We start from the raw sequence: 55,622 nt of genomic DNA, 5'->3' as shown, positions 1-55,622 counted from the left end.
TCCTCGGGTGTCGACATCGGCGGTGCCAGTGGCTGGTACCTGGACCTGCCGGCGGGTGGCCCGCGGGTGGTGGAGCAGGCGCAGGTTCGTGATGGAAAGCTGGTGCTGTTCAACCTGATCGCCGTGGGAGAGGATCCCTGCAGCGATCCGCTGGTTTACGCCTCGGTCGTGCTGGATGCCGGCAGCGGCGAGGCGCTGGCCGGTGGTCTGCCAAGCGGCGAGGTGGAGGACAATGACGCAGCACAGCAGTGCAGCGCTGCGCTGCTCCAGCCCGACCCGGAAGGCCCCTGGCGCATCGTGGGGGTGGATCGCGCAGGCCGTCCGCAGTCTGAAGCGCTCGAGTTGCTCCGCGACAGTGGCCGCAAGGCCTGGTGGGAGGCTCGCTGAGATGAGGCCGATGACGCGAGTGACTGGCGGTTTCACGCTGGTCGAAATGCTGGTCTGCCTGAGCCTGATCGGCGTCCTTCTGGGCATTGCCCTGCCGACATACCGCGAGCATATCCAGCGCGTGCGTCGCCTGGATGCGCAGAAGTCTCTGGTGGAGCTGGCGCAGTCGCTGGAGCGCTTCTACACCAGCCGAGGCAGTTACGTGGGCGCCACGTTGCCGTTCGAGCAGTCGCCGCGGGAGGCACGGGAAGCCTATTACCGCCTGGGCTTTGCCTCTGGCCCGGAGGCGTCGCGCTACGTCCTGCAGGCCGAGCCGGTTGGCGCAATGGCTGGGGACGCCTGCGGAGTGCTGACGCTGGCCAGCAGCGGGCTCCGTGGCGCGGCCGCGGAGCGCTGCTGGTAGCGAGGTGTCAGGTCGGCGTGCGATCCACCCACTTCGGCGCAGCCAGGGGCTTCCAGGCAGCGAGGGCGCTGACCAGCGCGGCGGGCGAGGCGGCACGCTGCAACATGTCACGGTGCGGCTGGCGCACGAAACGCTCCTGCACCAGGTGGTCGAGGAAGGTCAGCAGCGGGTCGAAGAAACCGTTCACTTCCAGCAGGCCAAGCGGCTTGGCGTGGTAGCCCAGTTGCCCCCAGGTCCATACCTCGAAGAGTTCTTCCAGGGTGCCCAGGCCCCCCGGCAGGGCGATGAAGGCGTCGCTCAGCTCGGCCATGCGGGCCTTGCGCGCGTGCATGCCATCGACCACTTCCAGGCGGGTCAGTCCGCTGTGGCCGACTTCGGCGTCTTTCAGGCTCTGCGGGATGATCCCGATGACCTCTCCGCCCGCGGCCAGCGCGGCATTGGCGACCATGCCCATCAGCCCCACGGCCCCGCCGCCGTAGACCAGCTGGATGCCGTTCTCGGCGAGATGGCGGCCGAGGGCTTCGGCGGCCTCCTGATAGATCGGGGTGGCGCCGGGGCTGGCGCCGCAGAATACGCAGATGGAACGCAAGGTCATGGAGCTGTCCTCGATTTGCTGGCCTCGTTTTGCAGGCCGTCAGGGTAGCGGCAGCGGGGAGTCCGACCAAGCGCGAAATGCACTACTCCACTTGCAACCGGCGGTCGCCACCGCCGCAGGCCCCGAGGGCGTAGCAAGCGAGCAGGTGCTGTAGCAGCAGGCTTTGTAACAGCGGAAGACGGTGCATGGCGCGAACTCCTGTTGGGCCGGGGGATGGCGTCTATGCTAGGCGGGGTGCGCTGATCTGCCTCGTTGATCCTGCTGATCGACCTGATAGACAGTTCGAGGCTTGGCTCATGGCCGAAGGCCATTGATGCAGATCAGGGGAACCCCGATCGCGTTCGGGCAGTCTTCCCCTTCAGGATTCTCCGCCCAACCTGCCTAGGAGGCATGTCATGTTCCGTAAACTCGCCGCTGTATCCCTGCTTGGCCTGTTCAGTGCCCCGCTGCTGGCCGCCGAATGCTCCGTGGACATCCAGGGCAACGACCAGATGCAGTTCAGCACCAACGCCATCAGCGTCGACAAGAGCTGCAAGACCTTCACCGTGAACCTGTCCCACCCGGGCAGCCTGCCGAAGAACGTCATGGGCCATAACTGGGTCCTGACCACCGCCGCCGACATGCAGGGCGTGGTGACCGACGGCATGGCCGCCGGTCTGGACAAGAACTACGTGAAGGACGGTGACACCCGCGTGATCGCCCACACCAAGATCATCGGTTCCGGTGAGAAGGATTCGGTGACCTTCGACGTCTCCAAGCTGAAGGCCGGCGATGAATACGCGTTCTTCTGCTCCTTCCCGGGCCACTCGGCCATGATGAAGGGCACCCTGTCCGTGAAGTGATTCGGCTTTGCTGAAAAGCTTGTGATTCGAAAGCCCGACTATTGGTCGGGCTTTTTATTTCACGCTTTTTATTTAAAAAAACGGAGTTAGGGTGTCCGTTGCTGGAATCCAAACGGGGGACCCATGTACCACGGTGAACGCTTCAACGCCTGGACCCACCTGATCGGCGCCGTGCTGGCCCTGGTCGGCGGCATCTGGCTATTGGTCGCCACCAGCCTGCTGGGCGAGCCGTTGCGCATCGTCAGCGTGGCGATCTATGGCACTACACTGCTTTTGCTCTACAGCATCTCCACGCTCTACCACAGCGTGCGGGGGCGGGCGAAAGTCATCCTGCGCAAGCTCGACCACCTGTCGATCTACCTGCTGATCGCCGGCAGCTACACGCCATTCTGCCTGGTGACACTCAAGGGGCCCTGGGGCTGGACGCTGTTCGGTATCGTCTGGTCGATGGCGGTGATCGGCATGCTGCAGGAGATCAAGCCGCGCTCCGAGGCGCGGGTGCTGTCGATCATCATCTACGCGGTGATGGGCTGGATCGTGCTGATCGCGGTCGGGCCGCTGTATCGCGCGCTGGGCGGCGCGGGCTTTGCCTGGCTGGTGGGCGGCGGCGCCTTCTACACCATCGGCATCATCTTCTTTGCCTACGACAGCCGCTTCCGTCACTGGCACGGCATCTGGCACCTGTTCGTGATCGCCGGCAGCCTGCTGCACTTCATCGCCATCTGGCGCTACGTCATTCCCCAGCATTGAGCCGGACGGCGCGGGCCTACCCCGCGCCGCTAGCTGCAGAGTGCTTACGGCGCGGTCGGCAGGGCGCGCTTGTGGTGGGTCTTCTCGAAGGTGCGGACGATGATGTCGAAGGCCTCCTGGCTGACCTCCTGGCCGTGCAGGAAGGCGTCGATTTCCTTGTAGGTCACGCCGTGGGAATGCTCGTCCGGTTTGCCGGGGGCGAGGTCCTCGAGGTCGGCGGTCGGCACTTTCTCCACCAGGTGCTCCGGCGCGCCGAGGCTGCGGGCGATGCTGCGCACCTGGTTCTTCACCAGGCCGGTGAGCGGGGCGAGGTCGCAGGCGCCATCGCCGAACTTGGTGAAGAAGCCCATCACCGCCTCGGCAGCGTGGTCGGTGCCGACCACCAGACCGGCGCGGGCGTTGGCGATGGTGTACTGGGCGACCATGCGGATGCGTGCCTTGGTGTTGCCCAGGGCGAAGTCGCGGGTGGCCGGGGCCAGGCCTTCCAGGGCCTGGGTTTCCGCCGCCAGCGCCTGCACCGACGGGCCGATGTTCACGGTGTGGCGCTCGTCGGGGGCGATGCAGTCCACCGAGTCCTGGGCGTCCTGTTCGTCGCCCTGCACGTTGTACGGCAGGCGCACGGCGAGGAAGCGGTAGTCCTGCTTGCCGGTCTCGGCGCGCAGGCCTTCCACGGCGCGCTGGCAGAGCATGCCGGCGGTCAGCGAGTCGACGCCGCCGCTGATGCCCAGCACCAGGGTCTTCATCCCCGAGCCCTTCAGGCAGTCCTGGATGAAGCGCACGCGGCGCTGGATTTCGGCCTGCAACTCGGCGTCGGACTGGAAGGGCGGCTGCACGTTGAGTTCTTTGGCGATGGCGGCCTGTCTGTCTTTCATCGAAGGGCTCCTGGTCGGATGCGAAAAAGGTTACTGCGCGACCTTGAACACGTGGCGCAGGTAGGCGACGAAGTTCTCGTCGCGGCATTGGGTCTTGCCCGGGGTATCGGAAATCTTCGCCACGGGGTGGCCGTTGCAGGCCGTCATCTTGATCACGATGTTCATCGGTTCCACCCCGGGGATGTCGCAGGTCAGGTTGGTGCCGATGCCGAAACTGACGTTGATCTTGCCACGCAATGCACGGAAGAGCTGCAACGCCTTGGGCATGTCGAGGCCGTCGGAGAACACCAGGGTCTTGCTCATCGGGTCGATTCCCAGGCGGCGGTAGTGAGCGATGGCCTTCTCGGCCCAGACCAGCGGATCGCCCGAATCGTGGCGCAGGCCATCGAAGAGCTTGGCGAAGTACAGGTCGAAGTCGCTGAGGAAGGCGTCCATGGTAATGCAGTCGGTCAGGGCGATGCCCAACTGGCCGCGGTATTCGCGTACCCAGCAGTCCAGCGCGGCGATCTGGCTGTCGATCAGTCGCGGGCCGAGCTGCTGGTGAGCCATCAGCCATTCGTGGGCCATGGTGCCGATGGGCTTCACGTCGAATTCGCGGGCCAGGTGCACGTTGCTGGTGCCGACGAAGCGGCCGGGGAAGTCGCGCTTGAGGATGTGCACGACTTCTTCCTGGGTGCGGTAGGAGAAGCGCCGGCGGGTGCCGAAGTCGGCCACCTGGAATTCCTTCAGCTCTGCCTCGCTGGCATTGCCGGCCAGCCAGTCGAGCTTGCGATAGAGCTGCTCGCCGGCCTGCTCCAGCACCACGTCGCGATAGCGATAACGGTTGCGCACCTCGCTGACGATGGCCAGCAGCGGTACCTCGAAGAGGATCACGTGCAGCCACGGCCCGCGCAGGCGGATGGCCAGCTGGCCGTCCTCGATACTGGTGTGCACGTAGCGCAGGTTGAAGCGGAACAGGCTGAGGAAGCGGATGAAGTCCGGCTTGATGAACGGGATGCGCTCGAGGAAAGCCAACTGGTCGGGAGTGGCTTCCAGCTCGCCCAGGCGCTCGATGCGGTAGCGGATTTCTGCCAGGTACGGGCGCAGGTCCTCGGCGTTGCGGCAGCGGAATTCCCACTCCACTTCGGCGTTGGGGTAGTTGTGCAGCACTGCCTGCATCATCGTCAGCTTGTAGAAGTCGGTGTCCAGCAGGTTCTGCACGATGTTCTCGGCAAATACGCTCTCGGCCATGATCAGTTCTCCCTGATGCCCGCGAGGGCGCTATCCAATTCGTTCTCGTCCGCGCAGAGGATGACCCCGGCGCTGCGCATTTCGTTGCAGGCGGCCTTCGCGGTTTCCTCCGCGATGGCCCGGCAGGCCGGCAGGTACAGCAGCACCTGGAAGCCGGCGCGGCGCAGTTGCAGCGCGGTGGTCTTCACGCAGTAGTCCAGCGCCAGGCCGCCCACCAGCACGTGGCTGACCGCGTTCTGCCGCAGGTATTCGATGGCCCCGGTGCTGCTGCGTTCGCCCAGGTCGTGGTAGCACGCACCGTAGGGGTGCAGATCCGGCTCGACGCCCTTCCAGATGAAGAAGTCGTAGTCCATCGGCTTGGGCAGCTCGTCCAGCAGCTCGAAGCCCGGCGTACCCGGCACACAGTGACTGACCCAGGTGAGGTCGGCATTGGGCAGGGCGAGCGGCTGCAGCATCTGTGCCGGCTCGCTGACTACCCAGGGCGCTTGCGGGCTATGCGCGTCCTTGCTGCCCAGGCGCAGGCTGGCGCGCTCGGCCATCCGGTTCAGCGCGCCGCCGATGGCATCACCGCCGGGGACTGGCAGTTCGTTGGGGCAGAGCGGGGTGAAGCCTTTCTGGGCGTCTATATCGAAGCTGGCGATCAGGTTCATGGAAGCCTCCGCTTGACCGTTGGTGGCCTGTCGTGGCTACATAATTCACGACGTGAAATAAGTCGTCAAGCAGAAAGATGGAAAATCATCGGAGGTGGAAGATGCTTTGTGTACGTGGTGAAATAAGTCACAGAGCTTCCTGCGGCGAGGAAGCGTGCGAGGAGCATCGATGAGTACCGCTGAAGTGCTGGCCACCGTAGACATCGTGGCGCTGCGTCTGAACCCCGAGCGCGGGCTGGAACTGCTGTTGATCCGCCGTGCCCAGGCGCCGTTCGAAGGTCAGTGGGCGTTGCCCGGCGTGCTGATCAACGGCCGCTGCGCCGACCATGGCCTGGATGACGCCGCCCTGCGCGCGCTGCGCGAGAAGGCGCGGGTACAGCCGGCCTACATGGAGCAGGTAGCCACGGTCGGCAACGCTGTGCGTGACCCGCGTGGCTGGTCGCTGAGCGTGTTCTACCTCGTGCTGGTGACGCCGGATACCGATCTGGTCGCCGATGATCTCGACTTCGTGCCGCTGGAGTCAGTGCGCAGTGAGCGCTATGCGTTGCCCTTCGATCACGGCCAACTGGTGCAGCAGGCCTGCGAGCGGCTGGCCGGCAAGTCGGTGTACAGCGCGCTGCCGCTGCACCTGTTGCCGGAGCGCTTCACCGTGGCCGAGGCGCTGAAGGCCTTCGAGCTATCCATCGGCGAGGAAATCCAGCATTCCAGCTTGCGCGGACGGCTGGAGCGGATGAAGGTGGCGGGTTGGGTGGAAGATACCGGCGAGCGCCACCAGCCGCCGATGGGGCGGCCGCAGCATGTGTTGCGCTTTACGCCGCAGGGAGATGGGGCGTTTGTGTTTGATCGGAGTTTGTTGGTCTGAGGTTTCTGCGCTCGGGCATTCCCCTCACCCCAGCCCTCACCCGGAGGGAGAGGGAGCCGTTCGTGCCGGCTGATGATCTGGCGCGAACCTGTGCCTGATCAGTCACCTCTGCCTTTGGAGCGGGGCGCGCAGCCAGGGTTAGGGTGAGGGTCTCTTGGCGCCGCGCTGAACTCACCCCTCCATCCGCTCCTCGATCCACTCGACGAACGCCCTAACCTTGGGCACCGCCGCCGCATGTTCGGGATACGCCAGGTAGTAGCCGCTGCGGCTCGCCAGCCCGTGCTCCCAGGCGATCACCAGCTTGCCTTCGCTCAGCTCCTCTTCCACCAGGAAGCGCGGCAGCAGCGCCACACCGCAACCTGCCTGGGCGGCGCGGATGCACATGTAGAAAGTGTCGAAGCGCGGCCCGTGGTAGCTGTGCTCGCTGTGCTGGCCGAGGCTGAGGAACCACTCGTGCCAGGCCTCCTGGCGGGTGGCGTTCTGCAGCAGGACCAGGTCGGCCAGTTGCGTCGCCTCGCTCAGCGGCTGCGCCGGCAGGATCGCCGGTGAGCACACCGGCACCATTTCCTCGCCGAACAGCGCCACGCATTCCGCGCCGGGCAGGGTGCCGGCACCGAAGAAGAAGGCGATATCGCAGCGCGACTGCAGGAGGTCGCCCGGCTCCAGTTCCTGGCGCAGGTCCAGGTGGATGTTCGGATGGCGGTGGCGCCAGCCATTCAGTCGCGGGATCAGCCAGCGCGCGCCGAAGGTCGGTGGCGTCGCCACGCGCAGCACTTCGGTCTCGCCGCCGTAGGACAGGAGGTAGTGGGTGGACATCTCCACCTGCATGAGGATCTTGCGCACTTCCACCAGGTACAGGTCGCCTGCCGGGGTCAGTTGCAGGCGGCGGCGCACACGGCGGAACAGCAGGTGCTGGAGCATTTCTTCCAGCTGCGCCACCTGCTTGCTGACCGCGCTCTGGGTCAGGTTCAGCTCCTCGGAAGCGCGGGTGAAACTCAGGTGCCGCGCCACCGCCTCGAAGCATTGCAGGGCGGTCATGGACGGCAGGTGGCGTTTGCTCAGCATGGTGGGCAGTTCATGAATTTACGGAATGATGTGCATAGGAAACGTCGTTTGTTGTGCCCAGGCAAGCCGTTTATTACTGCTGGCATTCCAACTGGTTCTGAACCCATTCAGGAGTCCGCATGATTTCCGCACTGCTCGAATCCCTCGGCGTCGACGCCCGCCTGGTCACCGGTGGCGATCAGGTCATCCACACTCCCATCGACGGCAGCCGCCTGGGCGCGGTGCGCCTGGAAAGCGCCGCCGAGGTGGAGCAGAAGATCGGTCGCGCCGCCCGTGCCTTCGACGCCTGGCGCAAGGTGCCGGCGCCGCGTCGTGGCGAACTGGTGCGGCTGTTCGGTGAGGAGCTGCGGGCGAGCAAGGCGGCACTCGGTGAGCTGGTGTCCTGGGAGGCCGGCAAGATCACCCAGGAAGGCCTGGGCGAAGTGCAGGAAATGATCGATATCTGCGACTTCGCGGTCGGCCTGTCGCGCCAGCTCTACGGCCTGACCATCGCCTCCGAGCGCCCCGGCCACCACATGCGCGAGACCTGGCATCCGCTGGGCGTGGTCGGGGTGATCAGCGCCTTCAACTTCCCGGTTGCGGTGTGGTCGTGGAACACCGCGCTGGCGCTGGTCTGCGGTAACTCGGTGGTGTGGAAGCCGTCGGAGAAAACCCCGCTCACCGCGCTGGCGTGCCAGGCGCTGTTCGAGCGCGCGCTGAAGAAGTTCGGTGATGCGCCGGAGCACCTCAGCCAGGTGGTGATTGGTGATCGCAGCGCTGGCGAAGCGCTGGTGGATGACGTGCGCGTCGCCCTGGTCAGCGCCACCGGCAGCACCCGCATGGGTAGCGAAGTCGGCCCGCGCGTAGCGGCTCGCTTCGGCCGCAGCATTCTCGAGCTGGGCGGTAACAACGCGATGATCCTGGCGCCCAGCGCCGACCTCGACATGGCCGTGCGCGCCGTGCTGTTCAGCGCCGTCGGCACCGCCGGGCAGCGCTGCACTACGCTGCGCCGGCTGATCGCCCACGAGTCGGTGAAGGACGAGTTCGTCAGTCGCCTGAAGACGGCATATGCCAAGGTGCGCATCGGCCATCCGCTGGAAGGCAATCTGATCGGGCCGCTGATCGACGAGCGCAGCTTCCTGGCCATGCAGGGCGCGCTGGAGCAGGCGCGCGGCGAGGGCGGTGTGGTGTTCGGCGGCGAGCGCCAACTGGCCGATAAATTCCCCGACGCCTATTACGTGTCGCCGGCCATCGTCGAGATGCCCGAGCAGAGCGACGTGGTGCGCAGCGAGACCTTCGCGCCGATCCTCTACGTGGTGCCCTACAAGGACTTCAACGATGCGCTGGCGCTGAACAATGGCGTACCGCAGGGGCTGTCGTCGTGCATCTTCACCACCGACCTGCGCGAGGCGGAAGCCTTCATCTCGGCGGTGGGCAGCGACTGCGGCATCGCCAACGTCAACATCGGCCCCAGCGGTGCGGAAATCGGTGGCGCCTTCGGTGGCGAGAAGGAAACCGGCGGCGGCCGCGAGTCCGGCTCCGACGCCTGGAAGGGCTATATGCGCCGGCAGACCAACACCGTGAACTACTCGCGGGAACTGCCGCTGGCGCAGGGCATAGTCTTCGACTGATGGCACCGGGGCCAAGGGCCCCTGTAGGAGCGAGCTTGCTCGCGAACGGAGTCCGGCTGGACTTCGGCGTCATGCGGTTCGCGAGCAAGCTCGCTCCTACACAAAGGCCTCGGCTCGCGATGTGGGCTTGCTGTACAGCACCGTAGGGCGAATAACCTGGAACAGGTTATCCGCCGTTCGGCTGCGGCGGATAACGCTGGCGCGTTATGCGCCCTACAACGGCCCAACCGCCGTACAGAGTCATTCACAAGGTTCGCGTAGAAGGATCGCTGGATGTCGCTTCGCCAAGAATGTCTGTGGGAACACCTGACCCCCGATCGCCCGGAAGCCCCGGAGCTGCGCGGGGATCGCAAGGTCGACGTGTGTGTCATCGGCGCGGGCTTCACCGGCCTGTCCGCCGCGTTGCATCTGCTGGAGCGCGACCAGACGGTCTGCGTGCTGGAAGCCCACACCACCGGCCACGGCGGCTCGGGGCGCAACGTCGGGCTGGTCAACGCCGGCCTGTGGATTCCGCCGGACGAGATCGAAGCGGGCATGGGCGCGGAGGTTGGCCAGCGGGTCAACCGCATGCTCGGCAATGCGCCCTCTCTGGTGTTCTCGCTGATCGACAAGTACGCCATCGATTGCCAGGCGCGCCGCGAAGGCACCCTGCACATGGGGCACAACGCCCGCGGCCTGGCCGACCTGCGCAGCCGCTGCGAGCAATGGGGTCGCCGCGGCGCTCCAGTGGAACTACTGACCGGCGCCGAGTGCGAGCAGGCCTGCGGCACCGACAAGATCGCCGGCGCGCTGCTCGATCGCCGCGCCGGTACGCTCAACCCCATGGCCTACGTCAGCGGCCTCGCCCGCGCCGTCGTTGGGCTGGGCGGTGAGCTGTACCACCATTCCCCGGTGGTTGGGCTGGTGCGTGTGGGCAGTGCGTGGAACGTGATCACCGCCGGTGGCGTCGTCACCGCCGAACAGGTCGTGATTGCCTCCAGCGCCTATACCGAAGGCGAATGGACCGAACTGCGTCGCACCTTCTTCCCCGGTTACTACTACCAGGTTGCCTCGCGCCCGCTGGAGGGCGCCGAAGCCGCGCGCATCCTGCCGGGCGGGCAGGGTTCCTGGGATACCCGCCAGGTGCTCAGCAGCATCCGCCGCGACGCCGACGGCCGCCTGCTGCTCGGCAGCCTCGGCAAGGGCACCGGCAAGCCGGCGTGGTTCCTGAAGAGCTGGGCGGATCGCATCCAGCAGCACTACTTCCCCCGGCTGGGCAAGGTGGACTGGGAGTTCACCTGGACCGGCTGCATCGACTTCACCCCCGACCACCTCATGCGCCTGTTCGAGCCGGCGCCGGGGCTGGTCGCCATGAGCGGCTACAACGGCCGTGGCGTCACCACCGGCACGGTGGTGGGCAAGGCCTTCGCCGACTTCCTGCTGGACGGGGACGCCAGCGCCTTGCCGATGCCGCTCAGGCCCATGGAGGAGATTTCCGCCGTGGGCCTGCGCAGTTGTCTGTACGAAGCCGGCTTCTCCCTCTACCACGCCGGGCAATGCCTGCGGGTGGTGATCTGAGGCGGTTCAATCCGGGGCGCTCGCCGCCCCCGGTTTGACTCGGCCACGCTCGCTGCACTTTGGTCTAGCCTCTTATGGTGCGTTACCCCAGCGGGTCTGCACCGCGGATGTGCAGTTCGGTGACAGCGACGGTTACGGTTGGGGTTGCGCCTGTGGTGGCTGGAAAAAGGCCGCCTACGGGAAGGTGGGTTGCACCCTTTTGCCTGCCTGGTTGCACCTTCTGTTTTCAGTGGGTTGCACGTGTCTAGCGCTAGACGTCTGCCAGCTCTGGCTGTTTTTGCTGTAGGACTTGGTTAATAACAAAAACGAATGGCACGCCGCTTGCTGTCGATTAATCGCTGAATCGCTTAAACGAGAAATCGCCAACAAGAACTACAACGCGCCATTACAAAAACCCTCAGGAGCAAAACTCCATGTCGCAGAAGATTTTCAGAAAAGGCTTTCTGGCCCTGGCGGTAACCACCGCGCTGGGCATGTCTTCCGTTGTACAGGCCGATGTCGTTATCGGGGTCGCGGGTCCGCATACCGGGGCCAACGCCTCGTTCGGTGAGCAGTACTGGCGTGGGGCTAGCCAGGCCGCGGAAGACATCAACGCCGCCGGCGGTATCAATGGCGAGAAGATCAAGCTGGTAAAGGCGGACGACGCCTGCGAACCGAAACAGGCCGTGGCCGTGGCCAACCGCCTGGTGGACCAGGACAAGGCGGTCGCCGTGGTCGGCCACTTCTGCTCCTCCTCCACCATCCCCGCCTCGGAGGTCTACGACGAAGCCGGCATCATCGCCATCACCCCCGGCTCCACCAACCCGCAGGTCACCGAGCGCGGCCTTTCCGGCATGTTCCGCATGTGCGGCCGTGACGACCAGCAGGGCGTGGTTGCCGGCGACTACATCGTCGACGTGCTGAAGGCGAAGAAGGTCGCGGTGATCCACGACAAGGACACCTACGGCCAGGGCCTGGCGGACGCCACCCGTGCACAGCTGAACAAGCGCGGCGTGAAGGAAGTGCTGTACGAAGGCCTGACCCGTGGCGAGAAGGACTTCAACGCCCTGGTCACCAAGATCCGCGCCTCGGGCGCAGAAGTCGTCTACTTCGGCGGCCTGCACCCGGAAGCCGGCCCGCTGGTGCGTCAGATGCGCGAGCAGGGCCTGACCGCCAAGTTCATGTCCGATGACGGCATCGTTACCGATGAACTGGTCACCACCGCCGGCGGCCCGCAGTACGTCAAGGGCGTGCTGATGACCTTCGGCGCCGACCCGCGCCTGATCCCGGACGGCAAGGCCGTGGTGGAGAAATTCCGCGCCAATGGCTTCGAGCCGGAAGGCTACACCCTCTATGCCTACTCCTCGGTACAGGCCCTGGCCGCCGCCTTCAACGGCGCGGGCAAGACCGACCCGGCCAAGGCCAGCGCCTGGCTGAAGGCCAACCCGGTGCAGACCGTGATGGGCAAGAAGGAGTGGGACAAGAAAGGCGACCTGAAAGTCTCCGACTACGTGGTCTACGAGTGGGACGACAAGGGCAAGTACCACCAGCTCGACGCGTTCAAGAAGTAACCGCCTGACCCGGCCGGCGCCGCTACCCGCGGCGCCGGCTTCCCCGCAGGTCGGCGGTACGCGCGCAGCTGGTCACGAGCCGGTGATTGCGCGAGCCGTCAGCCTTTCCTGCACTGCTTGCGCGAGTACCCAATCGTGGACGGTATCTTCCTTCAGCAAATGATCAACGGGCTGACCCTCGGGTCGGTCTACGGTCTGATCGCCATCGGCTACACGATGGTCTACGGCATCATCGGCATGATCAACTTCGCCCACGGCGAGGTGTACATGATCTCCGCCTATCTCTCGGCGGTGGGCCTGGCCCTGCTGGCCTTCTTCGGCCTGCAGTCGTTCCCGCTGCTGATTCTCGGCACCCTGGTCTTCACCATCTTCGTCACCGGCGTGTACGGCTGGGTGATCGAGCGCATCGCCTACAAGCCGCTGCGCAACTCCACGCGCCTGGCGCCGCTGATCTCCGCCATTGGCATGTCGCTGATCCTGCAGAACTACGTGCAGCTGGCCCAGGGCCCGCGCCAGCAAGGCGTGCCGACCCTGCTCGACGGCGCCTTCAAGTTCCACATCGGCGAAGGCTTCGTGCAACTGACCTACACCAAGGTGTTCATCCTCATCGCCGCCTTCGTCGGCATGGGCGTGCTCACCTACGTGATCCAGTACACCAAGCTCGGGCGCATGTGCCGCGCCACCCAGCAGGACCGCAAGATGGCCTCGATCCTGGGGATCAACACCGACCGGGTGATCTCCTACGTGTTCGTCATCGGCGCCGCCATGGCCGCGCTGGCCGGCGTGCTGATCACCATGAACTACGGCACCTTCGACTTCTACGCCGGCTTCATCATCGGCATCAAGGCATTCACTGCCGCGGTGCTCGGCGGCATCGGCTCGCTGCCCGGCGCCATGCTCGGCGGGCTGATCCTGGGCGTGGCCGAGGCGCAGTTCTCCGGCATGGTCAACACCGACTTCAAGGATGTGTTCGCCTTCGGCCTGCTGGTGACCATCCTGATCTTCCGACCGCAAGGGCTCCTGGGGCGTCCCCAGGTATCGAAGGTGTAAGCATGACGTCCGTTACCCAGACTTCAGCCGCGCCGGCCCCGGCGCGCATCGATATCCGGAAGAGCCTCATCGACACCGTGCTGGCCGGCCTGATCGCCCTGATCGTGTTCGGCCCCATCGTCGGCATCGTGCTCGATGGCTACAGCTTCAAGGTCGAGCCGGTTCGCCTGGCCTGGATGATCGGCGCGGTGATGCTCGGTCGCCTGCTGCTCAGCCTGTTCCTGCAGACCCCTGCCGGCCTGCGCATCATGGACCGTTTCGAAAGCTCCGACTCGGGCATCAGCGTGCTGCCGCCGGGCTACAAGACGCGCCTGCGCTGGATAGTCCCGCTGGTGATCCTCGCCGCGGTGATCTTCCCGTTCTTCGCCAGCAAGTACCTGCTTACCGTGATCATCCTCGGGCTGATCTACGTGCTGCTCGGCCTGGGCCTGAACATCGTGGTCGGCCTCGCCGGCCTGCTCGATCTCGGCTACGTGGCCTTCTACGCCATCGGTGCCTATGGCCTGGCGCTGGGCTACCAGTACCTCGGCCTGGGCTTCTGGACGGTGCTGCCGCTGGCGGCCATCGTCGCTGCGCTGGCGGGGGCGCTGCTGGGCTTCCCTGTGTTGCGAATGCACGGTGACTACCTGGCCATCGTGACCCTGGGCTTTGGCGAGATCATCCGCCTGATCCTCAACAACTGGCTGTCCTTCACCGGCGGCCCGAACGGCATGCCGGTGCCGTCGCCGACCTTCTTCGGCCTCGAGTTCGGTCGCCGGGCGAAGGAGGGCGGCACGCCGATCCACGAGTTCCTCGGCATCGATTACAACCAGAACTTCAAGTTCCTGTTCATCTACATCGTGCTGTTCCTGGTGGTCATGCTGGTGCTCTACATCAAGCACCGGCTGACCCGCATGCCGGTCGGCCGCGCCTGGGAAGCGCTGCGCGAGGACGAGATCGCCTGCCGCGCCATGGGCCTGAACCACGTGCTGGTGAAGCTCTCGGCGTTCATGCTCGGCGCGTCCACTGCCGGGCTGGCAGGGGTGTTCTTCGCCAGCTACCAGGGCTTCGTCAACCCGTCGTCGTTCACCTTCTTCGAGTCGGCGCTGATTCTCGCCATCGTGGTGCTGGGCGGCATGGGGTCGACGGTGGGCGTGGTGATCGCCGCCTTCGTCCTCACCGTGGCGCCGGAGCTGCTGCGCAGCTTCGCCGACTACCGCGTGCTGCTGTTCGGCATCCTCATGGTGCTGATGATGATCTGGCGGCCGCGCGGGCTGATCCGCATCAGCCGCTCGGGCTTCGCCGTACGCAAGGGGGTGGCGCCATGAGCGGTGACAAGATCCTCAGCGTCGAGCACCTGATGATGCACTTCGGCGGCATCAAGGCGCTCAACGACGTCAACCTCGACGTGGAGCGCGGCTCCATCACCGCGCTGATCGGCCCCAATGGCGCCGGCAAGACCACGGTGTTCAACTGCCTCACCGGTTTCTACAAGGCCACTGGCGGCAACATCCTGCTCAACACCCAGGGTGGCACCACCGACATCATCAAGGTGCTCGGCCAGCCGTTCCAGGGTGGCGACTTCGTCAACCCGGCGCAGTTCGGCAACCGCCTCTACTATAAGATGTTCGGCGGCACTCATCTGGTGAACCGCGCCGGCCTGGCGCGCACCTTCCAGAACATCCGGCTGTTCCGCGAGATGTCGGTGGTGGAGAACCTGCTGGTGGCCCAGCACATGTTTGTCAACCGCAACCTCATCGCCGGCGTGCTCAATACCCCCGGCTACCGCCGCGCGGAAAGCGAGGCGCTGGACCACGCCTTCTACTGGCTGGAAGTGGTGGACCTGGTGGACTGCGCCAACCGCCTGGCCGGCGAGATGTCCTACGGGCAGCAGCGCCGCCTGGAGATCGCCCGCGCCATGTGCACCCGGCCCGAGCTGATCTGCCTCGATGAACCCGCCGCCGGCCTCAACCCTGCGGAAACCCAGGCACTGGCGCGCATCGTCCGCTACCTGCGCGACCACCACGGCATCACCGTGCTGCTGATCGAGCACGACATGGGCATGGTGATGAACATCTCCGACCACATCATCGTGCTCGACCACGGCGTGGTCATCGCCCGCGGCGGCCCGGAGGAAATTCGCCACAACGACAAGGTCATTGCCGCCTATCTCGGCGCAGACGAAGAGGAGCTGGCATGACGGCGCCGATGTTGGAATTCCGTGAGGTGGATGTGTTCTACGGGCCGATCCAGGCGCTGAAGAAAGTCTCGCTGACCGTCAACGAGGGGGAGACCGTGGCGCTGATCGGCGCCAACGGAGCCGGCAAATCCACGCTGCTGATGTCGATCTTCGGGCAGCCCCGCGCGGCGGGCGGCGCGATCCTCTACAAGGGCCAGGACATCCGCCACAAGTCCGCGCACTACGTGGCCTCCAACGGCATCGCGCAGTCGCCCGAAGGGCGCCGGGTGTTCCCCGACATGACCGTGGAGGAAAACCTGCTGATGGGTACCATCCCCATCGGCATGGAGCACGCCCAGGAAGACATGCAGCGCATGTTCGACCTCTTCCCGCGCCTGAAGGAGCGGCGCAACCAGCGCGCCATGACCATGTCCGGCGGCGAGCAGCAGATGCTCGCTATCGCCCGCGCGCTGATGAGCCGACCCAAGCTGCTGCTGCTCGACGAGCCTTCGCTGGGGCTGGCGCCGATCGTGGTCAAGCAGATCTTCCAGACCCTGCGCGAGCTGGCGCAGAGCGGGATGACGCTGTTCCTCGTGGAGCAGAACGCCAACCACGCGCTGAAGCTGTCGGACCGCGGCTACGTGATGGTCAACGGCGAGATTCGCCTGAGCGGTACCGGTGCGGAACTGCTGGGTAACCAGGAGGTTCGCAACGCCTATCTCGGGGGGCACTGACGCGGTCGCCTTTTGTAGGAGCGGACTTCGTCCGCGATGTTCTCAGGCGCGCCGGGAAGCATCGCGGACGAAGTCCGCTCCTACGGTTATCCATCGCTTTCCCGCAGTGGGGTTTCCATGCAAGACCTCCGCTTCCTCACCAACGCCGACGTGGCCCACAGCCTGGGTTATCCGCAACTGATCGAAGCCCTGCGCATCGGCCTCGCCCATGAGTGCGAAGCCCCGGTGCGCGGCTGCCATGAGCTGCCCGAAAACGCCTCGCTGCTGACCATGCCGGTGTGGCGCCCCGGCCAGGACATCGGCGTGAAACTGGTCACTGTGTTTCCCGGCAATGGTGCGAAGAATCTGCCGGCGGTGGCCGCGCTGTTCTGTCTGTTCGACGGCAGCAGCGGCCGCCCGCTGGCCATGCTCGAAGCCTCGGAGCTGACCGCTCGGCGCACCGCCTGCACCTCTGCGCTGGCCGCCGATTACCTGGTGCGCCGCGATGCGCGGCGGCTGCTGGTGGTCGGCAGCGGCACCCTGGCGCCGCACATGGTCCGCGCCCACTGCGCGGTGCGCGAGTACGAGGACATCGCCCTCTGGGGCCGCCAGGAAGACAAGGTGCTGGCGCTGGTGAAGCAATTGCAGGACGAAGGCTACCCCGTTCATGCCTGCCCCGACTTGCGTGGCGGAGTCGCGGCGGCGGACTGCATCAGTTGCGTCACTACTTCCCGCGAGCCCATCGTGCTCGGCGAATGGTTGCGCTCGGGTTGCCACCTCGACCTGGTTGGCGCCTTCCTGCCGAGCATGCGCGAGACCGACAGCGAAGCCGTGCGCCGCGCGCGCATCGTCGTCGACACCCGCGAAGGCGCGCTGGAAGAAGCGGGCGACTTGCTGATCCCGATGGGCGAGGGCGTGATCGAGGAGGGCGCCATCGCTACCCAACTGAGCGACTTGCTGCAGGGGCGCGGAGCGCGGCGGGATGACAGCGAGATCACCCTGTTCAAATCCGTCGGTCACGCGCTGGAAGACCTGATTGCGGCGCGCCTGCTGGTGCCGTGAAGTTGTCCCGAAAATCTGTGGGCCGGGCTGTGGATAACATCTGGGAGAACGCTGCCAGGCCCCGTGGCCACTGGCGCCGTCACGGGCGGTCGAATTCTGTTCGATCACCCCGCAACCCCTGTATGGATGGACAGGTATGGCTTCGCGGAAAAGTTCCGGGAAACTGACAATTGTCCCCGTCAGCCGTTGAAAGACCTGTGGATAACCTTGGGAAGAACTTCTCCAGCGCAACGCCGGCGCGGCTTGCGCCAGGGCGCTCGAAAATCGTCCAGCGGAAAAGGCGCTTTGCGCTTGCCCACAGAATCCGTGGAGCAGCCTGTGGAAAAGGTGGGTGCAACTCGCGGCGGCCTAGCAGGCATGGGGCTTTCACGCGGCTGTTCGGGTTTTATCCAGCACGGCTGTAACGCAACGCGGCAGGTTCGGGCTGTTATGCTCGACCGACCGACAAGAACGCGCACTGCACGATTTCCCGGCATGCACCGGTGACGGCGGCGCCCAGCACAAGCCTGTAAAAAAGAGGACTTTGCGATGACCACTCCCACCCTGTTCATTACCGGCGCCACCTCCGGCTTCGGCGAAGCCTGTGCGCGGCGTTTCGCCCGTGACGGCTGGTCGCTGGTGATCACCGGCCGCCGTGAGGAGCGCCTGAATGCACTGGCCCAGGAGCTTTCCGCCGAGACCGACGTGCTGCCGCTGGTACTCGACGTGCGCGATCGCGCGGCGATGACCGCCGCCGTGGACAGCCTGCCGGAGAAGTTCGCAAAGCTGCGCGGCCTGATCAACAACGCCGGCCTTGCCCTGGGCACCGACCCGGCGCAGCAATGCGAGCTGGATGACTGGGACACCATGGTCGACACCAACATCAAGGGCCTGATGTACGCCACCCGCCTGTTGCTGCCGCGCCTGATCGCCCACGGCCCAGGTGCGAGCATCCTCAACCTCGGCTCGGTGGCCGGGCACTGGCCCTATCCGGGCGGCCACGTGTATGGCGCGACCAAGGCCTTCGTCGAGCAGTTCTCGCTGAACCTGCGTTGCGACCTGCAGGGCACTGGCGTGCGGGTCACCAACCTGGAACCGGGCATGTGCGAGAGCGAGTTCTCGCTGGTGCGCTTCGGCGGTGACCAGGCGAAGTACGACAAGACCTACGCTGGCGCCGAGCCGATCCAGTCCGCGGACATCGCCGAGACCATCCACTGGATCATGAACCAGCCGCCGCACATCAATATCAACACCCTGGAAATCATGCCGGTGAGCCAGGCGTGGGCGGGGTTCTCGGTGCATCGCAAGGGCTGATGTACGGCCGGCTAACCGTTGCAATCCGGGGTCTCCGTGCCGGGATTTCTCCCTCACCCCAGCCCTCTCCCAGAGGGAGAGGGAGCCGTCCGAGCTTCTGATACCGAGGCTTCATCCTGCACCGGACAGTCCCCTCTCCCGCTTGAGGAGCGGGGCGCGCAGCCAGGGTCAGGGGGAGGGGCTCTTGACCTTGTAGGAGCGGACTCTGTCCGCGATAGGTTCCCAGCGCGCGGGAAGACATCGCGGACGGAGTCCGCTCCTACGCTCCCACCGATGCACCGACTTTTTTGTAGGAGCGAGCTTGCTCGCGAACGGCCTCGCAGCGAGGTTGGTTCGCGAGCAAGCTCGCTCCTGCGAAAAGCGGGTCAGCCGGCGAGCAGCCATGCACCCGCGCCTGCCGAAGCCAGCCCGGCGAAACGCACCAGCGGTGCCGCCGCTTGCGGCAGCGCACGAACAATCCCGTAACCCGCCGCATGCAGCGCAGCGGTTGCCGCGACGAAACCAGCGGCATACAGCCACGGACTGCTCAGTTCCGGCAGCTCCAGTCCGTGGGCCACGCCGTGGGCGAGGGCGAACAACGCGGTTGCGCCCATCGCCAGGAACAGCGGCGGGCGCACGGCCAGCGCGACGCACAGGCCCAGCGCGAGCACGGAAGCGGCAATGCCGGTTTCCATGAATGGCATCTGCAGCCCCTCGAAACCGAGCAGTCCGCCAATCAGCATGCTGCCGACGAAGGTGCAGGGTAGCGCCAGGCGCGCCGCGCCTTTCTGCTGTGCGGCCCAGAGGCCGACGGCGAGCATCGCCAGCAGGTGGTCGAGGCCGCTGATGGGGTGGGCGATGCCGGCGATCAGGCCATGGTCGCCGTGCCCCGGATGGGCGAAGGCCACCGCCGGGGTGAGGAACAGCGCCAGGCTGTAGAGGGCTTTGCGCAATTGCATGGATAACTCCCTGGTTCTTGTCGTGGGGCGACCGTTCTTCCGCGGCCGCGGAAGGGCATCAGGCTGCGGTCAGCAGCCCCTGGCGCTCGATGAAGGTGATGATCTCGGCCAGGCCCTGGCCGGTCTTCTGGTTGCTGAAGACGAAGGGCTTGTCGCCGCGCATGCGCGAGGCGTCCTGGTCCATCACTTCCAGCGAAGCGCCCACCAGTGGGGCGAGGTCGATCTTGTTGATCACCAGCAGGTCGGACTTGCAGATGCCCGGCCCGCCCTTGCGCGGGATCTTGTCGCCGGCGGACACGTCGATCACGTAGAGGGTCAGGTCGGACAGCTCGGGGCTGAAGGTGGCCGAGAGGTTGTCACCGCCGGACTCCACCAGGATCAGGTCGAGGCCGGGGAAGCGCCGGTTGAGCTGGTCCACCGCCTCCAGGTTGATCGAAGCATCCTCGCGGATCGCCGTATGCGGGCAGCCGCCGGTTTCCACGCCGATGATCCGCTCCGGCTCCAGCGCTTCGTTGCGCACCAGGAACTGTGCGTCCTCCTGGGTGTAGATGTCATTGGTGACCACGGCGATGTTGTAGCGCTGGCGCAGGGCGCGGCACAGCGCCAGGGTCAGGGCGGTCTTGCCGGAGCCCACCGGGCCGCCGATGCCGACGCGAAGAGGTTGAGAGTTCATGGCAGTTCTCCTAGGAGCGGAACAGACGGCTGTATTGGGTTTCGTGATTCATGCAGGCCAGCGCCAGGCCGAAGGGCGCGCCGCCGTGGGGCGGGTTGGCGAGTGCTGCCTGGCAGGCGTTGTCGAGGTCGGGGAGCAGTTGCGAGGTGAGCTTCTGCGCGGCCAGTTGGCCCAGCGGCAGGGTCTTCATCAGCACTGCCAGCTGGTTCTCCAGCCAGCTAAACAGCCAGGCGCCGAGAGCCTGCTCCGGGGATAAACCCCAGGCCCGGGCGGCCAGGGCCCAGGCGGCGGCGAACGAGGGCTCGGGCTGTGCGGCAAGCCATTGGCGCGCGGGCTCGTCCAGCTCGGGCAGGGCTTCGAGCAATTGGCCGAGGGAGAAGCCCATCTGCCGATTCTCCAGGCCCAGCTCGCGGGTCTCGCGGCTGGCGCGGTGGCGCTCGGCGGCGTCGCGCAAGGCGCTCCAGTCGGCGCTCTGTGCCGCGCGCAGCAGCTCGGCCAGCAGCGGGCCCTCGAAGCGGGCGAGGTTCAGCTGCAACTGGTCGGCGAGCCAGGTGCGGGCGCCGTCGGAGTCCTTGACCTGGCCCTGGTCGATGGCGCTTTCCAGCCCTTGCGAATAGCTGTAGCCGCCAATGGGCAACTGCGGACTGGCCAGGCGCAGGAGCGACCAGAAACTGAAGGATTCAGCCATGGGCGATGACCTTCTCATGTCTGCCGTTCGGCTCCCTCTTCCTCTGGGAGAGGGCTGGGGTGGGGGAGCGGGGCTCGCGCCAAAACATCACAAGCGAACCCCGAACTGATGCAGCTTCGGCGCGTAGTTGAACTGTTCCTCGCCATGATGCGAGTGGTGATGGCCGCCACCATAGGCGCCGTGCTCCGGCTGGAACGGCGCTTCGATGGCATCCACCGTCGCGCCGAGCTGGTCGAGCATCGCCTTGAGCACGTAGTCGTCGAGCAGGCGCAGCCAGCCTTCGCCGACCTGCAGGGCGACGTGGCGATTGCCCAGGTGATAGGCCGCGCGGTTCAGTTCGCGAGCGTTGGCGCAGGTGACGTGGAGCAGCTTCTCCGGCGCCGCGCTGACGCGCACCACCCGGCCATCGTTGGCCAGCAGGAATTCGCCATCCGCCAGCGGCGACTGGCCGCGTTCGAGGAACAGGCCGACGTCTTCACCGCTGCTGCTGAAGCAGCGCAGGCGGCTCTTGCTGCGCGCCTCGTAGTTCAGGCGCAACTCGGCGTCCCAGTGTTCGCGGGGTTCGATTCGTTGGTGGATGACCAGCATGGCAGCGTCCGGCAGTAGCAATGCCGGTGCTACAGCAAGGGGCTTGCCAGCGTCGGCCTGAGCTAGCGCTGGCGCGGCCTGACGGCGTTGTCCGAACGATCAGGAATGGTGCGTGCGCGCAACATTGGTGCGCACGAAAACGGTGCGCACCATCGAGGGGCGGATGCGGCTCTTTGTGGGAGCGAGCTTGCTCGCGAACAGATTTCGCAGCGGGGCCGGTTCGCGAGCAAGCTCGCTCCTACACGAAAGCGTTGAGCGCGTGAGCGAAGCTCAGGGCCGCGAGCCGATCCCGGTCCAGTGCTTGGCGCCGATCATGATGAAGCGCAGCTGCTGGGTGATCTTGGCCTGGGGCGAGAGGTGCGTCGGCAGGCTGTCGGCTGGCGGGTCGATCAGCTCGGGGAGGGTGGCGAAGACGGTCTTCACCACCAGGTCGGCGATCACGTCGATGTCCTGGGCGCCCAGATGCGGCAGCTTGTTGAGCAATGCCAGGTCGGCGGCCAGGTCATCGGTGATGCGCTGGCGCAGGGCGCCGACGGCCTGGCGGATCGGGTGCGAGCCGCCGTATTGCTCGCGGGCGAGGAAGAGGAACTGGGTACGGTTGGCGGTCACGGCGTCGAGGAAGATGCGCACCGACGCTTCGATCACGCCGCCCAGCTCGAATTCGTTGCGGCGTACCACCCGCAGGGTTTCGCGGAAGGTTTCGTCGACATCGGCGACCAGGGCGAGGCCGAGCTGGTCCATGTCGGTGAAGTGCCGGTAGAAGCCTGCCGGGACGATCCCGGCCGTCTTCGCCACTTCGCGCAGGCTCAGGCTGCCGAAACCGCGGCCGCTGTCCATCAGGCTGCGTGCGGCATCCATCAGGGCCAGGCGGGTCTGTTGCTTCTGTTCGGCGCGGGGAGTGGACATACGGCAGTGCTATCCAAGGCGAAGGCGCAGGCACTCTAGCAAATGCCGGTTGGCGTTGGGGAGCTTCCTGCGCGTCACAGTGAACAACTGTTGACTGAAATCTCCTTCACGTGAGATTTTAAGTGAACACATGTTTACTGTTCGGTGTCCGCCCATGCCTCTGCTCCCTTTCACCGGCCTGCGCTTCGTCTCGCCGCTGCTGTCACCGCTGCGCGCTCTGGTGCGTGGCCAATGGCTGCGCGAGTCGGATGTCGATGCCGTACTGCGCGCCTGCAACCCCGGCTGGTCGCTGCGGCGCGTGTTTGCTCGGGTGGAGGCGCGGCAATGGGTGGCTGACGACATGCTCGAGTTGCGCCTGCGCCCGAATGCGTACTGGCGCGGAGCGCGGCCCGGCCAACACCTGCAACTATTCGTCGAGAACGACGGTATCCGCCACAGCCGCAGCTACAGCCTGACCCGCGTCGCCGAGGACGGCTGCCTGGAGTTCGCCGTGAAGTTGCAGCCGGGCGGGCGGATTTCCACCTTCCTGCTGCAGCAACTGTGTGTCGGCGAAATGCTGGAACTGGGCGAGCCGGACGGCGAGCTGAACTGGCCAGCCGATGACCAGGGCGTGCTGCTGCTGGCCGCGGGCAGTGGCCTGACGCCTTTGCTTGGCCTGCTGCGCGAGGCGTTGGCGCGCGGTTACGGCGGCCCGGTGACGCTGCTGCACTACGTTCGCGAGCGCGGCCAGAAGGCCTTCGTCGTCGGGCTGCAAGCCCTGGCGCGGCAATACCCGAACCTCGAACTGCGCTGGGCGCTGAGCGGCGATGTCGCGCTGGACGGTGAGTTGAGCGGGCGTTTCCAGCGCGATCACGTTGCCGATCTGCAGGCTCGCCACGTGCTGGTGTGCGGTCCTGGCGGCTTCGTCGAAACGGTACGCCAGGCGCTGGGCGCGAGCAGCCGAAGCCTGCAGGCAGAAAGCTTCAGCCCGCCCGCCTGGGACGACCGCGAGCCGGCCCAGGCCGTGAGCCTGCGCTTCGCCCGCAGCGCGCTGCAGGTGACCGGTGACAGTCGTCGCAGCCTGCTGGAGCAGGCCGAAGCCAGCGGCCTGCGCCCGCTGCATGGCTGCCGGCAGGGCGTGTGCACCCGCTGCACCTGCACGCTGGTCAGCGGCTGCGTGCGCGACCTGCGCAGCGGTGAGCTGTTCAGTGAGCCGGGCCAGCCCATCCGCATCTGTGTCAGCGCGCCCCAGGGCGACCTGACCGTCGATCTCTGACCTTCTGGAGAATGTCCATGCGCGAAGATCGCGACCTCAGCGCCGCCGAGCTGGAGGCCTTCGGTGCCGAACTGGACGCCCTGCGCCAGCGCACCCTGCACGACCTGGGCGAAAAGGACGCCCGCTACATCCGCCGTATCCGCGCGGCGGTGCGCTTCTGCTGCTGGAGCGGCCGCGTGTTGCTGATGGCAGGCTGGTTCCCGCCGACCTGGCTGCTGGGTACCTTCCTACTCGGACTGGGCAAGATCCTGGAGAACATGGAGCTGGGCCATAACGTCATGCATGGCCAGTACGACTGGATGAACGACCCGGAGTTTTCCGGGCAGAACTATGAGTGGGACATCGTCGGCCCCGCGGATTTCTGGCGGCACACGCACAACCACGTGCACCACACTTACACCAACGTGCTGGGCATGGACGACGACGTGGGCTACGGCGTGGTGCGGCTGTTCCCGGAGCAGAGGTGGAAACCGTTCTACCGCTGGCAGCCGCTGTGGGTGACGATCCAGGCGCTGCTGTTCCAGTACGCCGTGGCGGTGCAGCACCTGCGCCTGGACAAGTACGTGAAGGGGCGGATGAGTAAGGAGGAGCTGCGTCCGCTGCTGCGCCAGTTCAACGCCAAGGTTGGGCGCCAGTGGGTCAAGGACTACGCCGTGTTTCCGCTGCTCGGCCTGTTCTCCGGCGCATTCGGCGCGGTGCTGCTGGGCAACCTCATCGCCAACCTGATGCGCAACCTGTGGACCTTCACCGTGATCTTCTGCGGCCACTTCACCGAGAAGGCCGCGGTCTTTCCGCCCGAGGTGCTGCAGGGCGAGACGCGCGGCCACTGGTACCTGCGCCAGTTGCGCGGGTCGAGCAACCTGGAGGGCGGCCCGCTGTTCCACATCCTTACCGGCAACCTCAGCCACCAGATCGAGCACCATCTCTATCCGGACTTGCCGGCGCGCCGCTATGCGCAGTTGTCGCGTGAGGTGCAGGCGATTGCCGCGCGCTACGGCCAGACCTACAACAGCGGCCGGCTGTCGGCGCAGTTCGCCACGGTGCTCAAGCGCATCTGGGTCCATCGCCGGCCGACGCAGCCGGCGATGGCCTGAGGCGAATCAGGCGCGGCGGGTCATCGGCGAGGCAATCTCTTCACGCAGGGCGCGCAGGTCGGCGGCGTCCTGGTTGAGGTGATGAATGGACTTCAGCAGTTTCTGCCGGAGCAGGTCATCCTGGACCTGTTCGACTGCCCGCATGACTTCCAGGGCCGTGGCTTCGTTATTGGCGGCGACGGCGTCGAGGGTCTTGCGCAGGCTGCGGGTTGCGTGGTGCACGGGGAGATCTCCTGAAAACTGCGAGCACCCTACGACCTGATTATTTCCAATAAATTTCAACAAGTTGCTTTCCGATCGGTGGTCATGATGTCGCACTGCTGGCGCATCGCTTCAGGAAAGCATGCACAGCGCCAGCAGTGGCACCAGGTTGAACAGCAGGACGCCGATCTTGTAGACCGCCATGCCGCCGTAATGAATGCCATCGAATCGCTCCACCGGCAGGGAGAACCAGCGGGTGTGCAGGCGATAGACGAAGTCGTGGGCGAGGGTAAAGGCGGCGAACCAGATCAGCAGGATGGCGTAGTTGATCAGGGTGCAGTAGAGCAGGAAGGGTTTCAGGTCCTGGAGCAGCATGGCGATTCTCCGGGTACATACTGCGTTCGACGCGCGCCCGCAGGGATGGTTTCAGGCATCCGCGTGGCAGCGCTCCGATAGCCGATGCGCTGGCCGCCGGCCATAATGCGCATCCGCCGCAAACCATGTGATCTTTGCCGCGCGACTGCTGTCCGATGTGCGGACGGCTAACCTTGCCGTGACATCCCACCTTCCTCATCTGCCTGCCGGACTCGCCATGTTCAGCCCGCTCGTCACCTTTCCCGCGCTCTACACCGCTACGCTGCTGATGCTCGCCGGCTCCGGCCTGTTCACCACCTACATGGGCCTGCGCCTGACCCAGGAAGGCGTCAGCGACCTCTGGGTCGGCGGCCTGATGGCGGCTTATTACTTTGGCCTGGTCTGTGGCGGCAAGTTCGGCCACAAGCTGATTGCCGGGTTCGGCCATATCCGTTCCTACGTAGCCTGCGCCGGCATGGCGACGGTAATCGTGCTGATCCACGCGCTGGTCTCGCAGCTGGAGGTGTGGATCGCTCTGCGCTTCGTGATGGGCGCGGTGATGATGAACCAGTACATGGTGATCGAGAGCTGGCTCAACGAGCAGGCCGAAGGGCACCAGCGCGGCAAGGTATTCGCCGGCTACATGGTGGCGGTGGACGCCGGCCTGGTGGTCGGCCAGGGCCTGCTGGCGCTGAGCCCGGCGCTGGATTACAAGCCGCTGCTGCTGGTCGCCATCTGCTTCTCGTCCTGCCTGATCCCGCTGGCGCTGACCCGCCGCGTCCACCCGGCGAAACTGGTGGCGGCGCCGCTGGAGATCGGCTTCTTCTGGAAGCGCGTACCGCAGTCGCTGGGCACTATCTTCGTTGCCGGTCTGATGGTCGGCGCCTTCTATGGCCTGGCGCCGGTGTATGCGGCGCGCAACGGCCTGGACACCGCGCAGTCGAGCTTCTTCGTCGGCATGTGCATCGTGGCCGGCTTCTGTGCGCAGTGGCCGCTGGGCTGGTTGTCCGACCGGGTGAATCGCAGCTGGCTGATCCGCGCCAACGCCTTGCTGCTGTGCCTGGCGGCGGTGCCGATGTGGGGGCTGATCGAACTGCCCTACACGCTGCTGCTGGCGAACGGCTTTGTCACCGGCATGCTGCTGTTCACCCTCTATCCGCTGGCCGTGGCCCTGGGTAATGACCACGTCGAGCAGTCGCGCCGTGTGGCGCTCTCGGCGATGCTGCTGACCACGTACGGCGTCGGCGCCTGTATCGGTCCGTTGTTCGCCGGCGCGATGATGCGCCACTTCGGCCCGGGCATGTTCTACATGCTGGTGTCGGCCTATGCGCTGATCCTGATTTTCTGGGTGCAGCCCAAGCGCGTTACCGGCGTGCACCGCGTCGACGAGGCGCCGCTGCACCACGTGGCGATGCCCGATACCGTCAGCCCGATGGCCGCTGCGCTGGACCCGCGTGTCGACGAGGTGCCGGAGGAGTTGGTGGTGGAAGCGCCGGCGACCATCGGCCGCTCCGATGGCGAGCCGGATGGTGGCGAAGCTAGAGGTTGATGTCGGGAGCGGGGGATAAGAAGGCTCGCAGGGCCTTCTTATCCCCCGTTGCCTTAAAGGAGAGAGGCGTTTGCTTCCAGCAGTATGGCGTTCAACTCGGTGCTGATGGCGCTTGGGTAAGAGATATCGGCGCGGGCTGACCAATCCGTCTGCTCGCTGGCGCTCTTCGAACCCATGGGGAACATGTTGTTTGCGCCATCAGTCAGCAAATCTTGCAGGGCCGGCAGACTTCTGGAGAAGGGTGAGCCTGCATCGTTATTGGCCTCTGTGGATTTTGCCCGTTCGGCGGCAATGGTGATGTTGCCGGTCCAGCCTGGACCAAGATCGGACAGATTGATCGGGTAATTGCTCCCATCGGTGGTGCTGCCAATGGCAATGGAAGAGGCGAGGGTGTGCTCATCATCGTCAAGCGGGGGCGGCATTACGCAAACTTCGAGAGGGGCGCACAGGCCGCTCGAGTTGCCCGCTTTATCGATCACTTCCACCGTGAAGGTATGCATGCCGGTGCCCAATGGCTGCTGATTGTCCAGGGTGTAATGCCACTTCCCATCGGCTCCTACCGGTACTTCGATCAGCTTTTCACCATTGTGGTAGGCCACCACGGTGCTGCCGGGTTCGGCCTCGCCGCTTCCGCTCCGGTTGTCGACGAACCAGTCGGTTGCCAGGGCGGGAGGGATGGTGTCGACGGTGAAGTTCCAGGCGGGGCTTGGCTCGCCGTTGCCGGACCAGCCACCGAAGGCCACGGTTGTGAGGCTATGCGGGCCTTCGCTCAAGTCGGTGTCTGGTGTGAAGGACCAAGTGCCGTCGGAGAGCGCCTTGGTACCGCCCAGCAGCGTGGTGCCATCGTAGATTCTGACGAAGACTGTGCCCGTGCTGCACCGGCCCACCAGTTGCGGGCGAGCATCATTGGTCAGTCCATCCGGCGTGATTTCGCCTTGGAGGTCGTCAGTGTGGCCGATGATTTGCGTGATGTCGGCCTTGCCCGACCATGGCGGCACGACAAACTCGATCGGCTCGGTCTGCCCGCTGCTGTTGCCTGCCTTGTCGATCACTTCAACGGTGAAGCTGTAGGTGCCGGGCCCTGAGTATTCCTCGAAGGTGCAATGCCAGTCGCCATTTTTATCGGCTACCACGTCGGCCCATTTCGTGCTGTTGTGGTAAATCACCACGGTGCTGTCGGCTTCGGCTTTCCCGCTGACGCCATACCGGTCGGCACTCCACTCGGTCGGTAGCGCCGGTGGGGTGGTGTCGACGGTGAAGTTCCAGGCGGGGCTTGGCTCGCCGTTGCCGGACCAGCCACCGAAGGCCACGGTTGTGAGACTATGCGGGCCTTCGCTCAAGTCGGTGTCTGGTGTGAAGGACCAAGTGCCGTCGGAGAGCGCCTTGGTAGCGCCCAGCAGCGTGGTGCCATCGTAGATACTGACGAAGACTGTGCCCGTGCTGCACCGGCCCACCAGTTGCGGGCGAGCATCATTGGTCAGTCCATCCGGCGCGATTTCGCCTTGGAGGTTGTCAGTGTGGCCGATGACTTGCGTGATGTCGGCCTTGCCCGACCATGGCGGCACGACAAACTCGATCGGCTCGGTCTGGCCGCTGCTGTTGCCTGCCTTGTCGATCACTTCAACGGTGAAGCTGTAGGTGCCCGGTCCGATGGGATCTGATCTGGTGAGTTTCCAGTCGCCTCTTGCATCAACCTCCACTTCGGCCCATTTCGTGCCGCCTTCGTAGAGCACCACGGTGCTGCCTGCTTCGGCCTTCCCGCTGGCGCCCCATCGGTCGGCACTCCACTCGGTCGGTAGCGCTGGCGGGGTGGTGCCCGACCCGCTGGGAGCAGCATGCCTGTTGCCGCTGCCCTGGGTGTGATGATGGTAAGCGCTACCCGCAGCGCCAATGGCGGCAGCGCCAGCCAAGTAGGGCCACAGTGGAATGGCGGCGGCGTGATCGGTGGTTGCGCCTATTGCTTCGGGCATTACGCCCAACGCAGGGTCGCCAAGGAAAAGAGGGGCAGATTCTCCGTCGGCCAGCAGGAGATGCCCATCTGAACCGAGGCCGTCAGTACGCAAGTAGGCATGAATCTGCCCATCGGCATCGACGTTGCAGAGCTGTGCATGAATCTCATCGCCGTAGAAGTTTTCCAGCGTCAGGTTGGGTTCGTCGATGCCGTCGATGAATATCTGCAAATCGTCGCCGGCTCGTTTGACGATGATGTTGTCCCGAGCCGTGCGCTCATCGCTCATCTGCAATAGATACTGAGCATCCGCAATGGCAGTGACCTTGCCGCCGCCTGCGATAACGGCTCGGCTGGCGGTTTGACCGTGTATCGTGGTCAAAAGCAGATTTTTGCCGGGCATGACCTTTCATCCTGAATAGTTTTGAGGCGCCTACTGTAGTTGGGCGTCCGGCAATAGCCCTGTACGAAATCGCGGAGAGAGTCAGCGATTTTTTTTAACTTCTTCCCTGAATTTCCGAAGTGGCTATATGAGGTCGAGGGGTGACCGGTATGGGTGTCCCCAGTGAGAGGAGAGGAATGGGATAGGGGCTCAGCGCACGGCGTAGGGGTATGAAAAAGGCCGATGCCACATCATGGTCATCGGCCTGGAGGGGGAAGTGGCGGTGGATCCACACGTTTCGCTGTGTGCGGCATACCTGAATCAGGAGATACGTTTCAGGTGGGCATCGAACACAGTGTCACCACCGGATTCGGCGACCATGTTGCTGTGCAGCTTGTCGATGGTGTGCTCGGAACCGTTCTCGGCGACGCGGGCGCCGTCCATCTGCTTGTGCAGGCGGTCGATGGTGCGCTCGGAACCGTTATCGGCCACACGGGCATCGTTCATTTGCTTGTGCAGGCGGTCGATGGTGCGCTCGGAGCCGTTGTCGGCAACGCGAGCATCGTTCATTTGCTTGTGCAGGCGATCGATGGTGCGGTCGGAGCCGTTCTCGGCGACGCGGGGTTCAGCGCTCTGCTGCTGCAGTTGGTGAGTGCTGCGCGGGCCGTTGTTGAGGATGGCCGGAGCGGCGAAGACGGCGCTGGCGGTCATCAGGGAAGTGAGTGCAAGGCTGAGGGCGATCTTGGTTTTCATTTTGCGTGGCTCCGAAAGGGGGCGGTAAGTTTTGGCTACAGGGTTATTTTCCCTTCGGATAAATCGATTTAAAAACGATGCTGCGTAATACAGAGCATCAGTGTTGTCGATTATTTAGCCGGCTAATTTCAACTATCGCCGTCGATGATGGAACGACGGAAACCGCTCTAGGGCGGTTGTTTCTGGTGCGTAGTCAGTGGTTTCAGGCAAGACGCCGTTACAAAACACGGCTGGCCAGGTATCGAAGTTGGGGATGCGCGGGGCTGGAGCGATAAGAAAGCCCGGCCGAGCCGGGCTTTTCTCTCACCTTTCGGTGTACTGCCTGGAGTCTTACGCCTTCAGATGGGTGTTGAAGACGGTGTCGCCACCCGACTCGGCAACCATGTGGCTGTGCAGTTGGTCGATGGTGTGCTCGGAGCCGTTTTCGGCCACGTTCATCTCACCGTGCAGGCGGTCGATGGTTTTGCTCGAACCGTTTTCAGCGACGCCCAGTTGCTTGTGCAAACGGTCGACTGTCTGGCTGGAGCCATTCTCGGCGACGTTCATTTGCTGGTGCAGGCGGTCAATCGACTTGCTCGAACCGTTTTCGGCAACGCTCATTTCGCTGTGCAGGCGGTCGATGGTTTTGCTCGAACCGTTTTCAGCGACGCCCAGCTGCTTGTGCAGGCGGTCGACAGTCTGGCTGGAGCCATTCTCGGCGACGTTCATTTGCTGATGCAGGCGGTCAACCGATTTGCTCGAACCGTTTTCGGCAACGCTCATTTCGCTGTGCAGGCGGTCGATGGTTTTGCTCGAACCGTTTTCAGCCACGCCCAACTGCTTGTGCAGGCGGTCGACGGTCTGGCTGGAGCCGTTCTCGGCGACGCTCATTTTCTGGATCAGGCGATCGACCGACTGGCTGGAGCCATTTTCAGCGACACGGGCCTTGGCGGCGTCCAGTTGTTTCTGCTGTTGATCCAGGGTGCGCTCTGCGCCGTCCTGGGCCAGAACCTGAACCTGGCTGGCGTTGATCACAGGGGAATCTTGCTGGGCGCCGGCGAAAGCGGCATTGGCAGCAAGTACGGAGAGGGCAAAGCCAAGTACGAGGGTGCGTTTCATGATGCGGCTCCAGAAAGAGTGGGGAGTTCGTTGGACACGGACTCAGTATCTGTTCTGGATTATCGATTGGAAAACGATGCCGGAAGATAGTCGCTATCGATGCCGATGATTGTTAAATAAAGTGTTTAAAATCAAATATTTGATTTTGAAAATTGACTTCTATCAATGCCTTCGATTGGCGTTATCGGCGGGATTGTTAGTATCTGGTTATTAGATGTATTTGTGGGTCGAGGGCGGCCTGACCGCTCTGTGGCGCGGCTTTGCGCGGAAAGACGGGGGCAGAAACGCGACGCCCGGCCGGAGAGCCGGGCATCGGTGGGAGCGTTGGAGAGGGGTTATTTCAGGTCCTGCAGCAGGTCCGCCATATCGTCAGCATGCTCTTCTTCCTGCGCCAGAATCTCCTCGAACAGGCGACGCGTGGTTGGGTCGTCGTCGCCCAGGTAAACGACGATCTCGCGGTAGCTGTCGACCGCAATGCGTTCGGCGACCAGGTTCTCGGTGATCATTTCACGCAGATTGGCGCCCGCGACGTACTCGGCGTGGGAGCGCTCGGTCAGGCCGGCGGGATTGAAGTCCGGTTCGCCGCCCAGCTGCATGATGCGCTCGGCCAGCAGGTCGGCGTGCTGCAGTTCCTGGGTGGCATGCTCGAGGAATTCGGCTGCGGCAACGCTGGCTTTCAGGCCTGTCGCCATGAAGTAGTGGCGCTTGTAGCGCAGGTAGCAGACCAGCTCGGTGGCCAGCGACTCGTTGAGCAGACGCAGCACGGTCTTGCGGTCGGCATGGTAGCCCTCGGTCACCGCGCCGTCCTCGATGTTCTGGCGCGCCCGCTGGCGCAGGGTCTGGACGTCGGTCAGTTGTGCCTGGTTCATCAGTCATCTCCTTGTGGCAAACCGGCGCTGCGGTGGCGCACGGCTGAAATCGGGTCACAAGGGTGTGAGTCGCCGGTGGCGGCGAAAGTTTAAGTTTTCTCGCCATGGCGTCTGCATCAGACCTTCCGCGTGCAATTCGGCGGATACAACGCCCCGCTATGCTGGTCCAAGTGATCAGGCCAAGGGAGAATGCCGGCCCGGCATGCTCAGGCGGCCAATGTTTACCGGCAGCGACGTGGGGACGTCGCTGCTTCCACCGACGCGGCCAGCAGGGAGTTCAGGTATGACGCGCGGGAAACGAATCTGCCTCTGGAGCTTCATCGGTTTCATCGCGGTGATTGCCGCGCTGGTGGTGTTCATCGCCACCTTCGACTGGAACCGGGTGAAGCCGACCATCAACGAGAAGGTCTCGGCCGAGTTGGGGCGCCCCTTTGCCATCAATGGCGACCTCCAGGTGTTCTGGCGCACGGAACCTGCGGAGGGCGGCTGGCGCGCTTACGTGCCCTGGCCGCACTTCAGCGCCGCCGATATCACCCTGGGCAATCCGGACTGGGCGGCGGGCAAGACGCGCGCGGCGAACTTCGCGAGTCTCGAAAAAGTCGAATTCCGCCTCGCCCCGCTGCCGCTGTTGTGGCAGACGGTGCGCATCCCGCAGATCGTCCTGACCCGTCCCAGCGCGGATTTGCTGCGCCTGGCCGATGGCCGCGCCACCTGGACCTTCGAGCTGCCGAAGAAGGAAGAGGACCCCAACGCCATGCCCGAGCAATCCTCGTGGAAGCTGGATATCGGCGAGATCGGCTTCGACAAGGGCAGTGTCAGCCTCTATGACCAGAGCCTGAAGACTCGCCTGGAGCTGCTGGTGGACCCGCTCGGCAAGCCGGTGCCTTTCGGCGAGCTGGCGGGCAAGGCGCTGGCCGGCGGCGACAAGGCCGATACCCAGGACTACGTCTTCGGCTGGAAGCTCAAGGGCCAGTACAAGGGCCTGCCGTTGAGTGGCGCGGGCAAGGTCGGCGGCATGCTCGCCCTGCAGGATGCGACCAAGCCCTTCCCGGTGCAGGCAGACGTATCCGCCGGCAGTACCCGCGCGAGCATCGTCGGTACGCTGACCGACCCGCTGAACCTCGGGGCGCTGGACCTGCGCCTGAAACTGGCCGGCACCAGCATGGCCAACCTCTTCCCGCTCACCGGCGTGACCCTGCCCGATACCCCGGCCTACGAGACGGACGGCCGCCTGAAGGCCGAGCTGCACGACTCGGCCGGGGCGCAGTTCCACTACGAGAACTTCAACGGCAAGGTCGGCGACAGCGATCTGCATGGCGACCTGGTGTTCGTCAATCTCCAGCCGCGGCCCAAGCTGTCCGGCAAGCTGCGCTCGGACCAGTTGCGCATGGCCGACCTCGGCCCGCTGATTGGCGCTGACTCCAACCAGGAGAAACAGGCGCGCGGCCAGAGCACGCGTCAGCCGGCAGACAAGGTGTTGCCAGTGGAGGAGTTTCGCACCGAGCGCTGGCGTGCCATGGATGCCGACGTGGAATTCACCGGCAAGCGCATCGTGCACAGCGACAAGCTGCCGATCAGCGACCTCTATACCCACCTGGTGCTCAACGATGGCTTGCTGACCCTGGAGCCGCTGCGCTTTGGGGTGGCCGGCGGTACGCTGGATTCGCACATCCGCCTGGACGGCGGCAAGACGCCGCTGCAGAGCAAGGTGCAGTTGCAGGCGCGCAGCTTCAAGCTCAAGGAGCTGTTCCCCAGCTTCGCGCCGATGCAGTCGAGCTTCGGCGAGCTCAACGGCGACGCCGCGATCACCGGCACCGGCAACTCGGTGGCGACCATCCTGGCCGGCGCCAACGGCGAGATGAAGCTGCTGATCAATGACGGGCGCATCAGCCGCAGCCTGATGGAGATCGCCGGGCTCAACGTCGGCAATTATGTGGTGAACAAGCTGTTCGGCGATGACGAGGTGAAGATCAACTGCGCGGCTGCCGACGTAGGCATTGCCAATGGCCTGGCCAAGCCGCGGGTGTTCGCCTTCGATACCGAGAACGCGATCATCACGGTCGATGGCAGCGCCAACTTCGCCACCGAGCAGCTCGACCTCGACATCACGCCACAGAGCAAAGGCGTACGGATTTTCTCCCTGCGTTCGCCGCTCTATGTGCAGGGCACCTTCAAGAACCCGAAAGCCGGCGTGCATGTATTGCCGCTGGCGGCGCGTGGCGCGGGGATGGTCGCCCTCGGCGTGGCGGTGGCTCCGGCAGCGGCGCTGCTGGCGCTGATCGCCCCGAGCAAGCAGGACGACAACCAGTGCGCCGCCTTGCTGCAGCAGATGAAGCAACCGGCGAAGGCGCCCGCCACGCGCAAGTGATCAGGAGGCGCCTGTAGGAGCGAGGGGGACGCCTAGTCCTTGCTCGCACCGCTTCGCAGCGGGGTTTGTTCGCGAGCAAGCTCGCTCCTGCAAGAAACAAGATGCGAGCGCGGTGCGCCTCAGTAGATCGGGACGTACAGGTCGGTTTCCGACGCCGGGTCTTCCGGCCCGAGGAAGCGCTCGGTATAGCGCTCCAGATCCACGCCCTTCTTCGGCTCCAGGCCGTGGCGAGCCAGCAGGCTGGAATAGATGGCCTGGAAGCTGTCGGCGATGGCGCTGACCGGGCCGATGTGGGTGAACACCGCGTACTTCTGCGCGGGCACCTCGTAACTCGTCATGCCTTCGGGCACGGCCTTAGCCGTGTCCACCGGCAGGCCCGCGATGTAGTGGAACTCGCCGCCCGGCAGTTGGGTGCAGACGCCATAGGCGCTCTTGTCCGTGGCGCTGGACGTGACTTCCTTCGCGCGCGGCAGGAAGCGCTGCCAGAGCTGGCCGATGCTGTCGTCCGGCGCGCTGCCGCGATATTCCATGCCCACCACGTGGAAGGCGGGCAGTTCGATGATGCGGTATTTCATGGTCGGCTCCTGAGGTGGCTGCGGGGATGATAGACGGCCACCGCGCGGTGGGAATATCCCGGCGCACGGGAGCGGGATCGCGTACCGAATGAAAAGGCCCCCGCCGTTGGGCGAGGGCCTGGTGCTCACGCCTGCAGCGTCGTCACGGCTGGTAGTCGCGTTCGTGGCGATCTAGTTCCGAACAGGTCATGAAGCCCGAGCCATCCACCTGGCCGCTGCCGTCGAAACTCACGTAGAACGGCTGCTGCTGGCCATCCTTGCTGAGGATGTAGCTGTTGCAGCTGCCTGGCTTCATCAGGCGTTTCTGCGTCGACGACGGGGTGCCGCCGATTTTCCGGACTTCTTCCTGGCTCATCCCTTTCTCGACGTTGCGCACCAGCGGCTGGTCGCGGAAGGTGATGTAGTTGACCGGGTTCTGCACCTTGGTGGAAGCGCAGCCCGCCACCGAGGCCAGTACCATTAGCGCCAGCAGTGATCGCTTGTACATGGTGTTCTCCTTGGTTGAGCAACTCACTCGCTCAACTTGGAGCCTAGGTCATCTTCCGGCGTTCAAGAAATCTGCACGCCAGCGCGATCACTGAGCGTCTTTCAGGGCGTCGTCCAGGCGCTGCTGGCCTTGCGCGTTGGCCGCGTCGACCTGCTCCTTGAGCTGTTGCATCTGCTGCTGGGCCTGCTGCGCCTGTTTGGCCTGCAGGCTGGCGGTGGCGGCGGTCTCACCCAGGCCGCAGGCGCAGAGTGAGGTGGTCAGGAGCAGCAGGCTGGTCAGTTGCAGCGGGCGCATGATGGACTCCGGGCGCGAGGGTTGGTGCCGCCACACTAGCGCATGGCGGCACTGCCGTCAGTGAGCGGCTGCTCAGCCGTAGCGCTTCATCGCCTCGATGGCCAGGCCATTGCCGATCCCGCCGAAGCGGTCGCCGTCGACGTGGCGGGCGTTGGGCAGCATCGCCGCGACGCTCTGGCGCAATGCCGGCACGCCGGAGGAGCCGCCGGTGAAGAACACGCTGTCGACCCGTGCCGGGTCCACGTCGGCCGAACTGAGCAATTCGGTGATGCTGCCGCGCACGCGCTCCAGCAGCGGGCCGATGGCGCCTTCGAACAGCTCGCGGCTCAGCTCGGCGACCAGGCCGGCTTCGATGCGCGCCAGGTCGATATCGCGGCGCTCGCTGTCGGACAGCTCGATCTTGCTGGCTTCCACCTGCATCGCCAGCCAGTGGCCGGCGCGCTGCTCGATGAGCTTGAACAGGCGGTCGATGCCGGTGGCGTCGACGATGTCGTAGCGCATGTTCTGCAGCGCCAGCTGGGACTTCTGCGCGTACACCGCGTTGATGGTGTGCCAGGTGGCGAGGTTGAGGTGATAGCTGGTCGGCATGAAGGCGTCGCTCTTCATCTTGCTGCCGTAGCCGAACAACGGCATCACGCCCTGGATGCTCAGTTGCTTGTCGAAGTCGGTACCGCCGATGTGCACGCCGCCGGTGGCGAGGATGTCGCCCTGGCGGTCGGCCACTGCGCGGCGCTCCGGCGACAGGCGAACCAGCGAGAAGTCCGAGGTGCCGCCGCCGATGTCGACGATCAGCACCAGTTCTTCACGCTCGATGCTGCGCTCGTAGTCGAAGGCCGCGGCGAGTGGTTCGTACTGGAAGGAAACGTCCTTGAAACCGAGTTTCTGCGCCACGGCCACCAGGGTGTCCTGGGCTTCCTGGTCGGCCTTGGGATCATCGTCGACGAAAAACACCGGGCGGCCCAGCACCACGGACTCGAACTCGCGCCCGGCGACATGTTCTGCGCGCTTCTTCAGCTCACCGATGAACAGCCCGAGCAGGTCCTTGAACGGCATGGCGCTGCCCAGCACAGTGGTTTCGCTCTTCAGCAGCGAGGAGCCCAGCAGGCTTTTCAGCGAGCGCATGAGGCGGCCTTCGTAGCCTTCCAGGTACTCGTGCAGGGCCAGGCGGCCGTACACCGGACGGCGTTCCTCGACGTTGAAGAAGATCACCGAGGGCAGGGTGATCTTGTCGTCTTCCAGGGCGATCAGCGGTTCGGTGTCCGGGCGCCACCAGCCGACGGTGGAGTTGGAAGTGCCGAAGTCGATGCCCAGGGCGCGGGCCGCAGTGGTCGGGAACATGGTGCGCGAGTGTCCGGAGAAAAAACGGCCGCGCAGTTTACGCGAGTGTTCGCGGAAATTCAGGGTATCCGTCGGAAGACGATGGTGGCAAAGAGGGCTTGGGGAGTAGCTTGTAGTTTTGCTACATTGTGTTCCTGTAGTTTTCCTACAAGAGTTTTCCACTATCTGATTTCCGTTCTCCCACCCCGTATTAGCAGTTGGATCCCACCATGCACAGAGCCTCCTTCCACGAATTGCGCAAGGATTTCCGCGCCTTACTGAATTCTTCAGCCTGCTATCACACCGCTTCGGTGTTCGACCCCATGTCCGCGCGCATTGCCGGCGACCTGGGTTTCGAGGTGGGCATCCTGGGCGGTTCTGTAGCTTCACTACAAGTTTTGGCGGCGCCTGACTTCGCGCTGATCACCCTGAGCGAATTCACCGAGCAGGCCACCCGCATCGGTCGCGTCGCCCGTCTGCCGGTGATCGCCGACGCCGACCACGGCTACGGCAACGCGCTGAACACCATGCGTACCATCGTCGAGCTGGAGCGCGCTGGCGTGGCCGCGCTGACCATCGAGGACACCCTGCTGCCGGCGCAATTCGGTCGCAAGTCCACCGACCTGATTCCGGTCGAGGAAGGCGTCGGCAAGATCCGCGCGGCACTGGAAGCCCGCATCGACTCGGAGATGGCGATCATTGCCCGCACCAACGCCGAAGTGCTGGAGGTGGACGACGTGATCCGCCGCACCCTGGCCTACCAGGCCGCCGGCGCCGATGGCATCTGCATGGTCGGCATCCGCGACTTCGATCACCTGGAAGCGATCTCCCGCCACCTGTCCGTGCCGCTGATGCTGGTCTCCTACGGCAACCCCGAGCTGCGCGACGACGCGCGCCTGGCGGAGCTCGGTGTGCGCATCGTGGTCGACGGCCACGCCGCCTACTTCGCCGCGATCAAGGCCACCTACGACTGCCTGCGCGAGCAGCGCGGCGTGCATGCCTCCGACCTGACCGCTTCGGAACTGGCGAAGAAGTACACGCTGCCCGAGGAGTACCAGATCTGGGCGCGCGAATACATGGAAGTCAAAGAGTAGGACCGGCTCTCCCGCGCCGCCTCAGCCCCGCGGCAGATGCGCCAGCAGGTATTCGACCTGGGCGTTGAAGGGATAGAGCAATGTGCCTTCGGGTTTCTCCGCCTTGCGCAGGTAGCTCCAGCGCGAGAGCAGGGAGTCCCGGCTGGCACCGGCGGGTAGCGCCGCCAGGCGTTCGCCGATGCGTTCCTGCAGTACCTCGATGCGTGCCGCATCTCCCTCGTTGCCCGCTCCCAGTAAACGTCCGTTGGCCCGCCGCGCCTCCAGCAGCGCCAACTCGCGCAGCTCGTCTTCCAGCCCCTGCGACGCTGGCTCCCGCGCCAGGATGAAGCTGTCGAACAACCCCGCCACTTCCTGCGTCTGCGCCACGGCTCGTTGCAGGTCCACGCCCTTGTGCGAATAGGCTGCACGCACCTGCTCCAGGGTCTGACGATAGAGTTGCCAGATATCCTGCAGGCTTGCGGCGTTCTTCTGCTGTGCAAGCTGCTGTTCGAAGCTTGAGCCGAGATTGTCCAGACGGCTCAGGAAACGCTCATCGCCCGTGGCGCTGTAGAGCAGCAGGTAGCGCTCCATGTCGCGCAGGCTGGCCTCGCTGGTATCGGCATTGGCGGCGCGCGGCAGCAGGCCGGTGAGCAACAGGCTGGCGATCAGGGCGGAGGCGTAGCGCATGGCGGTTTCCCGGGCAGACGGAAGGACCGGTCATTTTCGGCAGCCGCTGAGGCACGGAACATCAGACGCTTCTGGATTTCCAGCACGACGCACTCGTCGCTTCGCGCGCCATCGCCCTTGCAATCACCGGCGGCGCCCTGCATATCTGCAGGACACGCGAACAATCCACGGGAGGTCGCCATGGCCAGCGGCTGGGCAAACGACGGAGCGGTTCAGGAGCAGATCGACAGCACCATCGAGGACGCCATCGCACGGGCGCGCAGCCAGTTGCCCAAAGGCGAGAGCCTGAGCCATTGCGAGGAGTGCGATGCGTTGATCCCCGAGGCGCGGCGCCAGGCCATCCCCGGCGTGCGCCTGTGCGTCAACTGCCAGGCCGAGCATGACAAGGAGCAGTCCGCCCACAGCGGCTACAACCGCCGCGGCAGCAAGGACAGCCAACTGCGCTGAGCTTGTTTCGTCCAATGCAGAACGGCGCCCCGCGGCGCCGTTCTGCATTGTAGGAGCGAGCTTGCTGGCGAAGCCTGGCGGGCACTGAGGCTCGGGGTGGTTCGCGGGCAAGCTCGCTCCAGCAGGGCTTTCCGCTGTCAGGGTGTTGGCCTGAGCGGTACCAGCACGCTGAAGGTAATGATGCCGTCGGCCTGTTCCACTTCGATGCGGCCGTCATGGGCACTGACGATGGCCTGGGAAATGTACAGGCCGATGCCCAGCCCGCTCTTGTTGCGGCCATGGCCGCCGGCGTCCTGCTTGAACGGTTCGAACAGGTTGGCGATGCGCGCGTCGTCCAGCGCCTCGGCTTCGTTGAGGATGCTCAGGCGCGCCAGCTCGCCCTGGCGACGCAGCTCCACCAGCACCGGACGGCCCGGGCGGCCATGATGGCGAGCGTTGCTCAGCAGGTTGGCGACCACCTGCAGGTAGCGGTCCGGGTCGACCTGTGCGTGCAGGCCATCCTCGATGGCGGTCTCGATGGAGAGGCCAGGATAGGCCACGTCGGTTTCCTGGACGATGTCGCGCACCAGTCGCGACAGTTCGGCGGCGACCGGCTTCACCGTCATCCCCGCGCCGCTCTGCAGGCGACTCATCTCCAGAATCTGGCTGATCAGCCGCTCCATGCGGCTGCTGGAATAGGTGATGTGCTGGCGCAACTCGGCGTTGCGCACGTCGCTGGAGGAGAGCATCGCCGCCGCCATGGAAATCGATTGCAGCGGGTTGCGCAGGTCGTGGCCGAGCACGGCGATCAGGCGCTGGCGCATGCGGTCGATCTCGCCCGCGCGGTTCAGGCACAGCTCCACCAGCTCCATGCGCAGTTTTTCGGCAATGTTCAGATCGATGCCGGTCCAGGGCATGGAGCGCCCGCGCACGACCTCCTCCCAGGCTTCGAACGAGCCGCGCGGGGTCAGGCGCGGGCCGGAAGGGCCGGTCTTGACGATCTTTTCCGGCTTGCCGCCCCAGCGGATGCGGTGCACCTGCTCCAGGCGCAGCCAGACGATCCAGCCCGACTCCTGGCGGTGGAAACGGATCGCCATGACGCCGCAGTAGCGGGTGTCGTGGGGGCCGTCGGGCAGTTCCAGGCGGCGGTCGCTGTGGAACAGGTCCAGCTCGTCGTCCTGTTGCAACTGGGCGACCATGGCCACCGCGAGGGCCTCGAAGTCGCCACCGATGCTGCTGGCGCGGCCGCCGAGCATCACCACTGCGCCGTCGCACGGCAGCAGGTCGGCGACGCTGGCGCCGGGGCGCGACAGGGCGCTGAGCAGGTCGTCGGAATCGCGGGCGCGGCGCAGCAGCGCCTGCTGGCGTTCGGAGGCTTGGCGCAGCAGTTCGCTGGTGCGGCTCTGCTCCAGGCGCTCGACCATGGCGCTGCACACCTGGGAGAACACCTGGAAGGACATGCGGATCGGGTAGGGCACCACCTTCGGGCTCATGTGGTGGCAGGAGAACAGCCCCCAGAGGCGCCCGGCGACCACGATGGAAATGCTCATCGAGGCGCGCACGCCCAAGTTCGCCAGGTACTCGCAGTGGATCGGCGAGACGCTGCGCAGGGTGCTGAAGCTCAGGTCGAACGGCTTGCCGCTGTGCGGGTTCAGCGTGGGGCGCACGGCCACCGGCTGGTAGGCCGCGTCACCGATCAGCCGCACCGGGTTCTGCAGGTACAGGCGCCGCGCCTGGGCGGGAATGTCCGACGCCGGGTAGCGCTGGCCGAGGTAGCTTTCCAGGTCCTCGCGGCGTGATTCGGCGACGACTTCACCGGAGTCGTCTTCATTGAAGCGGTAGGCCATGACGCGGTCGTAACCGGTCATCCGCCGCACTTCCTCGGTGACGCTGACCAGCAGGCTCTCGACGTCGTTGCGCAGTTGCAGCTGGCTGACCAGGCGCTGGGCGTTGAGGGCGAAGGTGGTGAACGAGGCGGTGCCGGCCGCGCGCCGTTCGAACTCCAGGTAACGCACGCCGTCGTGGCTGTGGCCGATCACGTCGAAGAAGCGCCGGTTGATCCGTGCTTCCACGCTGTTGACCCAGGGGCCTTGCTCGGCCAGCCCTTCCGCGAGCATCGCCAGCACGCCGTGGCCGACGCAGGCTTCGGCCAGCGGTTCACCCAGCGGCGGGGCGATGCCCAGCAGGGTGCCGAGGTTGTCGCTGAAGCCGAGTACGCGGCCCTGCTCGTCGAGTGCGATCAGCGCGCCGTGGGGCTGGATCGCGCCGGGCACATGGATGGGTTCGTCCTCGCAGTTGGCGAGGGTGACGGGCTGTTTGCTCATGCCGGGCCTGTCCGGTTCGGTGTGGCGTCGAGTACCCAGTTGCGGAACGACGTGAAGGCCTGCACGGCGGCGCGCTGCGCGAGGGCGATGTCTTCGGCGGTGCTGACGTGCTCGGCCAGCAGGCGCTGGAATGCGCCCCAGCGTTCGCCCGTATATTCGCCGTAGCCTTGCAGCCAGCGCAGCGGCAGGGGCTCGAGAACGGCCTTGAGGCGTTTGTAAAGCACGCGGCCGCCGAGGGTCGCGCCTTCGGCGACGTAGGCGATGCCGAAGGCTTCGGCCAGGTGGGTCGGCTTTGCCACGTAAGGGCAGTCGGCAGCGGACTGTTCGGCATGGGCGCCGGCCCGCAGGTCGGCTTCCAGCCAGCGGCTCTTGCCCTGGCGCAGGGCTGCATCTTCGGCGTCCGGCCAGAGCGGCCAGAGTGCCTGTTCCAGCGGACGCATCCAGCCGAGCACGCGGGCGGCATGGTCGAGGTAGTCGGCGTGGCTCAGCGCGGCAGCCAGTGGCGAGCGCCTGTCGAGGTCGGCATGCAGGGCATGGGTGGCGGCGCGCAACGCGGCCAGAGCGGGCGAAATGCCCGTGCGGTCGTTGGTTTGCGGAGTCATCGCCGTCATCGCTGGTCCACCTGATTCTTCGAACAGCAAAGCATAGCAGCAGAGCTGTAAGACTTGGCCGACGGATGAAAGCTGATCGAAATGTCAGGTGTTTCCAGGGTGGTACCGGGACGCAAAAAAGGGCCGCCGCACTTCCGTGCGACGGCCCTCGTTCAGCGCGGGATCAGAAGTTGACCTTCAGCCCCAGGGTCACCGCCTGGTCGCGGTAACCGTTGTCGCCGAACTGCTTGCCCACTTCACCCCAGACATTGACCCGGCTGTTCACCTTGCTGGTGGCGCCGAGCTTGACTTCGAAGATGTCGCTGGCGCCGTCCATCTCGAACTTGCTGCTGCCCATCTTCGCGCCGAAGTCCTTGGAGTTGTGGATCCAGTTGGTCTCCAGGTACGGCTCCACACCATAGGTGTTGGCGAAGCCGCCTTCCTGGTTGCTACGCACCGCAGCGCGGGCGCCCAGGCGGGTCATGACATTGCCGTCGCCCTTGCCGGTGACCTTGGTGCCATTGGCCTCGCGGTGGCTGTCAGCCTTCACGCCCATGTACACCACCTGCGCCTGGGGCTGCACGTAGTAGCTGGCGCTCTCGGTCTTCGCCACTTCGAAGGTCTTGCCGGCCTCGATGGACGCGGTGATGCCCTTGAGGTCGTAGCTCTCCTTGGCCAACTGGTCGCCTTTCACATCGGCATCGAATTCGTTGTAGAGAATCCAGCTGTCGACATAGGCGCCGTTCTCATCGTCCCTGTTCTCGTACCAGGTGCCATAGACGCCCAGGCTGTAGCCATCGATCTCGCCGCGCGAACGGTAGCCGGTGACGCGCGACTTGGTGGTCGAGTTGCCGTTGGCGTAGCCGGCCATCACACCCAGTACCCAGTCGCCGTTATCAGTCTGCTTGCGGTACAGGTCGCTGCCGATCTGCAGGACATAGCGGTTGGCTTCGGTCTTGAGCTGGCCGGTGCTGTCTTCCCAGCGGGTCGAGCCATCGACGTTGCGCATCCAGAGCATGGAAGTGACTTCCTTGCCGGTATCCGGATCGACGTAGGTCAGGTTGCCGGTGCGGTCATGCAGACGGTGCAGGAACATGGTGTTGGCCGCCGCGATGTTGGCCGTATAGCTGCCGCCTTCGGGCTGACGTACACGGTCCTTGTCACTGGGCTTCGGCGCTGGGTCCACGGGGCCTGGTTGCTCCGGCGCGGGATCGACCGGATCGGGGTCTTCCGGGGTCGGATCGACCGGGCCCGGCGGGTCGACTGGTGGCGGATCAACTGGCGGCGGATCAACCGGTGGAGGATCAACCGGCGGCGGGTCAACGGGCGGCGGATCCTCCGGGTCGGGATCGGTCGGCTTATACGAGGTCAGGTACCAGTCGCTGTCCGAACCGGTGGAGCCGACGAAGCTGCCGCCGCGGCGCAACACGTATTCATAGCCGCCAGCAGTGACGCGGTCGGACTTGAACTCGCCCGCGGAGGTGCCGCCGACGGTGATCATCTCGATCCCCTGTTCGGTTTCGTCGCCCAGCCCGGTGGTGTTGTTGACCGTGACGCGGGTCTCGCCCGAGGTACTGCCGGCGATGGCCAGCTTGTCGGTTTCCGAGGCGTCGTCACCCAGGTAGGTGTTCATCAGCAGATGGCCGCCGCCGCTGAAGTCGCCATCCACGGTGAGGGTCTTGTAGGTGTACGCGCCGTGTTCGTCGTGGCGGTCGTAGACCAGCTGTGCGCCGTTGGTGAGCGTCAGGTTGGTGAGGTTGGAATTGCCGGTCATGAACCACTGGCTGGCGGCGCCGTCCATGGCCAGGTCGATCACGCCATCGGTGGCGGTGCTGGTGGTGCCGTTGAGGTAGGAGCCGGCGGCCATTTTCAGGTCCAGCTTGCCGAGATTCTCGGCGTACAGGGCGGCTCCCTTGCGGTTGGCGAGATCGTCTGCCGCGCTGCTGTCGATCAAGTAGATCGCGGCGTTCTCCGAGACGATGCTGGAGTCCGCTCCGTTGGCTGCCATGGCGCGGTTGCCGTCGGTGACGGTGACCTTGGTATCGCCGTAAAGATGGACCTTGCCACCGCGCATGCCGTTGAAGTCTTCCAGCGTTTGCGCGTAGATGCCGTAGGCGTTATTCCTGCCGGTGGTGATGTCGGTGCTGCCCAGGTGAATTTCTCCGCCGCGGTTGGCGAACACGGCGTGGGCCGCCGAGCCGGACGTGCTGATGGTGCTGCCGTCGTCGATGCGAACTTCGGCATCGCCTTTGTACAGCGATGCTTCGCTGTCACGGTTACCGGCGTAGACCGCATAGCCGTTGCCGTCAGTGCCATTGCTGCCACTGCCGCTGGTGCTGATCACCGCATCCTTGCCCAGGAGAATGCGGTTGGTGCCGCCATTCTTGGAGGTATTGGCCCGCACGCCCATGCCGGATGTGGTGATGCTGGCGTTGTCGCCGATGGTGACCGTGGAGTTGAAAGCGTTCTCGGTGACGTTGATGCCGTCTGCCGATGAGCCCTTGGTGACGATCGTCAGCTTGTCGATGGATATGTTGTTGGTGCCGATGTTGGCCTGGATGGCATCGGCCTTGTAGCCACTGAGCAGGCCCGAGGTGGTGCCGGTCATCAGCGTCGCTTCCTTGAGGTTCCAGGTCGAGCCGTTGCCGTACATGGCAAAGCCAGCCATGGGGCCCATGCTGCCGCGTGCATTACCGGTATCGACATGGACGCTTTCCACGGCGCTGTCGAGACCCCACCAGAGGGTTTCGTCACAGGTGTACGTCTTTCCATCGCCGCTGGTTGTGCAGGTGGCGCTGGCCGTGCCGATCTGCCCAGCCAGGGCGATGGCGAGGGCGACATGGGTCGCCAGCAGGGTTTTCTTGAAACGCATTGCAATCCTCCTTGCGCCCGCTCACTCGGTGAGCGAATGCGTATTCCGGCGCTAGGAGCCGTTCACTGGCTGAAGATCGGAAGCTTGGGCTTCCAAGAGCGGATCCTTCCTGCACCGGGAGATGGCGCCTGATCGCGTCAGGCAGGGGGAGGGCAGGGTTCCGGACTTCAGAGCCCTGCCCGACCCGCAGCGGAGGGGGCGCGCGGGGTCAGTGGGCTCATTGTTCAGCGGGTGTTCAGTTGGCCGAATAAGACGAGTCTTAATCGGGGTACTGCGGCGGGAGGGATCGGGAAAAGCTTGATATATGGCAATGGACATTCGCGTACCGGGCATTGCGCTCGGTACGCGGGCGTGCCTCGTCGAGGGACTCCATCAGAACAGCCGCTCTTCAGAAGAGAAAGTACCGCTGCGCCATTGGCAGCACATCGGCCGGTTCACACCAGAGCAACTGCCCGTCCGCGCGCACCTGGTAGTTCTGCGCGTCCACCTCGATGTGCGGCAGGTAGGCGTTGTGGATCAGGTCGGTCTTCTGCACGCTGCGGCAGCCCTTTACCACGCCGATGGCCTTGCGCAGGCCGAGTTCGTGGTGCACGCCGAGGTCGAACGCCGCCTGGCTGATGAAGGTCAGGCAGGTGGCGTGGCGGCTGCCGGCAAAGCTTGCGAACATCGGCCGGTAGTGCACGGGCTGAGGCGTCGGGATAGAGGCGTTGGCATCGCCCATCAGGCTCGCGGCAATGGCGCCGCCCTTGAGGATCAGGCTTGGCTTCACGCCGAAGAAGGCCGGGCGCCAGAGCACCAGGTCGGCCAGTTTGCCTACTTCGATGGAGCCCACTTCATGGGCCACGCCGTGGGTGATCGCCGGGTTGATGGTGTACTTGGCGATGTAGCGCCTGGCGCGGAAGTTGTCGTTGCGCGCGCCGTCGCCTTCCAGCGCGCCACGCTGCTTCTTCATCTTGTCGGCGGTCTGCCAGGTGCGCGTGATCACCTCGCCGACGCGGCCCATGGCCTGGCTGTCGGAGCTGATCATGCTGAAGGCGCCAAGGTCGTGGAGGATGTCCTCGGCGGCAATAGTCTCGCGGCGGATTCGCGACTCGGCGAAGGCCACGTCCTCGGCGATGCTCGGGTCCAGGTGATGGCAGACCATGAGCATGTCCAGGTGTTCGTCGATGGTGTTGCGGGTGAAGGGCCGGGTCGGGTTGGTCGAGCTGGGCAGCACGTTGGCGAAGCCGCAGGCCTTGATGATGTCCGGTGCGTGGCCGCCACCGGCGCCTTCGGTGTGGTAGGTGTGGATGGTGCGCCCCTTGAAGGCGGCCAGGGTGGTTTCGACGAAGCCGGACTCGTTGAGCGTGTCGGTGTGGATCGCCACCTGCACGTCGAGGCGATCGGCCACGGACAGGCAGTTGTCGATCGCCGCCGGGGTGGTGCCCCAGTCCTCGTGCAGCTTCAGGCCGATGGCGCCGGCGCGCACCTGTTCCTCCAGCGGCAGCGGCAGGCTGGCGTTGCCCTTGCCGGTGAAGCCGATGTTCATCGGGAAGGCATCGGCGGCCTGGAGCATGCGCGCCATGTGCCACGGCCCCGAGGTGCAGGTGGTGGCGTTGGTGCCGGTGGCCGGCCCGGTGCCGCCGCCGATCATGGTGGTCACGCCGCTCATCAGCGCTTCTTCGATCTGCTGCGGGCAGATGAAGTGGATGTGCGTGTCGATGCCGCCGGCGGTGAGGATCATGCCTTCGCCGGCGATCACTTCGGTGCTGGCGCCCAGGGCGATGGTCACGCCGGGCTGGATGTCCGGGTTGCCGGCCTTGCCAATGGCGGCGATGCGCCCGTGCTTGAGGCCGACATCGGCCTTGACGATGCCCCAGTGGTCGATGATCAGCGCGTTGGTGATCACCGTGTCGACCACTTCCGCAGCGCAGCCCTGGCCCTGGCCCATGCCGTCGCGGATGACCTTGCCGCCGCCGAACTTCACTTCCTCGCCGTAGACGGTGAAGTCCTTTTCCACCTCGACCCACAGGTCGGTATCGGCCAGGCGCACGCGGTCGCCGACGGTGGGGCCGAACATGTCGGCGTAGGCTTGTCTGCTGATCTTCATCGGGGCTCCCTGGTCAGTCCCTGCATTGACTCGGCCCTCACCCCAACCCTCTCCCGGAGGGAGAGGGGGCTGATCGGCGCGCTGCTTTTCTCCCTCTCCCCCTGGGAGAGGGTTGGGGTGAGGGCTCTCAGAGCGCCCCCATCACCCGTCCTGCAAATCCATAAACCTTCCGCTCGCCCGCCAACTCCACCAACTCCACCTCGCGGCTCTGCCCCGGCTCGAAGCGCACCGCAGTGCCGGCCGGGATGTTCAGGCGCATGCCGCGCGCCGCATCGCGGTCGAACAGCAGCGCATCGTTGCTCTCGAAGAAGTGGTAGTGCGAGCCGACCTGGATCGGCCGGTCACCGCTGTTGGCCACGGTCAGGCTCAGCGTGCGGCGACCGGTGTTGAGTTCGATCTCGCCGGCCTGGATGTCGTATTCGCCCGGGATCATGGAGCGCTCCGTGAGTCGAGGTTCAATTGCATGAAGGTCAGGTCCAGCCAGCGACCGAACTTCTGGCCCACCTGTGGCATCTGCCCGGTGGTGGCGAAGCCGAGGCGTTCGTGCAGACGAATTGACGCCGCGTTGCCGCTCTCGATGGCCGCAACCATCACATGCAGGCCCTGGGCGCGGGCACGCTCGATCAGCGCCTGCATCAGGATCGGGCCGAGGCCCTTGCCGCGTTGGTCGGCGCGCACGTAGACCGAGTGCTCGACGGTTTCGCGAAAGCCGTCGAAGGCGCGCCACGGGCCGTAGCTGGCGTAGCCCACCACTTCACCGCCGTCCTCGGCCACCAGCACCGGGAAGCCTTGCTGTGCACGCAGCGCGAGCCACTGGCGGCGGTTCTCCAGGTCGATGGCGATCTCGTTCCAGATCGCGGTGGTGTTGAGCACGGCGTCGTTGTAGATGTCGCGCAGACTGCCGAGGTCGGCTTGGCTGGCGTCGCGGATGAGCATGGCGGTTCCTCTGTTTCGTAGGGCGAATGAAGCGGTACGCTTCATCCGCCAATGTCTTTGCGCCGCAGCGCGATCAGGCAATGGGTTGGTGCACGGTGACCAGTTTGGTCCCGTCGGGGAAGGTCGCTTCCACCTGGATCTCGGGGATCATTTCCGCCACGCCTTCCATCACCTGTTCGCGGGTGAGCAGCGTGGTGCCGTAGTGCATCAGCTCGGCGACCGTCTGGCCATCCCGCGCGCCTTCGAGCAGCGCGGCGGAGATCAGGGCGATGGCTTCCGGATAGTTGAGTTTCACCCCGCGGGCGAGGCGGCGCTCGGCAACCAGGCCGGCGGTGAAGATCAGCAGCTTGTCCTTCTCGCGAGGGGTCAAATCCATCTCAGGTGCTCCAGATTCGGGGAGGAACGGCCTCGCGGCCGAGCAGCGCGGGTCGCAGCCGGCGCCAGAGTTCGATCAGCCAGGCGCGGGCGTGCAGCGCCTCATGGGCGAGGCAGCGGGCGACCACCAGGCCGGGCAGTTGGGTGAGGTTGCCGCGGCCCTGGCAGGGGATGGCGCGGCAGGCTTCGATGAGCGTCGCGTCGATCTGCCCGCTGGCGATCAGCGTGGCCATTACCGGGTGGCTGGCGAGGCCGATGGGCGAGTCGAGCAGACCGTCGCCGCCGTCCACGCGCTGGCGCTCGTGCCACAGGCGCTGGCCGTCGCGGCGGATATCCAGGGCGGCGGCGAAGTGGCCCTGATCGAAGCGCTCGCCGCTGGCCGGGCGGCCGAGGGCGATGATGTCCCAGTAGAACAGCCGGGCGTCGCTCTCGAGGTCGATGCCGGTAGCCAGCTCCGCCTGGGCGCCGGAATAGACGATGGTTTCCTGCGGCAGCCATTCCAGCGTGGCGCCTGCCGCCACGCGAATATCCAGGCGCTGCGTCGCCGGGCAGGCGGCGCGGTACCACTTGGCCGCGCCGGGGCTGGTGAGCTGCGCCCAGCTGTCCTTGCCCGCCTGGATCTCGAGTTTCAGCGTGTCACCACCGGCAATTCCGCCGGGCGGGTGGACGACGATGTGCTGGCAGACCTGCGGCCCTTCCGCGTACAGGTGCTTCTGCACGCGCAACGGGCCAAGATGCCGCCGGGTGACCGGCCGCGTGCTATCGCCGAAGCGAGCGTAGGCAAGCTCCAGCTCGGCATGCCAGGCGGGGTGGAAGAGGGTGGCCGGTGCGTTCATGGGCAGCTTCGAAACGAAGGATGCACTCGACAGAGCAAGCAGCGTGCCGGGATGCGCCAGGATAGTGCGTGGTCACTGCCCGGCTGTGTGCAGCACAGGCGCGGCGCGGGATTGACGCTGGCGGAGGTGATTGTCCGCGCGGTCAGGTATCGGCGCGGTTGCGGTGCGTTATCGACCATTGCGCACCATGTCGGTGCGTCGACTGTAGGAGCGAGCTTGCTCGCGAACGGATGATCAGACTAACGCTGGAGCCATCGGACAAACCGATGGTTCGCGAGCAAGCTCGCTCCTACAGAGAGCAGCGGCTCAGCCCAGCTGTTTGCGCATGTAAACCCGGCGGAAGCCGTTCTCCATGCGCCGCGCGTATTCCTGGTAGCCGTTCTTCGCGTACAGCTCGATGTTCTCCACCATGCGTTCGTTGGTATAGAGGTACAGCGACTGATAGCCCAACTGCACGGCGGTTTCCTCGGCGTGGATCAGCAGCCCGCGGCCGATGCCCTGGCCGGCGCACTCGGGCAGTACGGCAATGTTGTCGAGGAGGAAGCCTTCCTCGGTCTCGCGCATCACCAGCAGGCCGACGGGTATACCGTCCTGTTCGGCAATGAGCACGCGGTCCTCGGCGATGATGGCGTGATAGTCATCCAGCATCGGCCCCGGCTTGCGGCCGAGCTTGGGGACCCACTGGGCATAGGCGGCTGCCACGCAGACTGCGGCGAATCCGGCGTCGTCATTGACGGCGGGACGCAGGACGAGGGGCATGGCGAACTCCAGAAAAAACGAATACAGGGCCCAGCAGCTTGCCACCGGCTGCCGTCATGCGCCAGTGACAGGTCGTCTCGGGGGCTGGGTTCGCGAGGCCGAATTCGTTCCCTACGGATAAACGGCATTCCCCACATCCCTGTGGGTCACAAGCTCGCTCGTACAAGGAGCATGCAGGCCCGACCTGTAGGAGCGAGCTTGCTCGCGAACCGGCTCAGAATGCCGTCGCCTCAGATGGTCACCAGCCCTCGCACGCCCTCGGCTTCCATGTCCACGCCGCGGCCCTGCTGGACGATTTCCCCGCGGGACATCACCAGGTACTGGTCGGCCAGTTCGGCGGCGAAGTCATAGAACTGCTCCACCAGCAGGATGGCCATGTCGTCGCGTTCGGCAAGCTTGCGGATCACCGCGCCGATCTCCTTGATCACCGACGGCTGGATGCCTTCGGTGGGTTCGTCGAGGATCAGCAGGCGCGGCTTGCTGGCCAGCGCGCGGCCGATGGCCAGCTGTTGCTGCTGGCCGCCGGAGAGATCGCCGCCGCGGCGCTGCTTCATTTCCCTGAGCACAGGGAACAGCTCGTAGATGTGCCCGGGCACCGTCTTGGCCTCGCTGGCGCCGAAGCGCGACAAGCCCATCAGCAGGTTCTCCTCCACCGTCAGCCGGGGAAAGATTTCCCGCCCCTGCGGCACGTAGGCGATGCCCGCGTGCACACGCTGGTGCGGCTTGAACCCGGTGATCGGCTTGCCTTCCCAACTGACCTTGCCTTCCTTGGCCGGCACCAGGCCCATCAGGCAGCGCAGCAGGGTGGTCTTGCCCACGCCGTTGCGCCCGAGCAGGCAGGTGACCTCGCCGATCCTGGCGTCGAAGGACAGGCCACGGAGGATGTGGCTGCCGCCGTAGTACTGGTGGAGCTTGTCGACTTGCAGCATGTGCTTGTTCCTTGATCAGTCCTGAACGTGTGGCGTGCATCGGGAGCTGTTGGGTATCGCTGCGCTCCACGCCAACCTACGCCGTACCCTCCGGCGGGTGCATCCGTAGGATGGGTGGAGCGCAGCGATACCCATGCTGTGTCGGGAGCCGTCAGCGGCCGAGATAGACCTCGATCACCTGTTCGTTCGCCTGTACTTCCTCCAGCGAACCCTCGGCCAGCACATGTCCCTGGTGCAGCACACTGACGTGGTCGGCGATGCTGCCGACGAAGCCCATGTCGTGCTCCACCACCATCAGCGAGTGCTTGCCGGCGAGGGACTTGAACAGCTCGGCGGTGAACTCGGTCTCGGCATCGGTCATGCCCGCCACCGGTTCGTCCAGCAGCAGGAGTTTCGGCTCCTGCACCAGCAGCATGCCGATCTCGAGGAACTGCTTCTGCCCGTGGGAGAGCAGCCCGGCGGGGCGGTTGCGCGACTCGCGCAGGCGGATGGTCGTCAGTACTTCCTCGATGCGGTCCTTCTGCTCGCCGGACAGCTTCGCCCTGAGGCTGGCCCACACCGACTTGTCGGTCTTCTGCGCCAGTTCGAGGTTCTCGAACACCGAAAGCGCCTCGAACACCGTGGGCTTCTGGAACTTCCGGCCGATGCCGGCCTGGGCGATGTCCACCTCGCTCATGCGGGTGAGATCGAGGGTTTCGCCGAAGTAGGCCTTGCCGTTATCCGGGCGGGTCTTGCCGGTGATCACGTCCATCAGCGTGGTCTTGCCCGCGCCGTTGGGGCCGATGATGCAGCGCAGTTCGCCGACACCGATGTACAGCGTCAGGTCGCGCAGGGCGCGGAAGCCATCGAAGCTGACGTTGATGTCTTCCAGGGTGAGGATGGTGCCGTGGCGCACGTCCAGCTGGCCGCTGGCGCTGGAACCGAGGCCGATGGCATCGCGGCTGGCGCCCGGGTCACGGTTGGGATCGTAGGCCGGTTCCAGCATCAGGTGGGGGACCGCTCTCATTGCTCTTTCTCCCGCTTGATCAGGCCGAGGATGCCGCGCGGCAGGTACAGGGTGACGAGGATGAACAGCGCGCCGAGGAAGAACAGCCAGTACTCGGGGAAGGCCACGGTGAACCAGCTCTTCGCACCGTTCACCACGCCCGCACCCAGTAGCGGGCCGATCAGCGTGCCGCGCCCGCCGAGGGCGACCCACACGGCCGCCTCGATGGAGTTGGTCGGCGACATTTCGCTGGGGTTGATGATGCCAACCAGCGGCACGAACAGCGCGCCGGCCAGGCCGCAGAGCACGGCGCTCAGGGTCCAGACGAAGAGCTTGTAGCCGCGCGGGTCGTAGCCGCAGAACATCAGGCGGTTCTCCGCGTCGCGCAGGGCGGTGAGCACCCGGCCGAACTTGCTGCGCGCCAGGGCGAAGCCGATCGCCAGGCTCGCCGCCAGCAGCACGACGATGGCGATGAACAGCGCCACCCGCGTGCCCGGTGCGGTGATCGAAAAACCGAGGATGCTGCGGAAGTTGGTGAAGCCGTTGTTGCCGCCGAAACCGGTCTCGTTGCGGAAGAACAGCAGCATGCCGGCGAAGGTCAGCGCCTGGGTCATGATCGAGAAGTACACGCCCTTGATCCGCGAGCGGAAGGCGAAGAAGCCGAACACCAGGGCCAGCAATCCGGGCGCCAGTACCACCAGGCACAGTGCCCAGAGGAAGTGCTGGGTGCCGGCCCAGTACCAGGGCAACTCGGTCCACGAGAGGAAGGTCATGAAAGCGGGCAACTGGTCGCCGGCCGCCTCGCGCATCAGGTACATGCCCATCGCGTAGCCGCCCAGGGCGAAGAACAACCCGTGCCCGAGGGACAGCAGGCCGGCGTAGCCCCAGACCAGGTCCAGCGCCAGTGCGACGATGGCGTAGCAGAGGATCTTGCCAGTCAGCGTCAGGCCATAAGCGGACAGGTACAGCGCGCTGCTTTCCGGCAGCAGGTGCAGCAGCGGCAGGATCAGCAGCGCGACGAGCGCGGCGCCGACGATGCCGGCGGTGAGTTTCGGGCCGGCCTTTTGTGCGGCCGTGACGGTGAGTGGCTGGTTCACGAGTCAATCTCCCCGGCTTTCTGTAGGAGCGAGCTTGCTCGCGAACGGGATTTCCGGCGGCATCGATGCTGGGCAGGTTCGCGAGCAAGCTCGCTCCTACCAAGAGCAGTCAGTTCGAGCATGGGAGTCTTCATCAATCGATCACCCTCCCTTTCAGAGCGAAGAGCCCCTGCGGACGTTTCTGGATGAACAGGATGATCAGCGCGAGGATCAGGATCTTGCCCAGCACCGCGCCGATCTGCGGTTCGAGGATCTTGTTCGCCACGCCCAGGCCGAAGGCCGCCAGCACGCTGCCGGCGAGCTGGCCGACGCCGCCGAGCACCACCACCAGGAAGGAATCGATGATGTAGCTCTGGCCCAGGTCCGGCCCGACGTTGCCGACCTGCGACAGCGCCACACCGCCCAGCCCGGCGATGCCCGAGCCGAGGCCGAAGGCGAGCATGTCGACGCGGCCGGTGGGTACGCCGCAGCAGGCCGCCATGTTGCGGTTCTGGGTGACGGCGCGCACGTTCAGGCCCAGCCGTGTGCGGTTGAGCAGCAGCCAGGTGAGCGCCAGCACGAACAGCGCAAAGCCGATGATGACGATGCGGTTCCACGGCAGCACCAGGTTGGGTAGCACCTGGATACCGCCGGACAACCACGCCGGGTTGGCCACCTCGACGTTCTGCGCGCCGAACAGCACGCGCACCAGCTGGATCAGCACCAGGCTGATGCCCCAGGTGGCGAGCAGGGTTTCCAGCGGGCGGCCGTAGAGATGGCGGATCACCGTGCGCTCCAGTGCCATGCCGATGCAGGCGGTGACCAGGAAGGCCACCGGCAAGGCCAGCAACGGGTACAGCTCCAGCACGCCGGGCGCGTAACGCTGGCAGAGCAACTGCACCACATAGGTGGAGTAGGCGCCGAGCATCAGCATCTCGCCGTGGGCCATGTTGATCACGCCGAGCAGGCCGTAGGTGATTGCCAGACCCAGCGCGGCGAGCAGCAGGATCGAACCCAGCGACAGGCCGCTGAAGGCCTGGCCGAACAGGTCGCCCATCAACAGCCGTCGCTTCACCTGGCCGAGGCTGGTGGCGGCGGCAGTGCGGACGGACTCATCCGGCTCGACGGCAGGATCGAGGAGGTTTTCCAGTCGGGTGCGCGCCTGCGGATCGCCGGATTCGCCGAGCAGGCGCACAGCGGAGAGGCGCACCGCGGGCGCCGGATCGGCCAGCTGCAGGTTGGCCAGGGCCAGTTGCAGCGCGGCCTTGACGCCGGCATCGGACTCTTCGTTGAGACGGTATTCGAGGAGCGTGCGCTGCGCCGGGCGGGCGCTTTTCTGCAGTTGCCGTGCGGCGTCCAGGCGCACCTCGGGGTTGTCGGCGACCAACTGGTGGCTGGCCATGGCGGTATTCACCAGGCCGCGCAGACGGTTGTTCAGGCGCAGTTTGTCGGGCTCGCCGACCGGTCCCGCGCCACCCTCGGCGGCGTGGTACTGCTGGTCGTCGCCGAGGATAAAGGCGCGGTCCTGCGCGTCGAGGGCCAGGCGAGCGGACTGGATGGCTTCCAGCAGGGGCAGGCGATCGGCGTCGGGCGCGGCGGCCCATTGTTCGAGCAGTTTCGCGCGGCCGTCATTGTCGGCACTGGCGAAATCCTGCGCGGGGCCGGCGAAGGCGGGCAGCGCATAGAGCACGGCCAGCACGAGGGCGCAGGCGCGGAGCAGGCGGTGGAGAAAGGCAGTGGGCATCGTCATATCCCGGTACGCAGGAGTCTGGGATTCCCTCACCCCGGCCCTCTCCCGGAGGGCGAGGGGGAAGAGCGGAGCCGGAGTGCGGGCTGACAGTCCGCGCCGTCCGGTCCCCTCTCCCTCCGGGAGAGGGTTAGGGTGAGGGGCTTTCGCTTCCCGAAGGATCAGTCACTACGCACCGCGTAATCCGGCTTCTTGTCGTTGCCGGGAATGAACGGGCTCCACGGCTGTGCGCGGATCGGCTCGGGAGTTTTCCAGACCACGTTGAACTGACCGTTGTCCTCGATCTCGCCGATCATCACCGGCTTGTGCAGGTGGTGGTTGGTCTTGTCCATGGTCAGGGTGAAGCCTGATGGCGCCTTGAAGGTCTGCCCGCCCATGGCCTCGCGGACCTTGTCGACGTCGGTGCTGCCGGCCTTCTGCACGGCCTGCGCCCACATGTGGATGCCGACGTAGGTGGCCTCCATCGGGTCGTTGGTCACGGCGGTACTGTAGTTGGGCAGGTTCTTGGCCTTGGCGTAGGCCTTCCAGTCGGCGACGAACTTGCTGTTCTCCGGGTTCTTCACCGACTCGAAGTAGTTCCACGCAGCGAGGTTGCCCACCAGCGGCTTGGTGTCGATGCCGCGCAGTTCTTCCTCGCCCACGGAGAAGGCCACCACCGGCACTTCGGTGGCTTCCAGGCCCTGGTTGGCCAGTTCCTTGTAGAACGGCACGTTGGAGTCGCCGTTGACGGTGGAGATCACCGCGGTCTTGCCGCCGGCGGAGAACTTCTTGATGTCGGCGACGATGGTCTGGTAGTCGCTGTGGCCGAACGGCGTGTAGACCTCCTGGATGTCCTTGTCGGCCACGCCCTTGCTATGCAGGAAGGCGCGCAGGATCTTGTTGGTGGTGCGCGGGTAGACGTAGTCGGTACCGAGCAGGAAGAAGCGCTTGGC

General features: G+C 65.3%; 55 protein-coding genes (2 of these 55 running past the window's edge). 20 read left to right on the top strand and 35 right to left on the bottom strand.

Going from position 1 to position 55,622, the window contains the following annotated elements:
- Positions 1-387 carry the final stretch of a pilus assembly protein gene (locus L6D89_RS05490; RefSeq protein WP_236199015.1) on the top strand. The gene continues 2,874 nt to the left of window position 1, outside the view, so the window shows 387 of its 3,261 coding nt (coding positions 2,875-3,261); the start codon falls outside the window, past its left edge; it ends in the stop codon at positions 385-387.
- Between the two features lie 10 nt (positions 388-397).
- On the top strand, positions 398-790 hold the full coding sequence (locus tag L6D89_RS05485; protein ID WP_236199014.1) for a type IV pilin protein: 393 nt from the start codon (positions 398-400) through the stop codon (positions 788-790).
- 7 nt (positions 791-797) lie between these two features.
- Here the strand turns inward: L6D89_RS05485 and L6D89_RS05480 are convergent, their stop codons facing one another.
- The gene (locus tag L6D89_RS05480; RefSeq protein ID WP_236199013.1) at positions 798-1,385 is read right to left on the bottom strand and encodes an LOG family protein; all 588 of its coding nucleotides are present in this window, start codon (positions 1,383-1,385) and stop codon (positions 798-800) included.
- A gap of 395 nt (positions 1,386-1,780) precedes the next feature.
- Between L6D89_RS05480 and azu the strand changes: the two genes are divergently transcribed.
- Positions 1,781-2,227, top strand: coding sequence for an azurin (azu, locus tag L6D89_RS05475; protein ID WP_236171316.1), 447 nt, complete (start codon positions 1,781-1,783; stop codon positions 2,225-2,227).
- 123 nt (positions 2,228-2,350) lie between these two features.
- Positions 2,351-2,977, top strand: coding sequence for a PAQR family membrane homeostasis protein TrhA (gene trhA / locus L6D89_RS05470; RefSeq protein ID WP_184595256.1), 627 nt, complete (start codon positions 2,351-2,353; stop codon positions 2,975-2,977).
- 44 nt (positions 2,978-3,021) lie between these two features.
- Here trhA and nadE read toward each other — a convergent pair whose 3' ends face one another.
- The 3 genes from nadE to L6D89_RS05455 are packed head-to-tail and all read right to left on the bottom strand — an operon-like array spanning position 3,022 to position 5,729.
- Positions 3,022-3,849, bottom strand: a complete 828-nt coding sequence (gene nadE / locus L6D89_RS05465) for an ammonia-dependent NAD(+) synthetase (RefSeq protein WP_236171317.1) — start codon at positions 3,847-3,849, stop codon at positions 3,022-3,024.
- 30 nt (positions 3,850-3,879) lie between these two features.
- Positions 3,880-5,079, bottom strand: a complete 1,200-nt coding sequence (gene pncB, locus L6D89_RS05460; protein ID WP_236199012.1) for a nicotinate phosphoribosyltransferase — start codon at positions 5,077-5,079, stop codon at positions 3,880-3,882.
- 2 nt (positions 5,080-5,081) lie between these two features.
- Positions 5,082-5,729: a nicotinamidase gene (locus tag L6D89_RS05455; protein WP_236199011.1), complete on the bottom strand. Its 648-nt coding sequence runs from the start codon at positions 5,727-5,729 to the stop codon at positions 5,082-5,084.
- 169 nt (positions 5,730-5,898) lie between these two features.
- On the opposite strand from L6D89_RS05455, the gene L6D89_RS05450 reads away from it, so the two are divergent.
- A complete protein-coding gene (locus L6D89_RS05450) occupies positions 5,899-6,591 on the top strand; it encodes an NrtR DNA-binding winged helix domain-containing protein (RefSeq protein WP_236199010.1) in 693 nt (230 codons plus the stop codon).
- 171 nt (positions 6,592-6,762) lie between these two features.
- Here L6D89_RS05450 and L6D89_RS05445 read toward each other — a convergent pair whose 3' ends face one another.
- Complete coding sequence (locus L6D89_RS05445) at positions 6,763-7,656, bottom strand: LysR family transcriptional regulator (protein WP_236199009.1); 894 nt, start codon at positions 7,654-7,656, stop codon at positions 6,763-6,765.
- A gap of 119 nt (positions 7,657-7,775) precedes the next feature.
- Here L6D89_RS05445 and amaB point away from each other — a divergent pair, with 119 nt between their 5' ends.
- The 9 genes from amaB (at position 7,776) to L6D89_RS05400 (ending at position 18,649) form a co-directional block, all read left to right on the top strand.
- Entirely contained in the window at positions 7,776-9,266 is a 1,491-nt protein-coding gene (amaB, locus tag L6D89_RS05440) for an L-piperidine-6-carboxylate dehydrogenase (protein ID WP_276574779.1), read from the top strand.
- 273 nt (positions 9,267-9,539) lie between these two features.
- Entirely contained in the window at positions 9,540-10,823 is a 1,284-nt protein-coding gene (gene amaA, locus L6D89_RS05435; RefSeq protein ID WP_236199008.1) for an L-pipecolate oxidase, read from the top strand.
- 413 nt (positions 10,824-11,236) lie between these two features.
- Positions 11,237-12,373, top strand: coding sequence for a branched-chain amino acid ABC transporter substrate-binding protein (locus tag L6D89_RS05430; RefSeq protein WP_192434176.1), 1,137 nt, complete (start codon positions 11,237-11,239; stop codon positions 12,371-12,373).
- Positions 12,374-12,508: 135 nt separating this feature from the next.
- Positions 12,509-13,423, top strand: a complete 915-nt coding sequence (locus tag L6D89_RS05425) for an ABC transporter permease subunit (RefSeq protein WP_054906392.1) — start codon at positions 12,509-12,511, stop codon at positions 13,421-13,423.
- Positions 13,424-13,425: 2 nt separating this feature from the next.
- Positions 13,426-14,730: a high-affinity branched-chain amino acid ABC transporter permease LivM gene (gene livM / locus L6D89_RS05420; protein WP_054906393.1), complete on the top strand. Its 1,305-nt coding sequence runs from the start codon at positions 13,426-13,428 to the stop codon at positions 14,728-14,730.
- Positions 14,727-15,602 carry an ABC transporter ATP-binding protein gene (locus L6D89_RS05415; protein ID WP_236199007.1) on the top strand — a complete coding sequence of 292 codons (876 nt, stop codon included), beginning with the start codon at positions 14,727-14,729 and terminating at the stop codon, positions 15,600-15,602. Before livM ends, L6D89_RS05415 begins: the two co-directional genes overlap by 4 nt.
- Positions 15,599-16,315, top strand: a complete 717-nt coding sequence (locus L6D89_RS05410) for an ABC transporter ATP-binding protein (protein ID WP_236171324.1) — start codon at positions 15,599-15,601, stop codon at positions 16,313-16,315. Before L6D89_RS05415 ends, L6D89_RS05410 begins: the two co-directional genes overlap by 4 nt.
- Before the next feature lie 117 nt (positions 16,316-16,432).
- On the top strand, positions 16,433-17,356 hold the full coding sequence (lhpI, locus tag L6D89_RS05405; RefSeq protein WP_236199006.1) for a bifunctional Delta(1)-pyrroline-2-carboxylate/Delta(1)-piperideine-2-carboxylate reductase: 924 nt from the start codon (positions 16,433-16,435) through the stop codon (positions 17,354-17,356).
- A gap of 528 nt (positions 17,357-17,884) precedes the next feature.
- Positions 17,885-18,649, top strand: coding sequence for an SDR family oxidoreductase (locus tag L6D89_RS05400; protein ID WP_236171326.1), 765 nt, complete (start codon positions 17,885-17,887; stop codon positions 18,647-18,649).
- Positions 18,650-19,014: 365 nt separating this feature from the next.
- On the opposite strand, the gene L6D89_RS05395 is transcribed toward L6D89_RS05400, so the two are convergent.
- The 5 genes from L6D89_RS05395 to L6D89_RS05375 all read right to left on the bottom strand — a co-directional run bounded on the left by L6D89_RS05395 (position 19,015) and on the right by L6D89_RS05375 (position 22,442).
- A complete protein-coding gene (locus L6D89_RS05395; RefSeq protein WP_236171327.1) occupies positions 19,015-19,587 on the bottom strand; it encodes a HupE/UreJ family protein in 573 nt (190 codons plus the stop codon).
- A 58-nt stretch (positions 19,588-19,645) separates the two neighbouring features.
- A complete protein-coding gene (gene ureG / locus L6D89_RS05390) occupies positions 19,646-20,260 on the bottom strand; it encodes an urease accessory protein UreG (RefSeq protein WP_037012004.1) in 615 nt (204 codons plus the stop codon).
- 10 nt (positions 20,261-20,270) lie between these two features.
- Positions 20,271-20,948, bottom strand: a complete 678-nt coding sequence (locus L6D89_RS05385; RefSeq protein WP_236199005.1) for an urease accessory protein UreF — start codon at positions 20,946-20,948, stop codon at positions 20,271-20,273.
- A gap of 87 nt (positions 20,949-21,035) precedes the next feature.
- Positions 21,036-21,536: an urease accessory protein UreE gene (gene ureE / locus L6D89_RS05380; protein ID WP_236199004.1), complete on the bottom strand. Its 501-nt coding sequence runs from the start codon at positions 21,534-21,536 to the stop codon at positions 21,036-21,038.
- Between the two features lie 270 nt (positions 21,537-21,806).
- Positions 21,807-22,442: a TetR family transcriptional regulator gene (locus L6D89_RS05375; protein WP_236171330.1), complete on the bottom strand. Its 636-nt coding sequence runs from the start codon at positions 22,440-22,442 to the stop codon at positions 21,807-21,809.
- Between the two features lie 154 nt (positions 22,443-22,596).
- On the opposite strand from L6D89_RS05375, the gene L6D89_RS05370 reads away from it, so the two are divergent.
- Together L6D89_RS05370 and L6D89_RS05365 are read left to right on the top strand one after the other, a co-directional pair.
- Positions 22,597-23,697, top strand: coding sequence for a flavin reductase family protein (locus L6D89_RS05370; RefSeq protein WP_236199003.1), 1,101 nt, complete (start codon positions 22,597-22,599; stop codon positions 23,695-23,697).
- Between the two features lie 11 nt (positions 23,698-23,708).
- Positions 23,709-24,791 (top strand): fatty acid desaturase family protein, encoded by a 1,083-nt coding sequence (locus L6D89_RS05365; protein WP_236199002.1) that lies wholly within the window; start codon positions 23,709-23,711, stop codon positions 24,789-24,791.
- Positions 24,792-24,797: 6 nt separating this feature from the next.
- Here L6D89_RS05365 and L6D89_RS05360 read toward each other — a convergent pair whose 3' ends face one another.
- Entirely contained in the window at positions 24,798-25,013 is a 216-nt protein-coding gene (locus L6D89_RS05360) for a hypothetical protein (protein WP_236171333.1), read from the bottom strand.
- Between the two features lie 111 nt (positions 25,014-25,124).
- A complete protein-coding gene (locus L6D89_RS05355; RefSeq protein WP_236171334.1) occupies positions 25,125-25,367 on the bottom strand; it encodes a DUF6868 family protein in 243 nt (80 codons plus the stop codon).
- Positions 25,368-25,584: 217 nt separating this feature from the next.
- On the opposite strand from L6D89_RS05355, the gene L6D89_RS05350 reads away from it, so the two are divergent.
- Positions 25,585-26,895: an MFS transporter gene (locus L6D89_RS05350; protein WP_236199001.1), complete on the top strand. Its 1,311-nt coding sequence runs from the start codon at positions 25,585-25,587 to the stop codon at positions 26,893-26,895.
- Between the two features lie 53 nt (positions 26,896-26,948).
- On the opposite strand, the gene L6D89_RS05345 is transcribed toward L6D89_RS05350, so the two are convergent.
- The 4 genes from L6D89_RS05345 to L6D89_RS05330 all read right to left on the bottom strand — a co-directional run bounded on the left by L6D89_RS05345 (position 26,949) and on the right by L6D89_RS05330 (position 31,945).
- The gene (locus L6D89_RS05345; protein ID WP_236199000.1) at positions 26,949-29,246 is read right to left on the bottom strand and encodes an Ig-like domain-containing protein; all 2,298 of its coding nucleotides are present in this window, start codon (positions 29,244-29,246) and stop codon (positions 26,949-26,951) included.
- 300 nt (positions 29,247-29,546) lie between these two features.
- Positions 29,547-29,978: a phage infection protein gene (locus L6D89_RS05340; RefSeq protein ID WP_236171336.1), complete on the bottom strand. Its 432-nt coding sequence runs from the start codon at positions 29,976-29,978 to the stop codon at positions 29,547-29,549.
- Between the two features lie 330 nt (positions 29,979-30,308).
- On the bottom strand, positions 30,309-31,076 hold the full coding sequence (locus tag L6D89_RS05335) for a hypothetical protein (protein ID WP_236198999.1): 768 nt from the start codon (positions 31,074-31,076) through the stop codon (positions 30,309-30,311).
- Between the two features lie 335 nt (positions 31,077-31,411).
- Positions 31,412-31,945, bottom strand: coding sequence for a ferritin-like domain-containing protein (locus L6D89_RS05330; RefSeq protein WP_236171338.1), 534 nt, complete (start codon positions 31,943-31,945; stop codon positions 31,412-31,414).
- 283 nt (positions 31,946-32,228) lie between these two features.
- Between L6D89_RS05330 and L6D89_RS05325 the strand changes: the two genes are divergently transcribed.
- On the top strand, positions 32,229-34,313 hold the full coding sequence (locus tag L6D89_RS05325) for an AsmA family protein (protein ID WP_236198998.1): 2,085 nt from the start codon (positions 32,229-32,231) through the stop codon (positions 34,311-34,313).
- A 119-nt stretch (positions 34,314-34,432) separates the two neighbouring features.
- Here the strand turns inward: L6D89_RS05325 and L6D89_RS05320 are convergent, their stop codons facing one another.
- The 4 genes from L6D89_RS05320 to L6D89_RS05305 form a co-directional block, all read right to left on the bottom strand.
- Positions 34,433-34,888 (bottom strand): GyrI-like domain-containing protein, encoded by a 456-nt coding sequence (locus L6D89_RS05320; RefSeq protein WP_276574778.1) that lies wholly within the window; start codon positions 34,886-34,888, stop codon positions 34,433-34,435.
- Positions 34,889-35,030: 142 nt separating this feature from the next.
- Positions 35,031-35,375: an osmotically-inducible lipoprotein OsmE gene (osmE, locus tag L6D89_RS05315; protein WP_236171340.1), complete on the bottom strand. Its 345-nt coding sequence runs from the start codon at positions 35,373-35,375 to the stop codon at positions 35,031-35,033.
- An 87-nt stretch (positions 35,376-35,462) separates the two neighbouring features.
- A complete protein-coding gene (locus L6D89_RS05310; RefSeq protein ID WP_236171341.1) occupies positions 35,463-35,669 on the bottom strand; it encodes a hypothetical protein in 207 nt (68 codons plus the stop codon).
- A 72-nt stretch (positions 35,670-35,741) separates the two neighbouring features.
- A complete protein-coding gene (locus tag L6D89_RS05305; RefSeq protein WP_236171342.1) occupies positions 35,742-37,007 on the bottom strand; it encodes an Hsp70 family protein in 1,266 nt (421 codons plus the stop codon).
- A gap of 209 nt (positions 37,008-37,216) precedes the next feature.
- Here L6D89_RS05305 and L6D89_RS05300 point away from each other — a divergent pair, with 209 nt between their 5' ends.
- Positions 37,217-38,080, top strand: coding sequence for an isocitrate lyase/PEP mutase family protein (locus tag L6D89_RS05300; RefSeq protein WP_017518216.1), 864 nt, complete (start codon positions 37,217-37,219; stop codon positions 38,078-38,080).
- A gap of 21 nt (positions 38,081-38,101) precedes the next feature.
- Here the strand turns inward: L6D89_RS05300 and L6D89_RS05295 are convergent, their stop codons facing one another.
- The gene (locus L6D89_RS05295; RefSeq protein ID WP_236198997.1) at positions 38,102-38,746 is read right to left on the bottom strand and encodes a hypothetical protein; all 645 of its coding nucleotides are present in this window, start codon (positions 38,744-38,746) and stop codon (positions 38,102-38,104) included.
- Between the two features lie 180 nt (positions 38,747-38,926).
- Here L6D89_RS05295 and L6D89_RS05290 point away from each other — a divergent pair, with 180 nt between their 5' ends.
- Positions 38,927-39,193: a DksA/TraR family C4-type zinc finger protein gene (locus L6D89_RS05290; protein ID WP_236171344.1), complete on the top strand. Its 267-nt coding sequence runs from the start codon at positions 38,927-38,929 to the stop codon at positions 39,191-39,193.
- 137 nt (positions 39,194-39,330) lie between these two features.
- Here L6D89_RS05290 and L6D89_RS05285 read toward each other — a convergent pair whose 3' ends face one another.
- From L6D89_RS05285 to urtA, 14 genes are all read right to left on the bottom strand, one after another.
- Positions 39,331-41,496, bottom strand: a complete 2,166-nt coding sequence (locus L6D89_RS05285; protein ID WP_236198996.1) for a GAF domain-containing protein — start codon at positions 41,494-41,496, stop codon at positions 39,331-39,333.
- A complete protein-coding gene (locus L6D89_RS05280; protein ID WP_236199281.1) occupies positions 41,493-42,098 on the bottom strand; it encodes a biliverdin-producing heme oxygenase in 606 nt (201 codons plus the stop codon). Before L6D89_RS05280 ends, L6D89_RS05285 begins: the two co-directional genes overlap by 4 nt.
- Before the next feature lie 172 nt (positions 42,099-42,270).
- Entirely contained in the window at positions 42,271-44,958 is a 2,688-nt protein-coding gene (locus L6D89_RS05275) for an autotransporter outer membrane beta-barrel domain-containing protein (RefSeq protein WP_236198995.1), read from the bottom strand.
- A gap of 388 nt (positions 44,959-45,346) precedes the next feature.
- The gene (gene ureC, locus L6D89_RS05270; protein ID WP_236171347.1) at positions 45,347-47,047 is read right to left on the bottom strand and encodes an urease subunit alpha; all 1,701 of its coding nucleotides are present in this window, start codon (positions 47,045-47,047) and stop codon (positions 45,347-45,349) included.
- Between the two features lie 127 nt (positions 47,048-47,174).
- Entirely contained in the window at positions 47,175-47,480 is a 306-nt protein-coding gene (locus L6D89_RS05265) for an urease subunit beta (RefSeq protein WP_236198994.1), read from the bottom strand.
- Entirely contained in the window at positions 47,477-47,983 is a 507-nt protein-coding gene (locus L6D89_RS05260) for a GNAT family N-acetyltransferase (RefSeq protein ID WP_236198993.1), read from the bottom strand. Before L6D89_RS05260 ends, L6D89_RS05265 begins: the two co-directional genes overlap by 4 nt.
- Positions 47,984-48,056: 73 nt before the next feature.
- Entirely contained in the window at positions 48,057-48,359 is a 303-nt protein-coding gene (ureA, locus tag L6D89_RS05255; protein WP_236171350.1) for an urease subunit gamma, read from the bottom strand.
- Position 48,360: 1 nt separating this feature from the next.
- Positions 48,361-49,194 (bottom strand): urease accessory protein UreD, encoded by an 834-nt coding sequence (locus L6D89_RS05250; protein ID WP_236198992.1) that lies wholly within the window; start codon positions 49,192-49,194, stop codon positions 48,361-48,363.
- 306 nt (positions 49,195-49,500) lie between these two features.
- A complete protein-coding gene (locus tag L6D89_RS05245) occupies positions 49,501-49,953 on the bottom strand; it encodes a GNAT family N-acetyltransferase (protein WP_236198991.1) in 453 nt (150 codons plus the stop codon).
- Between the two features lie 230 nt (positions 49,954-50,183).
- Positions 50,184-50,882 carry an urea ABC transporter ATP-binding subunit UrtE gene (gene urtE / locus L6D89_RS05240; RefSeq protein WP_236198990.1) on the bottom strand — a complete coding sequence of 233 codons (699 nt, stop codon included), beginning with the start codon at positions 50,880-50,882 and terminating at the stop codon, positions 50,184-50,186.
- Between the two features lie 151 nt (positions 50,883-51,033).
- Positions 51,034-51,888 (bottom strand): urea ABC transporter ATP-binding protein UrtD, encoded by an 855-nt coding sequence (gene urtD / locus L6D89_RS05235; RefSeq protein ID WP_236198989.1) that lies wholly within the window; start codon positions 51,886-51,888, stop codon positions 51,034-51,036.
- Positions 51,885-52,964, bottom strand: a complete 1,080-nt coding sequence (gene urtC, locus L6D89_RS05230) for an urea ABC transporter permease subunit UrtC (protein WP_236198988.1) — start codon at positions 52,962-52,964, stop codon at positions 51,885-51,887. Before urtC ends, urtD begins: the two co-directional genes overlap by 4 nt.
- 133 nt (positions 52,965-53,097) lie before the next feature.
- Positions 53,098-54,687: an urea ABC transporter permease subunit UrtB gene (gene urtB / locus L6D89_RS05225; RefSeq protein ID WP_236198987.1), complete on the bottom strand. Its 1,590-nt coding sequence runs from the start codon at positions 54,685-54,687 to the stop codon at positions 53,098-53,100.
- A 164-nt stretch (positions 54,688-54,851) separates the two neighbouring features.
- Positions 54,852-55,622, bottom strand: the 3' portion of a protein-coding gene (gene urtA, locus L6D89_RS05220) for an urea ABC transporter substrate-binding protein (RefSeq protein ID WP_236198986.1). The gene runs 498 nt beyond the window's last position; only the last 771 of its 1,269 coding nucleotides appear in the window; its start codon lies beyond the right edge, outside the window — the gene reads right to left on this strand; it ends in the stop codon at positions 54,852-54,854.

The organism is Pseudomonas pseudonitroreducens (genome assembly GCF_021603645.1).
Classification (GTDB): Bacteria; Pseudomonadota; Gammaproteobacteria; order Pseudomonadales; family Pseudomonadaceae; genus Pseudomonas; species Pseudomonas pseudonitroreducens.
Note: the sequence above shows the minus strand (reverse complement) of the source record. Positions and strands in the feature narration are given on the sequence as shown.

Bases quoted from the DNA above. Each gene is read 5' to 3' on its own strand.
- L6D89_RS05485 (WP_236199014.1), top strand. From the start codon at position 398: ATGACGCGAGTGACTGGCGGTTTCACGCTGGTCGAAATGCTGGTCTGC.
- L6D89_RS05480 (WP_236199013.1), bottom strand. From the start codon at position 1,385: ATGACCTTGCGTTCCATCTGCGTATTCTGCGGCGCCAGCCCCGGCGCC.
- azu (WP_236171316.1), top strand. From the start codon at position 1,781: ATGTTCCGTAAACTCGCCGCTGTATCCCTGCTTGGCCTGTTCAGTGCC.
- trhA (WP_184595256.1), top strand. From the start codon at position 2,351: ATGTACCACGGTGAACGCTTCAACGCCTGGACCCACCTGATCGGCGCC.
- nadE (WP_236171317.1), bottom strand. From the start codon at position 3,849: ATGAAAGACAGACAGGCCGCCATCGCCAAAGAACTCAACGTGCAGCCG.
- pncB (WP_236199012.1), bottom strand. From the start codon at position 5,079: ATGGCCGAGAGCGTATTTGCCGAGAACATCGTGCAGAACCTGCTGGAC.
- L6D89_RS05455 (WP_236199011.1), bottom strand. From the start codon at position 5,729: ATGAACCTGATCGCCAGCTTCGATATAGACGCCCAGAAAGGCTTCACC.
- L6D89_RS05450 (WP_236199010.1), top strand. From the start codon at position 5,899: ATGAGTACCGCTGAAGTGCTGGCCACCGTAGACATCGTGGCGCTGCGT.
- L6D89_RS05445 (WP_236199009.1), bottom strand. From the start codon at position 7,656: ATGCTGAGCAAACGCCACCTGCCGTCCATGACCGCCCTGCAATGCTTC.
- amaB (WP_276574779.1), top strand. From the start codon at position 7,776: ATGATTTCCGCACTGCTCGAATCCCTCGGCGTCGACGCCCGCCTGGTC.
- amaA (WP_236199008.1), top strand. From the start codon at position 9,540: ATGTCGCTTCGCCAAGAATGTCTGTGGGAACACCTGACCCCCGATCGC.
- L6D89_RS05430 (WP_192434176.1), top strand. From the start codon at position 11,237: ATGTCGCAGAAGATTTTCAGAAAAGGCTTTCTGGCCCTGGCGGTAACC.
- livM (WP_054906393.1), top strand. From the start codon at position 13,426: ATGACGTCCGTTACCCAGACTTCAGCCGCGCCGGCCCCGGCGCGCATC.
- L6D89_RS05415 (WP_236199007.1), top strand. From the start codon at position 14,727: ATGAGCGGTGACAAGATCCTCAGCGTCGAGCACCTGATGATGCACTTC.
- L6D89_RS05410 (WP_236171324.1), top strand. From the start codon at position 15,599: ATGACGGCGCCGATGTTGGAATTCCGTGAGGTGGATGTGTTCTACGGG.
- lhpI (WP_236199006.1), top strand. From the start codon at position 16,433: ATGCAAGACCTCCGCTTCCTCACCAACGCCGACGTGGCCCACAGCCTG.
- L6D89_RS05400 (WP_236171326.1), top strand. From the start codon at position 17,885: ATGACCACTCCCACCCTGTTCATTACCGGCGCCACCTCCGGCTTCGGC.
- L6D89_RS05395 (WP_236171327.1), bottom strand. From the start codon at position 19,587: ATGCAATTGCGCAAAGCCCTCTACAGCCTGGCGCTGTTCCTCACCCCG.
- ureG (WP_037012004.1), bottom strand. From the start codon at position 20,260: ATGAACTCTCAACCTCTTCGCGTCGGCATCGGCGGCCCGGTGGGCTCC.
- L6D89_RS05385 (WP_236199005.1), bottom strand. From the start codon at position 20,948: ATGGCTGAATCCTTCAGTTTCTGGTCGCTCCTGCGCCTGGCCAGTCCG.
- ureE (WP_236199004.1), bottom strand. From the start codon at position 21,536: ATGCTGGTCATCCACCAACGAATCGAACCCCGCGAACACTGGGACGCC.
- L6D89_RS05375 (WP_236171330.1), bottom strand. From the start codon at position 22,442: ATGTCCACTCCCCGCGCCGAACAGAAGCAACAGACCCGCCTGGCCCTG.
- L6D89_RS05370 (WP_236199003.1), top strand. From the start codon at position 22,597: ATGCCTCTGCTCCCTTTCACCGGCCTGCGCTTCGTCTCGCCGCTGCTG.
- L6D89_RS05365 (WP_236199002.1), top strand. From the start codon at position 23,709: ATGTCCATGCGCGAAGATCGCGACCTCAGCGCCGCCGAGCTGGAGGCC.
- L6D89_RS05355 (WP_236171334.1), bottom strand. From the start codon at position 25,367: ATGCTGCTCCAGGACCTGAAACCCTTCCTGCTCTACTGCACCCTGATC.
- L6D89_RS05350 (WP_236199001.1), top strand. From the start codon at position 25,585: ATGTTCAGCCCGCTCGTCACCTTTCCCGCGCTCTACACCGCTACGCTG.
- L6D89_RS05345 (WP_236199000.1), bottom strand. From the start codon at position 29,246: ATGCCCGGCAAAAATCTGCTTTTGACCACGATACACGGTCAAACCGCC.
- L6D89_RS05340 (WP_236171336.1), bottom strand. From the start codon at position 29,978: ATGAAAACCAAGATCGCCCTCAGCCTTGCACTCACTTCCCTGATGACC.
- L6D89_RS05335 (WP_236198999.1), bottom strand. From the start codon at position 31,076: ATGAAACGCACCCTCGTACTTGGCTTTGCCCTCTCCGTACTTGCTGCC.
- L6D89_RS05330 (WP_236171338.1), bottom strand. From the start codon at position 31,945: ATGAACCAGGCACAACTGACCGACGTCCAGACCCTGCGCCAGCGGGCG.
- L6D89_RS05325 (WP_236198998.1), top strand. From the start codon at position 32,229: ATGACGCGCGGGAAACGAATCTGCCTCTGGAGCTTCATCGGTTTCATC.
- L6D89_RS05320 (WP_276574778.1), bottom strand. From the start codon at position 34,888: ATGAAATACCGCATCATCGAACTGCCCGCCTTCCACGTGGTGGGCATG.
- osmE (WP_236171340.1), bottom strand. From the start codon at position 35,375: ATGTACAAGCGATCACTGCTGGCGCTAATGGTACTGGCCTCGGTGGCG.
- L6D89_RS05310 (WP_236171341.1), bottom strand. From the start codon at position 35,669: ATGCGCCCGCTGCAACTGACCAGCCTGCTGCTCCTGACCACCTCACTC.
- L6D89_RS05305 (WP_236171342.1), bottom strand. From the start codon at position 37,007: ATGTTCCCGACCACTGCGGCCCGCGCCCTGGGCATCGACTTCGGCACT.
- L6D89_RS05300 (WP_017518216.1), top strand. From the start codon at position 37,217: ATGCACAGAGCCTCCTTCCACGAATTGCGCAAGGATTTCCGCGCCTTA.
- L6D89_RS05295 (WP_236198997.1), bottom strand. From the start codon at position 38,746: ATGCGCTACGCCTCCGCCCTGATCGCCAGCCTGTTGCTCACCGGCCTG.
- L6D89_RS05290 (WP_236171344.1), top strand. From the start codon at position 38,927: ATGGCCAGCGGCTGGGCAAACGACGGAGCGGTTCAGGAGCAGATCGAC.
- L6D89_RS05285 (WP_236198996.1), bottom strand. From the start codon at position 41,496: ATGAGCAAACAGCCCGTCACCCTCGCCAACTGCGAGGACGAACCCATC.
- L6D89_RS05280 (WP_236199281.1), bottom strand. From the start codon at position 42,098: ATGACTCCGCAAACCAACGACCGCACGGGCATTTCGCCCGCTCTGGCC.
- L6D89_RS05275 (WP_236198995.1), bottom strand. From the start codon at position 44,958: ATGCGTTTCAAGAAAACCCTGCTGGCGACCCATGTCGCCCTCGCCATC.
- ureC (WP_236171347.1), bottom strand. From the start codon at position 47,047: ATGAAGATCAGCAGACAAGCCTACGCCGACATGTTCGGCCCCACCGTC.
- L6D89_RS05265 (WP_236198994.1), bottom strand. From the start codon at position 47,480: ATGATCCCGGGCGAATACGACATCCAGGCCGGCGAGATCGAACTCAAC.
- L6D89_RS05260 (WP_236198993.1), bottom strand. From the start codon at position 47,983: ATGCTCATCCGCGACGCCAGCCAAGCCGACCTCGGCAGTCTGCGCGAC.
- ureA (WP_236171350.1), bottom strand. From the start codon at position 48,359: ATGGATTTGACCCCTCGCGAGAAGGACAAGCTGCTGATCTTCACCGCC.
- L6D89_RS05250 (WP_236198992.1), bottom strand. From the start codon at position 49,194: ATGAACGCACCGGCCACCCTCTTCCACCCCGCCTGGCATGCCGAGCTG.
- L6D89_RS05245 (WP_236198991.1), bottom strand. From the start codon at position 49,953: ATGCCCCTCGTCCTGCGTCCCGCCGTCAATGACGACGCCGGATTCGCC.
- urtE (WP_236198990.1), bottom strand. From the start codon at position 50,882: ATGCTGCAAGTCGACAAGCTCCACCAGTACTACGGCGGCAGCCACATC.
- urtD (WP_236198989.1), bottom strand. From the start codon at position 51,888: ATGAGAGCGGTCCCCCACCTGATGCTGGAACCGGCCTACGATCCCAAC.
- urtB (WP_236198987.1), bottom strand. From the start codon at position 54,687: ATGCCCACTGCCTTTCTCCACCGCCTGCTCCGCGCCTGCGCCCTCGTG.